The organism is Streptomyces sp. NPDC058796, from assembly GCF_042745235.1.
GTDB lineage: Bacteria > Actinomycetota > Actinomycetes > Streptomycetales > Streptomycetaceae > Streptomyces.
Genome location: NZ_JBHYOP010000001.1, coordinates 57194 through 114864, shown reverse-complemented (window position 1 = coordinate 114864; position 57671 = coordinate 57194). Strand labels below are relative to the sequence as shown.

The following is a 57671-nucleotide window of genomic DNA, read 5'->3' as shown; positions in this document are numbered from 1 at the left end:
GACGAGGCGCTGAAGGCGGCCGCCGACTACCAGGACATCTTCGGCAAGGACCGGTACTTCCTGGAGCTGATGGACCACGGGATCGACATCGAGCACCGGGTGCGCGAGGACCTGCTGCGGATCGGCAAGAAGCTCGGCATCCCGCCGCTGGTGACGAACGACTCGCACTACACCTACGCGCACGAGGCGACCGCCCACGACGCCCTGCTGTGCATCCAGACCGGCAAGAACCTCTCCGACCCCGACCGCTTCCGCTTCGACGGCACCGGCTACTACCTGAAGTCGACGGACGAGATGTACGCCATCGACTCCTCCGACGCCTGGCAGGAGGGCTGCGCCAACACGCGCCTGATCGCCGAGATGATCGACACCACCGGCATGTTCGTCAAGCGCGACCTCATGCCGAAGTTCGACATCCCCGAGGGGTACACCGAGGTCACCTGGTTCCAGGAGGAGGTCCGCCGCGGCATGGAGCGCCGCTTCCCGGGCGGCGTGCCGGAGGACCGCCAGAAGCAGGCCGAGTACGAGATGGACGTCATCATCCAGATGGGGTTCCCGGGCTACTTCCTCGTGGTCGCCGACTTCATCATGTGGGCGAAGAACCAGGGCATCGCGGTGGGCCCCGGCCGAGGCTCCGCGGCCGGCTCGATCGTGGCGTACGCCATGGGCATCACCGACCTCGACCCGATCCCGCACGGCCTCATCTTCGAGCGGTTCCTCAACCCCGAGCGCGTCTCCATGCCCGATGTCGACATCGACTTCGACGAGCGCAGGCGCGTCGAGGTGATCAGGTACGTGACGGAGAAGTACGGCGCCGACAAGGTCGCCATGATCGGCACGTACGGCAAGATCAAGGCGAAGAACGCCATCAAGGACTCCGCGCGCGTCCTGGGCTACCCGTACGCTATGGGAGACCGCCTCACCAAGGCGATGCCCGCCGACGTCCTGGGCAAGGGCATCGACCTCGACGGCATCACCAACCCGGAGCACCCCCGCTACGGCGAGGCCGGCGAGATCCGCGCGATGTACGAGAACGAGCCGGACGTCAAGAAGGTCATCGACACCGCCAAGGGCGTCGAGGGCCTGGTGCGGCAGATGGGCGTGCACGCCGCCGGCGTGATCATGTCCAGCGAGCCGATCGTCGACCACGCCCCGATCTGGGTGCGGCACACCGACGGCGTCACCATCACGCAGTGGGACTACCCGCAGTGCGAGTCGCTCGGCCTGCTGAAGATGGACTTCCTCGGCCTGCGCAACCTCACGATCATGGACGACGCCGTCAAGATGGTGAAGTCCAACAAGGGCATCGACCTCGACCTCCTGTCACTGCCGCTGGACGACCCCACGACCTTCGAACTGCTCCAGCGCGGCGACACCCTCGGTGTCTTCCAGTTCGACGGCGGCCCCATGCGCTCCCTGCTGCGCCTGATGAAGCCGGACAACTTCGAAGACATCTCCGCCGTCTCCGCGCTCTACCGCCCGGGCCCCATGGGAATGGACTCGCACACCAACTACGCGCTGCGCAAGAACGGCCTCCAGGAGATCACGCCGATCCACAAGGAGCTGGAGGAGCCCCTCCAGGAGGTGCTGGCGGTCACCTACGGTCTGATCGTCTACCAGGAGCAGGTGCAGAAGGCCGCCCAGATCATCGCGGGCTACTCGCTCGGCGAGGCCGACATCCTCCGCCGCGTGATGGGCAAGAAGAAGCCCGACGAACTGGCGAAGAACTTCGTCCTCTTCCAGGAGGGCGCCCGCAAGAAGGGGTACAGCGACGAGGCCATCCAGGCCCTGTGGGACGTGCTGGTCCCCTTCGCCGGCTACGCCTTCAACAAGGCGCACTCGGCCGCGTACGGACTGGTCTCCTACTGGACGGCGTACCTCAAGGCGAACCACCCCGCCGAGTACATGGCCGCCCTGCTCACCTCGGTGAAGGACGACAAGGACAAGTCGGCCGTCTACCTCAACGAGTGCCGGCGCATGGGCATCAAGGTGCTGCCGCCCAACGTCAACGAGTCCATGTCGAACTTCGCCGCGCAGGGCGACGACGTAATCCTCTTCGGCCTCTCCGCCGTGCGCAACGTCGGCACCAACGTGGTCGAGTCGATCATCCGGTGCCGCAAGGCCAAGGGGAAGTACGCCTCCTTCCCCGACTACCTGGACAAGGTGGAGGCGGTCGTGTGCAACAAGCGCACGACCGAGTCGCTGATCAAGGCCGGCGCCTTCGACGAGATGGGCCACACCCGCAAGGGCCTCACCGCGCAGTACGAGCCGATGATCGACAACGTGGTCGCGGTCAAGCGCAAGGAGGCCGAGGGGCAGTTCGACCTCTTCGGCGGCATGGGGGAGGAGGCGAACGACGAACCCGGCTTCGGACTCGACGTGGTCTTCGGCGAGGAGGAGTGGGACAAGACCTATCTCCTCGCCCAGGAGCGGGAGATGCTCGGTCTCTACGTCTCCGACCACCCGCTCTTCGGTCTGGAGCACGTACTGTCCGACAAGGCCGACGCGGGCATCTCCCAGCTCACCGGCGGTGACTTCGGCGACGGCGCGGTCGTCACCATCGGCGGCATCATCTCCGGCCTCCAGCGCAAGATGACCAAGCAGGGCAACGCCTGGGCCATCGCCACCGTCGAGGACCTGGCCGGCTCCATCGAGTGCATGTTCTTCCCGGCGACCTACCAGCTGGTGTCCACCCAACTCGTCGAGGACGCCGTGGTGTTCGTCAAGGGGCGCCTGGACAAGCGCGAGGACGTGCCGCGGCTGGTCGCGATGGAGCTGATGGTCCCCGACCTGTCCAACGCGGGCACCAACGCGCCCGTGGTCCTCACCATCCCGGCGACCAGGGTCACCCCGCCGATGGTCAGCCGCCTCGGCGAGATCCTCACCCACCACCGGGGCGACAGCGAGGTGCGGATCAAGCTCCAGGGGCCGACGAAGACGACCGTGCTGCGCCTGGACCGGCACCGGGTCAAGCCCGACCCGGCCCTGTTCGGCGATCTGAAGGTGCTGCTGGGCCCGTCCTGCCTGGCGGGTTGAGCGGGACGGCGGCCGTGACGAGCGAGGGGCGCCCCGGTCTCCGGGTGCGCCCCTCGTCGGTGCGGGGCCGCCACGGCCCGTCGCACGGGTGTCAGTTGTGGCCGAAGCGCTTCTGCCGCTTGCGGGACGCGGCGTCGCCGGGCGTCGTCAGCTGCGGGGAGTGCTGCTCCTCGCGGTCCATGACGGCGGACTCGGCGGACTGCGGGGCACGCGCGGCCTGGGGCTGCTTACGATCACGGTTGTTCTTGTTCTTGGCCATGGTGATCTACCTCCTGAGGGGGATCTAGGGGCCAGGGCCGATTTCAGATTCACACAGCCCAACAAAGAACGCATATCGGGCAATTACCGTGCGTGACGCGGCCCGTCGGGATGCCGCATCCGCAGCGGAGTGCGGAAACGCCACGCCGAAGATCGAGTTCGCGCCGTTAACCTCCGCGTGGTCGGGCAGACTCGAAGGAAGCCCGAAGCAAACCTCCCGGAAAGAGGGTGGATCGCGTGGACCGCTGCATCGTCCTGGTGGACGCCGGGTATCTGCTGGGGGCCGCCGCCAGTCTCCTCGCCGGTGAGCCCTCACGCTCCCGCATCACCGTCGATCACGCCGCCCTCATCCAGGGTCTGCGCGACCGCGCGGAGTCGGACACGCGGCAGCCCCTGCTGCGCATCTACTGGTTCGACGGCGCCCCCGACCGCGTCCCGCAGCCAGAGCACCGCCGACTGCGCGTGATGCCCCGGGTCACCGTCCGCCTCGGCGCCCTCACCCGCAGCGACGGGCGCTGGGCGCAGAAGGGCGTGGACGCCGCCATGCACGCCGAGCTCACCGAACTGGCCCGCAACCGCGCCTGCTCCGACGTCGTCCTCGTCACCGGCGACGGCGATCTGCTGCCCGGCATGATGGCCGCCAAGGAGCACGGCGTCGCCGTCCACCTGTGGGCCGTCCAGGCCGCCGACGGCGACTACAACCAGTCCGAGGACCTGGTCGCCGAGGCCGACGAGCGCCGCGTCCTGGACCGTGCGTGGATCACCAAGGCCGTACGCGCCAAGGAACTCGGCGGCGTCTGCGCGCCGCCGCCCGCGCCCCGCCCCGAGATCGCCGCGATCCTCTCCGCGCCGCTGCCCGACTCCGCCCTCTCCGCGACCACCGAGCGGCCCGCCCGGGAGCCCGAGCACCCCGTGCGGCCCGACCCCGCGCGCAACGGCGCCGGGGAGCGCGCGGCACCCCCCAAGGGCGTCCCCACCCCCAAGGACCTGGCCGCCCTGCGCGCCCCCGGCGCCCACCCCGCCCCGCACCCGCCGACCTCCGCCACCCTGCGCTGGTCCTCCGACAAGGGCTGGGTCGACCGGCCCGCCGCCGAACCGGCCGAGGCCGCCTCCATGCCGACGCTGGCCCAGCTCACCACGGCCGAGCAGCGCTGGGCCGACCGCGAGGAGGACATCACCACGGTCGGCGGCGACCCGTACGAGGTCGGCCAGGTCTTCGCCCGCCGCTGGCTGGAGCGCCTCGCAGACCACGGCCACCTGCAGCGGCTGTCCGGGATGTACCCCCGCATCCCGCACCGCGTCGACGGAGAGCTGCTGCGCTACGCCGCCCGCTTCGGCCTGCTCGCCCACAAGGACGACCAGATCGACGAGCACGACCGGTACGCGATCCGGGCCGGGTTCTGGCGGGAGGTCGACGTCCGCACGGCGACCGAGCGCAGCAGCGCGCCGGAGTGAGGCCCTCCGGCGCCCCTGTGGCCCTCCCCGTGCCTCCCGCGGCTGAATCGACACTTATGGGCGGACCCGAGGGCGGGGCGGGGGGACGGACCCCGTAGTCTCGTCCCTTGTGAGTACGCGCGCGGCACAGGCACCTCGACCCGGTGGCGATGCCGTGTGCGCGGTGCGCGGACTGACCAAGACCTATCCGGCGGTGCGCGGCCGGCGCGGCGTTCCCGCCACCCCCGAGGTCCGGGCCACCGACGACGTGACCCTGGACATCCGCCGAGGTGAGATCTTCGGCCTGCTCGGACCGAACGGAGCCGGCAAGTCCACCCTCGTACGCCAGCTCACCGGCCTGATGCGGCCCGACAGCGGCAGCGTGGAGATCCTCGGCCACGACATCGTGCGCCACCCCGAGCGGGCCGCCCGCATCCTCGCCTACCTCGGGCAGGAGTCCAGCGCCCTGGACGAGCTGACCGTGTCGCTCGCCGCCGAGACCACCGGGCGGCTGCGCGGCCTGGAGGTGCGCCAGGCGCGCGCCGAGCGGGACGCGGTCCTCGACGAGCTGGGCCTCGCCCCGCTCGCCTCCCGTCCGATCAAGAAGCTCTCCGGCGGCCAGCGCCGCCTGGCCTGCTTCGCCGCCGCGCTGGTGGGTCAGCGCCCGCTCCTCGTCCTGGACGAGCCGACCACCGGCATGGACCCGGTGGCCCGGCGCGCGGTGTGGGCGGCCGTCGACCGGCGGCGCGCCGAGTCCGGCAGCACCGTCCTGCTCGTCACCCACAACGTCATCGAGGCCGAGACGGTCCTGGACCGGGTCGCCGTCCTCGACCGGGGACGCGTGATCGCCTGCGACACGCCCTCCGGCCTCAAGGAGAAGGTCGCCGGCGAGGTCCGTGTCGACCTGGTGTGGCGCGAGAGCGCACCGCTGAACGTCCCCGAGGTCGCCGCCCTGCGCGACCGCGCCGCCGAGTCCGGACGCCGCTGGACGCTCCGGCTCGCCCCCGAGGAGGCCCGCGCGGTCGTCGCCACCGTCACCGGCGGCGCCGCCTTCGCCGCGCTGGACGACTTCACCCTCGCCACGCCCAGCCTGGAGGACGTGTACCTGGCCCTGGGCGGCGCCGCGCGGCAGGGGCTGGTGAGGGCTTGAGCACCCCGATGGCGAGCAGCGGGCGCAAGGTGAGCACACCGCCTGCCGCGTCCGTACCCACCAGGACGAGCGTGACCAACGACCCCCAGCGAGCCTCGAAGGACCCGACGAAGGGGAGCAGCGCGACGTGAGTGTCGTACCCGCCGATGTTCTGCCGGGCGGTGCCCTGGCCGCCGAGGAGCAGGGCGCCGTCGGCGCGGCCGAGCTCGGGCCCAAGGCGCGGCTGTGGCCCTCCCTGGTGGCCGTGTACCGGGCGCAGCTGTCCCGGGCCCGGGTCGCGCGCATCCCGCTGCTGTTCGTCGCCACCTTCCAGTCCATCGGCATCATGATCCTGATGCGCGGCGTCGTGGACGGCGGCGGCGAGGCACGGGCCGTGGTCGCCGGTTCGGCGGTGCTCGTCGTGGCCTTCGTCGCACTGAACCTCCTCGCCCAGTACTTCGGGCAGCTGCGCGCGAGCGGCGGCCTCGACCACTACGCGACGCTGCCGGTGCCGCCGGCCGCGGTGGTCCTCGGCGCGGCGGGCGCGTATGCGTCCTTCACCGTGCCGGGGACCGTGGTGACGGCGGTGTTCGGCTGCCTGCTGTTCGGGCTGCCGATGACCCACCTGTGGGTGCTGGTGGCCGTGATCCCGCTGGCGGGCGCCGCGCTCGCCGGGCTGGGCGCGGCCCTGGGGCTGCTCGCGCCCCGGCCCGAGTTCGCCACCCTCCTCGGCCAGCTGGGCATGTCGGCGGCGCTGCTGCTGGGCGTGCTGCCCGCCGAGCGGATGCCCGAGGTGGTCCGCCTCGCGCGGGACCTGCTGCCTTCGACGTACGGCGTGGAGGCCTTCGCGCGTACGTTCGGGGACCGGCCCGACTGGGCGTTCGTCCTCGGTGACCTCGCGGTGTGCGCCGTGGTCGGCGTGATCTCGCTGGCCGTCGCGACCTGGGCGTACCGCCGGGCCGCCGTCCGGTGAAGCGCCGCACAGGCGGGTTTGGCACGATGGCGGGGTGACCGCTCCTCTGACTCCGCCACCACCCCCGAACGAACGCTCGTCGTACCAGGGCGGCCCGGTGCCGCCGCCCGTCGGTGCGCACGCGGTGGGCACCACCCCGCCCGGCGCCCCGTACGGCACGCACGGCGAGCACGGAGAACAGGACGGTCCCGGAATGCTGAGCGAAGTACGGCAGGCCGCCGTGACCGTGGCGGCGGTGACCCTCTCCGGGCTGCTGCTGGGCGTGCTGTGGTGGAAGCTGGCTCCGAGCGTGCCGCTGGTCGGTGAAGTCGTCGGCGACCGGTGGCTGGTCTACCTCAAGGAGTCCGAGGGCGAGCAGTCGGTCGGTGTCGACGGCACCTTCTCGCTGCTCGCGCTCGCGTTCGGGGCGCTCAGCGCGGTGGTCGTGTTCCTGCTGCGGCGGCGCGGGGGCGTGCCGCTGGTGGTGGCGCTGGGCGCCGGCGGGCTGCTCGGCTCGGTGCTGGCGTGGCGGCTCGGAGTCTGGCTCGGGCCGACCCAGGACGTCATCGCGCACGCGAAGGACGTGGGCAAGGGCGTGACGTTCTCGGCGCCGCTCAAGCTGGGGGCGAAGGGTGCGTTGCTGGCGTGGCCGATCGCGGCGCTGGTGGTCCACCTGGGCCTGACCGGGCTGTTCGGACCCAGGGACCCGGAGCCCGGCCCGTGGCCCGCGCCGTACGGCGAGAAGTCCGTGTAGGGCGGACCGTCATGCGGGGCGGCGGCCGTGGTTGGCCCTGCCCTTCCTGGTGCGCCACTTGCGTTTGCGCGTTCGCTTCGACATGTCCTGTCTGATTAGCCCAGGAACGCGCGTTCGTCGAGGGGGTGTGCGAGGTCGGTCGGGCGCGCGTTCGTGGACGGGGTCGGCGCGGTCGATCGGGTGAGGGGCGCGTGTTCGTCGTGGGATGTGCGGTCGGCCGGAGGGCGGGCCGTGTCTTGCCGGCCGGGGTGCGTGTGGTGGATCGGGCGGGGGCGTGCGCGCCCCCGCCCGGGCGCGTCGCAGGGGCGTGCTCGGGCGGTCGAGGTGTGGGCCGCGCGTCCGACGACGGGGTTGCGCCTGTCCGTCGAGGGCTACGCGCGGCCGATCGGGGCGAGGACCGCGTCCGTGAGCCCCGCCAGGTCGTCGGGGGAGAGCTCGACCTCCAGTCCCCGACGGCCCGCCGAGACGCAGATCGTGGCGTGGCCCGACGCCGACGCGTCCAGGACCGTGGGCAGCCGCTTGCGCTGGCCCAGCGGGGAGATGCCGCCCCGCACGTAGCCCGTGGTCCGCTCGGCCAGGGCCGGGTCGGCCATCGCCGCGCGCTTGCCGCCCACCGCGGCCGCCAGTGCCTTCAGGTCCAGCTGGCCGGCCACCGGCACCACCGCGACGGTCAGGGCGCCGTCCACGTCCGCCACCAGCGTCTTGAAGACCCGCTCCGGACTGACGCCCATCGCCTCGGCCGCCTCCTCGCCGTAGGACGGGTGCGCGGGGTCGTGGTCGTACGCGTGGACCGTGTACGCCACCCCGGCCGCCGTCAGCGCCACCGTCGCCGGGGTGCCACCGGACTGCTGCTGCTTCCTGGACTTCTTCGCCATCCGGGCCAGTACCTCAGTTGAGACTCGTCGGGCCGCGCGTCAGGTCCGACGACGGCAACGACGGCAGCGTACGGATGATCGCGGTCTCCGAGCGAAGGAGTTTCAGCTCGTCGCGCAGGCGGGAAGCCGTGTCGGGGGCCTGGAGCAGGCGCTGCTTCGTCGGGGTGTCCAGCATCATCGCGGCGGCGACCAGGTAGGAGACCACGCCCGGCTCGTCCGGCAGCTCGGAGCCGGGCGACAGCGACCGCTCGCGGGCCCCCGCCAGCCGCTTCTGGTACTGGCGGAAGGATCGCAGCACCCCCTCGGCCAGCGCGCCCGCCTCGTCGCCGGGCTCCTCGTCCAGCGGCTCCAGCTCGGCCGTCAGGAACGGACCGGATGCCTCCACCGAGCGCAGCCGCACCCGGGTCGTGCCGGTCGCCAGCACCTCGAAGGTGCCGTCGGCGCGCTCGCGGATCGTCGCCGCGTCCGCGATGCAGCCCACCTTGTGGAAGGCCTTGAGCGGGTCGGGCCCGAACCCGGCCGCCGGGCCGACTTCGGGCAGCGCCGTCGGATCGGGCAGGCCGGGCGCGGTCCGGGCCACCTCGTGGCCGTCGCGGATCGCCACGACGGCGAACCGGCGCGGTTCGTCCTCGGGGGTCTTCAGCAACCCGCGCATCATGGCGCGATAGCGCTCCTCGAAGATGTTGAGCGGGAGCACCAGCCCCGGGAACAGAACCGAGTTCAGGGGGAAGAGCGGAAGCCGGACGGTGGTCACGACGCAGAAGCCTAATGGCCGTCCGCGCGGACGCGACCGCCGCGCCCACTTCGTGGATGACCTGAACCCGTCGTACCCGGTGCGGAGGCCGCCTGCGCGCGGACGTCCGCGCGCACCTGGAGAAAGCGGCCGAGGGGGTCCTCCGCGTCCTGGTCCCAGGGGAAGGAGGTGACGTACGGGCCGGTCAGACGCAGTTGCTCCGCCGCGTCCTGGAGGCGCTCCAGGCGCAGCAGGACGTACGCCAGGAGATTGCGCAGCCCGGCGGGCCACGGGTCGGCCGCCGGGTGGGCCGCCGAGAGGGCGATGGCCCGGTCGGCGGCCGCGTCCAGGCGGGCCCGGTGCGTGCCGGCCGGGCCGTCGGCGCCGCCCGCGGTGAGACAGGCGAAGGCCGCACGCAGGGGCAGCGCCCGCAGCAGCGAGTCCTCGGGCGCGTCCTGCGCGGCGGTCTCGGCGAAGTCCAGGCACTCGCGGTACGCGCCCGGCGAGGCGGCGGCCAGGTACTCCAGGGCGGACACGTGGCAGCCGTAGTGGTGCGGGGCCCGGCGTACCGCCTGCGCCCACAGCCGCTCGAACTCCGCGTGTCCGGCGCGGGCGCCCCGCGCGGCGTCCAGTGCGGTCCGCCACGGCACCGGGTCGCCTCCGGCGGCCTCGGCGGCGGCCGTCACCGCGGGGGCCACCTGGCGCAGCAGCTCCGCCCGGGCCGGCGAGTCCCAGTGGCGGTCCACCGTCAGCCGGCCCTCGACCAGCAGCGCGTCGGGGTCGCCCGGGGCGGCGGCGCGCCAGCTCTCCAGCCACTCGGTGCGGGAGCGGGCGAAGGCGGCGAGCCCGGTCGCGTAACGGTCCCGGTGCTCCCACTCGGCCCGCTCGCGGGTGGCGGCGAGGAGAGCGGCCGCGGGGGCGTGCTCACCGTGGGCCGCCGCGACCAGGGCGGGGGCGAGACGGTCGTCGGGGGCGTCGAGGAGCACGTCGTCGTCTTGGGCGGGCCGGGACGCCCGCGAGCGGGCCCGGGCCGCCGTCCGGAGGAACGCGCGCAGCATGGCCAGTACGACGGCCGACGCTTCGCGATGGTTGTGCGGTGGGCGCCGCCTTCGGCCGTTCGGGTGCGGGCCGTCCCGTCCTGGGCCCTCGCCGCCGGACGGGACGGCCATGGCCGGGAGCGGTGGTGCGGGAGGCGCGGGGCTGGTGCCGGGCGCGGTGGGGGCGGGGCCGGTCGTCCGGACGGTGCAGACGGCCACTGGCGGCCTGGTAGGGACCGCACGCCCCGCGCCGTGACGCGGAGCCGGCACCTCCGCGGCGAACCGTGTCACCCGAGCCGCCGGCCGAACGGCGCCCACGGAGGGCGCGGAGACCTGACCCGCACCCCGGAGGGCTCAGCTCCTGCGCAGCAGCCGTGTCGCCCCCGCCGCCACCGTCGTCGCCAGGATCCAGCCCAGCAGGATCAGGGCGGTCGCCAGCCACTGCCAGCCGTCGCGGAGCTGCCAGAAGCCGACCTGCCCCAGGTCGATGACCGGCAGGAGCAGGTCGAGGGCGAAGAGGGCCGGGTTCCAGTCCGGGTGTTCGCCGGCCTTCAGCGGGGGCGGGTCCGCGCGGGCGAAGGCGAGCGAGCCCGCCGCCCACAGCACCGCCATCCACACCGCCGCCCTGCCCGGCCGGTAGCCGTAGGCGACCGTCCAGTCCTGGGCGTACCCCACGAGCTTCGCGGCGACGGGCAGGCTCTCGCGGCGCCGGCGGTGCTTGGCGAGCAGCACCTCGCGGGCGTCCTCGTCCTCTCCGCCGGCCCGCAGCACGGCGGCGAGCCGCTCGTACGGCTCCGGGTTGTACTCGGCGGTCGCGGCGCCCACCCACCGCAGCCGCTTCTCCAGCGGGAACGGCCCCCGCGGCACCAGGTTCTCGTAGGCGAAGCCGCCCATGTGCAGCCGGCCGGGGCCGGGCCAGCTGTCCGCCCGGTCCATCAGGTTGACCACCCGCGCGCCCGACAGCACCACCCGCCCGCGCGCCGGCCGCTCGCCGAGGAAGCGCAGCTCGGGCGTCTGCACCCGGCGCAGCGACAACTCCTGGTCGTCGGTGAACGTGAACCGGGCGTGCTCGAAGTCGACGGCGTCGCCGAACCGCCCGTCGTCCAGCCGCACCCCGCCCTCGCACTCGAAGCGCTGGATGCGGGTGCCCTGGGCCGGGGTGGTGCCGCGCAGCAGCGGACTGCCCAGCCCGGCCGGAGTCATGTACAGCGTGCGCTCCACCGTCAGCTGCGGGGCGTTCAGCGCGTGCCGCGTGTACGGGTTGAGGAGCCGGGCGCCGCGCAGGCTCAGCGAGACGCCGACCTGGGCGCTGCGCAGGCTCACCTCGCCGTGCGACTCCAGCATCTCGGCCTGGAGGTCCTGCCCGACGGTCATGCCGTCCGCGGCTATCGAGCGGCCGCTGCGGTCCCGGTGCACGACCGCCTGGTTGAGCAGCAGGTCGGTGCCTATCTGGGCGTCGGTGAGCCGGATGCCGCTGCGGAACCGGCAGCGCGGCAGGTGCAGGTCGCCCTCGGTCTGCAGCCGGGCCGCCTCCAGGCGCGGCACGGAGCAGTCCACCATCCGCACCGTCGTGAAACGGGCCTCCGGCAGCACCACCTCCCGGTCGAAACGGCACGCCCGCAGCTCCACGTACGGATCCACCGTGCCGCCCGCGAGGTCCATCGTGTCGCTGATCCGCACGCCCACGAGCTGCAGCGAGGAGACCCGGCCCGCGAGCGCGGGCGGACCGTCGAGAAGCAGCCAGCACAGGATGCGGGCCCGCACGGTCCGCTCCGCCCCCCAGGGGTGCCCGCCGTGCGGGTCGTCCACGAGCGCGTCGCCGCTGGACAGGTCGTACACGCTGCCGTTGCGGAAGGCCTGCCACATGCCTGCCTCGGCGGCCGTCAGGTCGTCCGGCAGCTCTCCGTCACGGTGGCCGGCCCCCTCGGTCACGGCATTCACCCCCTCCCCAACTACTCGCCGGTCGCTCACCCTTCGTACAACCGTTCATGCCCACTGGGTGACCGGCCGAACACTCAAAGTGAGTACGAACTGCCGGGTCCGGCCACGGTCCGCGCCGAGCCGTCGCGTTCTGTATCAGCCATTGATACGCGCGGACGGTGTCCGACGCGGGTCTGAGAGAATTGGTTCCGTGATCTCCCGAATCGATCTGCGCGGCGACGCCCTCCCCGAGGGTCCCGCCCTGCGCGACCTGCTGCCCCGAGCCGACTTCGACGTCGCGGCCGCCCTGGACAAGGTGCGCCCGATCTGCGAAGCCGTGCATCATCGCGGCGACGCGGCGCTGATCGACTTCGCCGAGCAGTTCGACGGGGTCAGGCTCGACCGGGTGCGGGTCCCGGCCGCCGCGCTCACCCGCGCACTGGAGGAGCTGGACCCGGCCGTGCGGGCGGCTCTGGAGGAGTCCGTCCGCCGCGCCCGTCTCGTCCACCGCGAGCAGCGCCGCACCACGCACACCACCCAGGTCGTCCCCGGCGGCTCGGTCACCGAGAAGTGGGTGCCGGTCGACCGGGTCGGGCTGTACGCGCCGGGCGGCCGGTCCGTCTACCCGTCCTCCGTGATCATGAACGTGGTGCCCGCGCAGGAGGCCGGCGTCGAGTCGGTCGCCCTCGCCTCCCCGGCGCAGGCCGAGTTCGGCGGGCTCCCGCACCCCACGATCCTCGCCGCCTGCGCCCTGCTCGGCGTCGACGAGGTCTACGCGGCGGGCGGCGCCACCGCCGTCGCGATGTTCGCCTACGGCACCGAGTCCTGCCCGCCCGCCAACATGGTCACCGGCCCCGGCAACATCTGGGTCGCCGCCGCGAAGCGCTTCTTCACCGGCAAGATCGGCATCGACGCCGAGGCCGGCCCGACCGAGATCGCGATCCTCGCCGACTCCACCGCCGACCCGGTGCACGTCGCCTCCGACCTGATCAGCCAGGCCGAGCACGACCCGCTGGCCGCCGCCGTCCTGGTCACCGACTCCGTGGAGCTGGCGGACGCGGTCGAGCGGGAGCTGGAGCCCCAGGTCGCCGCCACCAAGCACGTCGACGACCGGATCGTCCCGGCGCTCAAGGGCCGCCAGTCCGCGATCGTCCTGGTCGACGGCCTGGACGAGGGCCTGCGGGTGGTCGACGCCTACGGCGCGGAGCACCTGGAGATCCAGACCGCCGACGCCGCCGCCGTCGCCGACCGCGTCCGCAACGCCGGCGCGATCTTCGTCGGCCCCTGGGCGCCCGTCTCGCTCGGCGACTACGCGGCCGGGTCCAACCACGTCCTGCCCACCGGCGGCTGCGCCTGCCACTCCTCGGGACTGTCCGTGCAGTCCTTCCTGCGCGGCATCCACATCGTCGACTACACGCGCGACGCCCTCGCCGAGGTCGCGCGCCACGTGGTGACGCTGGCGGAGGCGGAGGACCTGCCCGCGCACGGTGCGGCGATCAAGGCGAGGTTCGAGTGGAAGGTCCCGGAGAGCAAGTGACGTTCGGTATCGACGATCTCCCCGTACGGGACGAGCTGCGCGGCAAGTCCCCCTACGGCGCGCCCCAGCTGGACGTGCCGGTACGGCTGAACACCAACGAGAACCCGTACCCGCTGCCCGACGCGCTGGTCGAGCGGATCACCGAGCGCGTCCGCGAGGCCGCCCGCCACCTCAACCGCTACCCGGACCGGGACGCGGTCGAACTGCGCACCAGGCTCGCCGAGTACCTGACCGAGACCGCCGGGTACACCGTGGATCTCCGGGGCGTCTGGGCGGCCAACGGATCCAACGAGGTCATCCAGCAGCTGCTCCAGACCTTCGGCGGGCCCGGCCGCACCGCGATCGGCTTCGAGCCGTCGTACTCGATGCACGGCCTCATCGCGCGCGGTACCGGCACCGGCTGGATCTCCGGCCCGCGCCACGAGGACTTCACCATCGACGTGCCGGCCGCCGAGAAGGCGATCGCCGAGCACCGCCCGGACGTCGTCTTCATCACCACTCCCAACAACCCCACGGGCAACGCGGTCCCGGCCGAGACGGTCCTCGCCCTCTACGAGGCCGCACAGGCCGCCAAGCCCTCCATGGTCGTGGTCGACGAGGCCTACATCGAGTTCAGCCACGGTTCCTCGCTGCTGCCGCTGCTGGACGGCCGCCCGAACCTCGTCGTCTCCCGCACCATGTCGAAGGCGTTCGGCGCGGCGGGCCTGCGCCTCGGCTACCTCGCCGCGCACCCGGCCGTCGTCGACGCCGTCCAGCTCGTACGGCTGCCGTACCACCTGTCCGCCGTCACCCAGGCGACCGCGCTGGCCGCCCTGGAACACACCGGCACGCTGCTGAAGTACGTCGAGCAGCTCAAGGCCGAGCGGGACCGGCTGGTCGCCGAACTGCGCGCCATCGGCTACGAGGTGACCGAGTCCGACGCCAACTTCGTCCAGTTCGGACGGTTCGCGGACTCCCACCAGGCGTGGCGGCAGATCCTCGACCGGGGCGTCCTGGTCCGGGACAACGGCGTGCCGGGGTGGCTGCGGGTCACCGCCGGCACCCCGGAGGAGAACGACGCGTTCCTCGACGCGGTCCGTGAAGTCAAGAAGGAGCAGAACACATGAGCCGCGTGGGACGCGTGGAGCGCACGACCAAGGAGACCTCGGTCCTCGTCGAGATCGACCTCGACGGCACCGGCAAGACCGACATCGCCACCGGCGTCGGCTTCTACGACCACATGCTCGACCAGCTCGGCCGGCACGGTCTGTTCGACCTGACCGTGAAGACCGACGGCGACCTGCACATCGACTCCCACCACACCATCGAGGACACCGCCCTCGCGCTGGGCGCCGCCTTCAAGCAGGCCCTCGGCGACAAGGTGGGCATCTACCGCTTCGGCAACTGCACGGTCCCGCTGGACGAGTCCCTCGCCCAGGTCACCGTCGACCTCTCCGGCCGCCCCTACCTCGTGCACACCGAGCCCGAGAAGATGGCGCCGATGATCGGCGAGTACGACACCACGATGACCCGGCACATCCTGGAGTCCTTCGTCGCCCAGGCGCAGATCGCCCTGCACGTGCACGTGCCCTACGGGCGCAACGCGCACCACATCGTGGAGTGCCAGTTCAAGGCGCTGGCCCGCGCCCTGCGCTACGCCTCGGAGCGCGACCCGCGCGCGGCCGGCATCCTGCCCTCCACGAAGGGCGCGCTGTAACCCATGAACGGCACGTCCACCGCCCTGATCGTCGTCGGCCTGTTCTTCATCGGCGGCATCATCTCCTTCGCGAAGCAGCAGATGCCCAAGGGGCTGATCGTGCTGCTGTCCATCGGCGCCGCGATGTGTCTCCTCGCGGGCGTCCTGAGGCTGGAGGTGTGGAATTGACCTCTGCGAACTCCAAGCGGGTCGTCGTCTTCGACTACGGCTTCGGCAACGTCCGCTCCGCCGAGCGCGCCCTCGCGCGCGCGGGAGCCGACGTCGAGATCACCCGTGACTACGACAAGGCCATGAACGCCGAGGGGCTGCTGGTCCCCGGCGTCGGCGCCTTCGCCGCCTGCATGGACGGCCTCAGGGCCGCCCGCGGCGACTGGGTCGTCGAACGCCGGCTCGCCGGCGGGCGTCCGGTGATGGGCATCTGCGTCGGCATGCAGATCCTGTTCGCCCGCGGCATCGAGCACGGTGCGGAGGCCGAGGGCCTGGACGAGTGGCCCGGCACGGTCGGCCCCCTCCAGGCCGACGTGGTGCCCCACATGGGCTGGAACACCGTCGAGGCACCGGCCGACTCGCAGCTGTTCGCGGGCCTGGACGCGGACGCCCGCTTCTACTTCGTGCACTCCTACGCCGTCCACGACTGGTCCCTTCAGACGCACAACCCGCTGATCGCCGCGCCCAAGGTCACCTGGTCGACGCACGGCAAGCCCTTCGTGGCCGCCGTGGAGAACGGCGCCCTGTGGGCCACCCAGTTCCACCCCGAGAAGTCCGGCGACGCCGGCGCCCAGCTCCTCACCAACTGGATCGAGACCCTGTAGAGATGAGCAAGCTCGAACTCCTCCCCGCCGTCGACGTCCGCGACGGCCAGGCCGTCCGCCTGGTGCACGGCGAGTCCGGCACCGAGACCTCCTACGGCTCCCCGCTTCAGGCCGCCCTCGCCTGGCAGCGCTCCGGCGCCGAGTGGCTGCACCTGGTCGACCTGGACGCCGCCTTCGGCACCGGCGACAACCGCGAGCTGATCGCCGAGGTCGCGAAGGCGATGGACATCAAGGTGGAGCTGTCCGGCGGCATCCGCGACGACGACACCCTCGCCGCCGCCCTCGCCACCGGCTGCACCCGCGTGAACCTCGGCACGGCCGCCCTGGAGACCCCCGAGTGGGTCGCCAAGGTCATCGCCGAGCACGGTGACAAGATCGCGGTGGGTCTGGACGTACGGGGCACCACGCTCCGGGGCCGCGGCTGGACCCGCGACGGCGGCGACCTCTACGAGACGCTGGACCGCCTGAACAAGGAGGGCTGCGCCCGCTACGTCGTCACCGACATCGCCAAGGACGGCACCCTCCAGGGCCCCAACCTGGACCTCCTCAAGAACGTCTGCGCGGCCACCGACCGCCCGGTCGTCGCGTCGGGCGGCGTGTCGTCCCTGGACGACCTGCGCGCGATCGCCTCTCTCGTCCCGGACGGTGTCGAGGGGGCCATCGTCGGGAAGGCCCTGTACGCGAAGGCGTTCACCCTGGAAGAAGCCTTGGAGGCTGTGTCGCCATGACATCCGAAGCCGTACGGCGCGTGCAGAGCGGAAGTCCCTGGGAAGATTCTTTCGGTTTCGCACGTGCCGTGGCGGCGGGTGATCGTGTCATCGTGGCGGGCACGACCGCCTTCAAGGGCGACATGCTGTACGGCGAGGGCGACCCGTACGAACAGGCGAAGGTGGCCTTCGGCACGGCCATCGACGCGATCGGCGAGTTCGGGCTCGGGATCGAGTCCGTGATCCGGACCCGGGTGAATCTGGCGCACTCCCGGGACGTCGACGAGGTGGGCCGCGCCCACAAGGAGCTGTTCGACGCCGTACGTCCGGTCACGACCCTGCTGGTCGTGCAGGGCTTCATCGACTCCCGGGTGCTGGTGTCGGTGGAGCTGGAAGCATTCAGAGCGCAGTAGAGCGCAGAGCGCAAGCAAGAGGCATCGAAGGAGCCGTGGATTCATGACCCTGGCGGTCCGAGTCATCCCCTGCCTGGACGTGGACAACGGCCGGGTCGTCAAGGGCGTCAACTTCCAGAACCTGCGCGACGCGGGCGACCCCGTCGAGATGGCCAAGGTGTACGACGCCGAAGGCGCCGACGAGCTGACGTTCCTGGACATCACCGCCTCGTCGGGCGACCGCGAGACGACCTACGACGTGGTGCGCCGCACCGCCGAGCAGGTGTTCATCCCGCTGACCGTCGGCGGCGGTGTGCGCACCGCCGAGGACGTCGACAAGCTGCTGCGGGCCGGCGCGGACAAGGTGGGTGTGAACACGGCCGCCATCGCCCGCCCCGACCTGATCCGCGAGATCGCCGAGCGCTTCGGCCGCCAGGTCCTCGTCCTGTCGGTCGACGCCCGCCGCACCGAGGCCGGCACCTTCGAGGTGACCACGCACGGCGGCCGGCGCGGCACCGGTATCGACGCGGTGGAGTGGGCGCACCGCGCCGCCGAACTGGGCGCCGGCGAGATCCTGCTCAACTCGATGGACGCGGACGGCACGAAGGACGGCTACGACCTGGAGATGCTGGCCGCGGTCCGGGGGCACGTCACCGTCCCCGTGATCGCCTCGGGCGGCGCGGGCACCCTCGCCCACTTCGCCCCCGCGGTCGAGGCGGGCGCGGACGCGGTCCTGGCGGCGTCCGTCTTCCACTTCGGCGACCTGCGGATCGGGCAGGTGAAGGAGACGCTGCGGGGGGCGGGGCACCCTGTTCGGTAGTTCGGGGCGTCCCTCTTGGTAGTGAGGGCGGTAGTGGTCGCGGTTGCGGTCCCGCTAAGGTGCTCATATGCCAGGGATCACGATTGAGTTCACTGAGGAAGAGCTGGCCGAGCTGCGCGCGGAGGCCAAGGAGCAGGGCGTCGCGATCAAACGGCTCGCGCACGACATACTGACCGAGGACGTGGTGCGCCGGCGGCAGAAGCAGCGGTTCGTGGAGGGGGCATCGAAGAAGGCCCGCGAGATCATGGCCGACTTCGAGGAGCGTTTCCCGAGGGGACTTCGGTGACGCTGTACGTCGACACCGGCTGGGTTCTCAACATCCAGGTGAACGTGTCACCGCGGAACACGCCGATCCGGGACTGGGGCGCGTTGCACTGCATGGTCGAGCGGCACAGGTACGAACGGGTCGCGGGCGAGGCCTACTACGAGGAGGTTCCCGCGCGAGCCGCGACGTTCCTGCACACCGCGCTGCGGCTGAGGCCCTTCACCGACTACAACGCTTCCATCGGTGTGGCCTGCGCCTGGGAGTACATGGAGCAGTCAGGGATGCCCTTCGAGCTGCCGTACGGGGAGATGGCCAAACTCGTCTCCGACGTCCGCAGCGACGAGGCCGACCTCAATGAGACCGCCCGCCTGCTCCGCGACTGGGCTGCATGACCCGGTGACCGACCTCACCGACATAGCCGCCGGCCGGGCCCGCGCCACCGCCGACCGCCCCGCCCACCGCGACCCCAACGTGCTGCGCTGGGTCGCCGCCTACACCGCCTCCATGGTCGGGGACACCGTCTTCTACCTGGCGCTGTCCTGGGCCGCCGTGCAGAACGGCAGTCCCGCCCAGGCCGGGATCGTCACCGCCGTGAGCGCGGTGCCGCGGGCGCTGCTCATGCTGGGCGGCGGGGTGGTCGCCGACCGGTTCGGGCCCCGGCGGGTCGTCATCGGCAGTGACGCCGTACGGTGCGTCACCGTGCTGGCGGTCGCCGCCGTGCTCTTCGCGACCGAGCCGGGGCTGTGGCTCCTCGCCCTGCTCGCCGTCGTCTTCGGCACCGTCGATGCCGTGTTCATGCCCGCGGTGGGGGCTCTCCCGGCGCGGATCACCGGCAAGGACCAGCTCGCCCGCGTCCAGGGCATGCGCGGCCTCGCCATCCGGTTCGCGGCCGTCGTGGGCGCCCCGCTGGGCGGGCTCGGCGTGGCGGTCGGCGGCGCGGCGGCGGCCTTCGCGGGTGCGGGGCTGCTGATCGCCGTGTCCGTGCCGCTGCTGGTTTCCGTACGGACGCGCGAGGTGCCGGCCGACGGGACGACCGGCACGCCCGCCGCGCGGGACACCACCGCCTGGCGGGACCTGGTGGGCGGTCTCCGCTACGTCCGGCGCCACCGCGTCCTCGGCCCGCTGATGGTCACCATCGCCCTCGGCGACCTCGGCTTCGTCGGCCCCCTCAACGTCGGCCTCACCCTGCTCGCCGACGAGCGGGGCTGGGGCGCCTCCGGGATGGGCTGGGTGCTCGCGGGGTTCGGGACGGGCGCCGGGGCCGCCGCCCTGCTGCTGACCGTGCGGGGACGCGTGCCGCGCGCCGGGTGCGTCGGCGCCGGTGCCCTCGTCCCCGGCGCGGCGGCGATCGGCGCCCTGCCGCACGCGCCCGGCCTCCCCGCGGCCGTCGGCATCGCCGTGGCCGTCGGGCTGCTCACCGGGTTCAGCGGCGCCATGTGCGGGGCGCTGCTGCAGACCCAGTCCGAGCCCGCCTACCTCGGCCGCGTCACCGCCGTCGGCGGCATCGTCAGCCTGGGCGTCGCACCGCTGAGCATGCCGCTGTCCGCCGCCGCCGTCGGCGTCTGGGGCACCGGCCCGGTCTTCGCCGTCAGCGCCGCGGTGTGCGCCCTCGGCGGGGTCGTCGCCCTCGCCGCGCCGGGCGTACGGCGCGCGGAACTGCCCGGATAGCGGCCCGGGCCGCCTCAGATCCCCAGCTGCTTCGCCTCGTGCAGCTTGGCGATCGCGTCCTCCTCGCCCTCCAGCTCCACCTTGGCCGCGCTCTGCCGCCCGTACGCGAACAGCAGCAGCTCGGACGGCTCGCCCGTCGCCGTCACCACCGGCGTGCCCCGGTGGGCGACCGTCGTCTGGCCGTTCGGGCGGCGCAGCACCAGGCCGGTCGGGATGCCCCGGCCCATCAGCCGCGCGGCGCGCTCCAGCCGGGACCACAGGGCGTCCTGGAAGACCGGGTCCAGCTCGCGCGGCGACCAGTCCGGCTGGGCGCGGCGGACGTCCTCGGTGTGGACGTAGAACTCCACCGTGTTCGCCGCCTCGTCGACCTGCTTGAGCTGGAAGGGGGAGAAGCGGGGAGGGCCCGTGCGGATCAGCTGGAGCAGCTCGTCGTACGGCTTCGCGCCGTACTCGTCCATGACCCGGTCCAGCCGGGACGCCAGCTGCTTGATCAAGGTGCCCCCGGCGGCGTCCGGCCGGCGCTCGCGCACCACCACGTGGGCGGCGAGGTCCCGGGTGCGCCAGCCCTCGCAGAGCGTGGGCGCGTCCGGCCCCGCCGTCTCCAACAGGTCCGCGAGCAGAAGTCGTTCACGCTTGGCGAAAGTCGACATGGAGTCAGCCTACGGCCGTCCGGCGGGTCCGCCCAATGGACGGCGCCGATGCGTGTCAGCCCCGCGCGGCACAATGGGCGCATGACCAGCAGCTCCTCCACCGACGGCAGCTCCCGGCGGCCCAGCCCGCTCGCCCCGCAGATCGCCGACCGCCTCAAGCGCAGCGCCGACGGCCTCCTGCCCGCCATCGCCCAGCAGTACGACACCGGGGAGGTGCTGATGCTCGGCTGGATGGACGACGAGGCACTGCACCGCACGCTGACGACCGGTCGCTGCACCTACTGGTCGCGCAGCCGCCAGGAGTACTGGGTCAAGGGCGACACCTCGGGGCACTTCCAGTGGGTGAAGTCGGTCGCCCTGGACTGCGACGCCGACACCGTCCTGGTCAAGGTCGACCAGGTCGGCGCCGCCTGCCACACCGGCGCCCGCACCTGCTTCGACGCCGACGTGCTGCTCGACGCGGGTGCGGACGGCACGGATTCCGGCACGCCCGGCGCGGATCAGTAGGGTCTGCCCACATGGACCACATGGACCACAGGGACCGCATGGACGTCATGGACCTCGACACCTTCCGCAAGCTGGCCGCCGACCGCCGGGTGATCCCGGTCAGCCGCAAGCTCCTCGCCGACGGCGACACCCCGGTCGCGCTCTACCGCAAGCTCGCCGCCGAACGCCCCGGTACCTTCCTCCTGGAGTCGGCGGAGAACGGCCGCACAGCGTTCCAGTGGTCCCGGTACTCCTTCGTCGGAGTCCGCAGCGCCGCCACCCTCACCGAGAAGGGCGGGCAGGCCCACTGGCAGGGCACCCCGCCCGTCGGCGTCCCCACCGACGGCGACCCGCTCGCCGCCCTGCGCGCCACCGTCGAGGCCCTGCACACCCCGCGCGACCTCGCCCACGACCTGGGCCTGCCACCCTTCACCGGCGGCATGGTCGGCTACCTCGGCTACGACATCGTGCGCCGCCTGGAGAAGGTCGGCCCCGGCGAGCGCGACGATCTGAAGCTCCCCGAGCTGACCATGCTCCTCACCAGCGACCTCGCCGTCATGGACCACTGGGAGGGCTCGGTCCTGCTGATCGCCAACGCGATCAACCACAACGACCTGGAGACCGGCGTCGACGAGGCCTACGCCGACGCGATCGCCCGCCTGGACGCCATGGAGGCCGACCTCACGCGCGCGGTCGCCCAGCCCCCGGCCGCCCTCCCGCCGTCCGAGCTGCCCGAGTACACGGCGCTGTGGGGCGGCCCCGACTTCCAGGACGCCGTCGAGGACATCAAGGAGCGCATCCGCGCGGGCGAGGCCTTCCAGGTCGTCCCCTCCCAGCGCTTCGAGACACCGTGCACGGCGAGCGCGCTGGACGTGTACCGGGTGCTGCGGGCCACCAACCCCTCCCCGTACATGTACCTGCTCCGCCTCGACGGCTTCGACGTCGTCGGATCGTCGCCGGAGGCGCTGGTCAAGGTCGAGGACGGGCGCGCCATGGTCCACCCCATCGCCGGGACCCGTCCCCGGGGCGCCACCCCGCAGGAGGACCAGGCCCTCGCCGAGGAACTGCTCGCCGACCCCAAGGAGCGCGCCGAGCACCTGATGCTCGTCGACCTCGGCCGCAACGACCTGGGGCGGGTCTGCGAACCCGGCTCCGTGGAGGTCGTCGACTTCATGTCCGTCGAGCGGTACTCGCACGTCATGCACATCGTCTCGACGGTCACCGGCCGCGTCGCCGCCGGCCGCACCGCCTTCGACGTCCTCACCGCCTGCTTCCCGGCCGGCACCCTCTCCGGCGCCCCCAAGCCGCGCGCCCTGCAGATCATCGACGAACTCGAACCGTCCCGGCGCGGCCTGTACGGCGGCTGCGTCGGCTACCTCGACTTCGCGGGCGACTCCGACACCGCCATCGCCATCCGCACCGCCCTGCTGCGCGACGGCACCGCCTACGTCCAGGCCGGCGCCGGCGTCGTCGCCGACTCCGACCCGGTCGCCGAGGACACCGAGTGCCGCAACAAGGCCGCGGCGGTGCTCCGCGCGGTGCACACGGCCAGCCGGCTGGGACGGTAGGGCCATTCTCACGCCACGGATTCCGAACCCCGGGTGACGGTTCGCCCGGGGTTCGGGTGATAGTGGAGTACGTGACAGCTGTTCCTCACCCCCGTACCCCAGCCGCAGGACCCGCCCGGTCCGGCCGCCGGAGCCTCGCCGTCGCCCTGCTGTGCGGCGCGCTCGGTGCCGGCGTCGCCCTGCTCGCCACCCGGCAGGAGTGGTCGGAGGGCACCGCGACGGTGGCCGGCGGCGCGTTCCCGCTGACCGCCAGGGGCAGCGACGTCACGGGCGTGCCCGCGGCGCTCGCCATAGTCGGCCTCGCCGCGCTCGTCGCCGTCTTCGCCGTGCGCCGCACCGGCCGGTTCGCGGTCGCCGCCGTGCTCGCGCTGAGCGGCGCGGGCACCGTCGTCGCGGCCCTGGCCGGCGCTTCCGACAGTTCCGCCCTGGACGACAAGGCCGCCGAGGCCGCCGGCGACACCTCGGCCACCGTGGAGGCCCTCACCCACACCGCCTGGCCGTACGTCGCGGCCGCCGGCGGCGCCCTGCTGCTGCTGGCCGGGCTGCTCGCCCTGCGCTACGGACGACTGTGGCCCGCGATGTCCGGCCGCTACGAGCGCGACGGCACGCCGCGTCCGCGCCGGGGGCCGCAGACCGTCGACCCGGACCGCCCCGAGGACCTCTGGAAGGCCCTCGACCGCGGCGAGGACCCGACCGGCGCCTGACCCGCGGTTCACCCGCCCCCCTCCTGGGCACCCGGACGAGACCGGCGCCACGCACGCGAGGGGAGCACCCCCGCTCACGGCGCGCGCGCCCGTGCGGGACAATGATCCCGAGCGTCCTGCTCAGACTTGGCACACAGCAACGAGGAGCAAGCAATGGCGGGCAGCAGCCACGGTCACACCCCGGCCGCCTGGACGGGTGTCATCATCGCCTTCATCGGTTTCTGCATCGCGGGCGTGTTCATGGTGGCGGCCCAGCCGGTGGGCTTCTGGGCCGGCATGGCGGTCGTCCTCCTCGGCGGTGCCGTGGGCGGCATCATGCGCATGATGGGCCTCGGCCAGCCGCGCCACACCCACCCCGTGCACCAGGTCGCCGGCGACAGCAAGCCGGTCGGCGCCAAGGGCTGACCGGCGACGGCACCCCCCGAGGGGCGGACCGGCACGAGCGCGCCGGACCGCCCCTCGCGTGCGTGCGGGGCCGCCCGGAGGCAGAATGCCCGGCGTGGACGCCGAGACCGGGAAACCGACGCCGAGCAGGACCCCCACCCAGGCAACGACCGTGACCCGGGGCACGGCGGAGCCCCCCGCTGCGGCTCGCGGACCCGCCCTCCTCGGACGCCTGGCCGTCCCGGCCGCCGTGCTCGCGACCGTGGCCGGCGCCTTCGCCTACGTCGGAAGCGTGGACCCCAACGAACCCGGCCACTACCCCGTCTGCCCCCTGCTGCGCTTCACGGGCGTCCTCTGCCCCGGCTGCGGCGGCCTGCGCAGCGCCCACGCCTTCGTCCACGGAGACGTGGCGGCCGCACTGCAGGCCAACGCCCCGGCCGTCCTCGCCTACCTCGGCCTCGCCGTGCTCTGGGCCGTCTGGGTGGTCCGCGCGGCGCGCGGCCGGCCGATGCGGATCGACCTCGGTCCGGTCCACCTGTGGGCGGCGGGCGCGCTGATGCTGGCCTTCACGGTTGTCCGGAACCTGCCGTTCGGTGGCTGGCTCCGTCCTTGATCATCCGCCGGGTGTCCAGGTAGTGGAACCAGGGCCAACCGGATGCGGGACCGCCGCTCCGCTCCGGATACCATCGCAGTGACCATACGTTCCGATACGTACCGCCGTCTGAAAGGGGGCCGCTCGCGTGAGTGTGCTCGACGAGATCATCGACGGAGTCCGTGCCGACCTCGCGGAGCGGCAGGCGCGCGTCAGCCTCGACGAGCTCAAGGAGCGCGCGGCCAAGGCACGCCCCGCCAAGGACGGCGTGTCCGCCCTGCGCGGCGACGGCGTCAAGGTCATCTGCGAGGTCAAGCGCTCCAGCCCGTCCAAGGGCGCGCTGGCCGCCATCGCCGACCCGGCCGGCCTCGCCGCGGACTACGAGGCGGGCGGCGCCGCCGTCATCTCCGTCCTGACCGAGCAGCGCCGCTTCGGCGGCTCGCTGGCCGACCTGGAGGCCGTCCGCGCCCGCGTGGACATCCCGGTCCTGCGCAAGGACTTCATCGTCACCTCGTACCAGCTCTGGGAGGCCCGCGCGCACGGCGCCGACCTGGTACTGCTGATCGTCGCGGCCCTGGAGCAGCCGGCCCTGGAGTCGCTGATCGAGCGCGCCGAGTCCATCGGACTGACCCCGCTCGTCGAGGTCCACGACGAGGACGAGGTCGAGCGCGCGGTGGACGCCGGCGCCAAGGTCATCGGCGTCAACGCGCGCAACCTGAAGACGCTGGAGGTCGACCGCGGCACTTTCGAGCGGGTCGCCCCGGAGATTCCCGCGCACATCGTCAAGGTCGCCGAGTCCGGCGTCCGCGGCCCGCACGACCTCATCGCCTACGCCAACGAGGGCGCCGACGCCGTCCTGGTCGGCGAGTCCCTGGTCACCGGCCGCGACCCCAAGACCGCCGTCGCCGACCTGGTCGCCGCCGGCGAACATCCGGCACTGCGCCACGGCCGGGGCTGACATCCCGGTAGGCTGACCCCCATGACGCTTCCGCTCACCCCGGCCCCCCGGGACCCGTACGCGCGCCTGGCGCGCGGCTGCCGCCCCCGCGGCTGCCGCGCCCCCGCCCGCCGGGTCCACGGCCGCCGGGTGCGGTACGTCATCGGAGACGAGCCCGGCCAGGTGAACGGCATGCGATGGCCTCAGCGCCCCGTAAGGGGCGCGGGACTCCACTGATTCTGCGACTCCGTCGCGTGGACGCGAGCAACCAGCGACGGCCCGCAGCCTGATGACCCCCGCCCCCACGGCGAATCTGCCCAGACCAGACACTCACCGTGAGGTTCACGCATGCCCAGCAACTTCTTCATCCCCGACCCGCAGGGTCGAACCCCCAGCCCCGAAGGCTACTTCGGGGCGTACGGCGGCAAGTTCATCCCCGAGGCCCTCGTCGCCGCGGTCGACGAGGTGGCCGTCGAGTACGACAAGGCCAAGTCCGACCCCGAGTTCGCCCGGGAGCTGGACGACCTCCTCGTCCACTACACCGGCCGCCCCTCGTCCCTCACCGAGGTCCCCCGCTTCGCCGCCGAAGCCGGCGGAGCCAGGATCTTCCTCAAGCGCGAGGACCTGAACCACACCGGCTCGCACAAGATCAACAACGTGCTCGGCCAGGCCCTGCTCACCAGGCGCATGGGCAAGACCCGAGTGATCGCCGAGACCGGCGCAGGCCAGCACGGCGTGGCCACGGCCACCGCCTGCGCGCTCTTCGGCCTGGACTGCACGATCTACATGGGCGAGATCGACACCCGCCGCCAGGCCCTCAACGTGGCCCGCATGCGCATGCTGGGCGCCGAGGTCATCGCCGTGAAGTCGGGCAGCCGCACGCTGAAGGACGCGATCAACGAGGCGTTCCGCGACTGGGTCGCCAACGTCGACCGCACCCACTACCTCTTCGGCACCGTCGCAGGCCCCCACCCCTTCCCCGCGATGGTGCGCGACTTCCACCGCGTCATCGGTGTCGAGGCCCGCCGCCAGCTCCTGGAGCAGGCCGGACGCCTTCCCGACGCCGCGATCGCCTGCGTCGGCGGCGGCTCCAACGCCATCGGCCTCTTCCACGCCTTCATCCCCGACGCGGACGTCCGCCTCATCGGCTGCGAGCCGGCCGGGCACGGCGTGGAGACCGGCGAGCACGCGGCCACCCTGACCGCGGGCGAGCCCGGCATCCTGCACGGCTCCCGGTCCTACGTCCTCCAGGACGACGAGGGCCAGATCACCGAGCCGTACTCGATCTCGGCCGGCCTCGACTACCCGGGCATCGGCCCCGAGCACGCCTACCTCAAGGACTCCGGCCGCGGCGAGTACCGCGCGGTCACCGACGACGCCGCCATGCAGGCGCTGCGCCTGCTGTCGCGCACCGAGGGCATCATCCCGGCCATCGAGTCCGCGCACGCGCTGGCCGGCGCCCTGGAGGTCGGCAGGGAGCTGGGCGAGGACGGGCTGATCGTCGTCAACCTGTCCGGCCGCGGCGACAAGGACATGGACACCGCCGCCCGCTACTTCGGGCTGTACGACACCGACGCCGAGGTCGCAGAGGATGCCTCCGGCGCCGCCGAGATCGAGGGGGACGCCAAGTGAGCGGGAACGTACGGCTGCTGGACGAGACCCTCGCCGCGGCGAAGGCCGAGGGCCGCTCCGCCCTCATCGCCTACCTCCCGGCCGGCTTCCCGACCGTGGACGGCGGCATCGCGGCGATCAAGGCCGCGCTCGACGGCGGCGCCGACGTCGTCGAGGTCGGCCTGCCGCACAGCGACCCGGTGCTCGACGGCCCGGTCATCCAGACCGCCGACGACATCGCCCTGCGCGGCGGCGTGAAGATCGCCGACGTGATGCGCACCGTCCGGGAGGCCCACGCGGCCACCGGCAAGCCGATCCTCGTCATGACGTACTGGAACCCCATCGACCGCTACGGCGTGGAGCGCTTCACCACCGAGCTGGCCGAGGCGGGCGGCGCCGGGTGCATCCTGCCCGACCTGCCGGTCCAGGAGTCGGCGCTGTGGCGGGAGCACGCCGACAAGCACGGTCTCGCCACGGTCTTCGTGGTCGCGCCCAGCAGCAAGGACGCGCGGCTCGCCGAGATCACCGCGGCCGGCAGCGGCTTCGTCTACGCCGCCTCCCTGATGGGCGTCACCGGCACCCGCGAAACCGTCGGCGCGCAGGCCGAGGACCTGGTGCGACGCACCCGCGCCACCACCGGCACCCCCGTCTGCGTCGGGCTCGGCGTCTCCAACGCCGCCCAGGCCGCGGAGGTCGCCCGATTCGCCGACGGCGTGATCGTCGGCTCGGCGTTCGTCAAGCGCATGCTGGACGCCCCCGACGACGCGGCCGGCGTGGAGGGCGTCCGCGCGCTCGCCGCCGACCTGGCGAAGGGCGTGCGCGGACAGGCCTGACGACACGCATGTGACAGGGGTCCCTCGTACGGGTGGTCCTGGGACCGGGGAGGCGCGGTGCGCCTCCCCGGTTCGTTCTGCGGGGTGTGAGCGAGAAGAACCGAGAGGGAAAGCGCACCGCCCGCCAGAAGCTTGCGGCCGAGCGCGAGAAGCAGAAGTCCAGGGACAAGCGCCGCCGCGCGCTGATCGTCGGCGCCAGCGTGGTGGGCGTCCTGGGGCTGGCGGCCGTGGTCGGCGTCATCGCCGCCAACACGGGCAAGGACGACACCGAGGCGTCCGGTCCGGTCGTGGCGCCCTCGGGCGCGCAGGGCAAGGACAGCCTCGCCATCCCGGTCGGCAAGGAGAGCGCCCAGTCGACTCTCGTCATCTGGGAGGACTTCCGCTGCCCGGCCTGCAAGGCCTTCGAGCTGGCGTACCGGGACACGATCCACGAGCTCACCGACGCCGGGCAGCTCAAGGTCGAGTACCACCTGGCGACCATCATCGACGGCAACATGGGCGGCACCGGCTCCCGCAAGGCCGCCAACGCCGCGGCCTGCGCCCAGGACGCCGGCGAGTTCCCGGCCTACCACGACGTGCTGTTCACCAACCAGCCCGCCGAGACCGACGACGCCTACGCCGACGAGGACAAGCTGATCGACCTGGCGGGCAAGGTCGACGGCCTCGACACCACCCTCTTCCAGGAGTGCGTGAAGAACGGCACGCACAACAGCTGGGTGGAGAAGTCCAACGAGGCCTTCCGCACCGGCGGCTTCAGCGGCACGCCCACCGTCCTCCTGGACGGCAAGAACATCTACCAGGACCGCTCCATGACCCCGGCGAAGCTCAAGCAGCTGGTGGAGGACGCCAACAAGTGAGGGACGGTGTTACGGACCCGTAGCCGGGCTGCCCGCCGCGGGTACCGCCCGACACGGTAGCGTCGACCCTGCCATGGAACTTGCCTTCATTCCCAGCCCGTCGAGCGGGGTGCTGTACCTCGGCCCCGTTCCGCTGCGCGGCTACGCGTTCTGCATCATCATCGGTGTCTTCGTCGCCGTCTGGCTCGGCAACAGGCGCTGGATCGCCCGCGGCGGCCGGGCCGGCACGGTGGCCGACATCGCTGTCTGGGCCGTTCCCTTCGGTCTGATCGGCGGCCGGCTCTACCACGTGATCACGGACTACCAGCTGTACTTCAGCGAGGGCCGTGACTGGGTCGACGCCTTCAAGATCTGGGAGGGCGGACTCGGCATCTGGGGCGCGATCGCCTTCGGTGCGCTGGGCGCCTGGATCGGCGCCCGGCGCCGGGGCATCCCGATGCCCGCCTACGCGGACGCCGTCGCTCCCGGCATCGCCCTCGCGCAGGCCATCGGCCGCTGGGGCAACTGGTTCAACCAGGAGCTCTACGGCAAGGCCACCGACCTGCCCTGGGCCGTGGAGATCACCTCCTCGGCCGACGGACGGGTGCCCGGCACGTACCACCCGACCTTCCTGTACGAGTCCCTGTGGTGCATCGGCGTCGCCGTGCTCGTCATCTGGGCCGACCGCCGCTTCAAGCTGGGCCACGGACGGGCGTTCGCCCTGTACGTCGCGGCCTACTGCGCGGGCCGCTTCTGGATCGAGTACATGCGCGTCGACGACGCCCACCACATCCTGGGCCTGCGGCTGAACAACTGGACAGCGCTGTTCGTCTTCCTGCTCGCCGTGGTGTACATCGTGCTCTCGGCGCGGATGCGGCCTGGCCGGGAGGCCGTGGTCGAGCCCGGCGCGGAAGCGACCGGCGGCGACGCCGTGGCGGCGGACGCGGACAGCGACTCGGAGAACTCCCAGCACCCCGAGGGCGACGGATCGGCGGACGCCGGGGACGCCGGGGACACAGAGGCCGCCAGGGGCGCCGAGGACGCCGCCAAGGACGTGAAGGACGGGGCCGACTCCGCCAAGAAGGGCTGACCGCGCCGCGTACACCGTCGAAGGGTGCCCGGAATCTTCCGGGCACCCTTCGACATGTGTCACGACAGTGCGGGCCGCCGGGCCAGCGACAGCGTGCGCTGGGCCGTCGCCACCACCGCCGCGTCCACGAACCGACCGTCCGGAAGGGCCAGCGCCCCCGGCTGCGCGGTGGCCGCCTTCACGATCGTCTCCGCCTCCTCCAGCTCCCGCTCGGTCGGCAGGTAGGCCCGTTCGATGATCGGCAGCTGACGGGGGTGGATCGCCGCGCGGCCGAGGAAGCCCAGGGCCCGGCCGTGCGCGCAGGACGCCGCCAGCCCCTCCAGGTCCCGGGTGTCCGGATGCACCGTCTGTGAGGGCGGCGCCAGACCTGCCGCCCGCGCGGCCACGACCACCCGTGCGCGCGACCAGTCCAGCCCCGTGTCCCCGCGCACCCCCAGGTCGGCGCGGAGATCGGCCTCCCCGAGCGCGATGCCGCGCAGCGACGGGTGGGCGGCGGCGATCCGGTAGGCCCGCTCCACGCCCAGCGCCGTCTCCAGCAGCGCGTACAGGGGCGGCCCGCCGGTGGCCGCCGCGACGCCGGTGACCTGCTCCGGGGAGGTCACCTTGGGCAGCCGCAGCCCGGACAGTCCCGGCAGCGCGGCCAGCGCCGCCAGGTCGGCCGCGGCCAGGGGACCGTCCAGGGCGTTGACGCGGACGTGGACCGGCACCGGCTGCGGCTCGGTGAGCAGTTCGGCGGTGGCCTCGCGGGCGTACTCCTTGCGGTCGGGGGCGACCGCGTCCTCCAAGTCGATCACCACCACGTCGGCACCCGCTGCCAGCGCCTTGGCGACCACCGGGGGCCGGTCCCCGGGGACGTACAGCCAGGTCAACGGGGGTGCGGTCATACGACGCCCTCCTCACGCAGCTCTTTCACGTCCGCCGGGGCGAGACCCAGCTCGGTCAGCACCTCCTCGGTGTCCGCACCGTGCGGGCGGCCCGCCCAGCGGATCGCGCCCGGGGTGGCGGAGAGCCGGAAGAGGACGTTCTGCATGCGCAGCGGGCCCAGCTCGGGATCGTCGACGGTGGTGACCGTGTCGAGGGCCCGGTACTGCGGGTCGGCCATCACGTCCCGCACGTCCTGGACCGGGGCGACGGCCGCCTCGGCCTTCTCGAAGGCGGCGAGCACGTCGGCGCGGCTGTGCCGGGCGATCCAGTCGCCGACCGCCGCGTCCAGCACGTCGGCGTGCCGGGCCCGGCCGGCGCCCGACCCGAACCAGGGCTCGTCGATCAGCTCCGGCCGGCCCACCAGCCGCATCACGCGCTCGGCGACCGACTGCGCGGAGGTGGAGACGGCGACCCACGTGCCGTCGGCGGTCCGGTAGGTGTTGCGGGGCGCGTTGTTCTGGGAGCGGTTGCCGGTGCGGGGCTGGACGTGGCCGAGCTGGTCGTACCAGGTGGGCTGGGGGCCGAGCACGGTCAGGATCGGCTCGATGATCGCCATGTCGACCACCTGGCCCTCGCCGGTGCGGTCCCGGGCGGCCAGCGCCGTCATCACGGCGTACGCGGTCGCCAGCGCGGCGATGGAGTCGGCGAGGCCGAACGGGGGCAGCGTCGGGGGCGCGTCGGGCTCGCCGGTCATCGCGGCGAAGCCGCTCATGGCCTCGGCGAGGGTGCCGAAGCCGGGGCGGCGCGCGTACGGGCCGAACTGACCGAAGCCGGTGACGCGGGTGAGGACCAGGCGCGGATTGACGGCGGACAGCTCCTCCCAGCCCAGGTCCCACTTCTCCAGGGTGCCGGGGCGGAAGTTCTCGACGACGACGTCCGCGGTCGCGGCGAGGCGGAGCAGGGTGGTGCGGCCGGCGGGCTTGGACAGGTCCAGGGTGATGGTGCGCTTGTTGCGGCCCAGCACCTTCCACCACAGGCCGACGCCGTCCTTGGACGGGCCGTGCCCCCGGGACGGGTCGGGGCGGCCGGGATGCTCCACCTTGATCACCTCGGCGCCGAAGTCACCGAGCATGGTGGCGGCCAGCGGGCCCGCGAAGAGCGTGGCGAGGTCGAGGACGCGCAGGCCGCTCAGCGGTGCGGTGGCCGGGGAGGCGGGAGCGGCGGTCATGAGGGGCTCGGGCATGGGCGGGTGGCCTCCCGGTGGGTGAGGTGGGCGAGGGTGTCGAAACCGATGCCGTCGAAGTCGCCGACCGAGGTGGCCAGGCGGTTCTTCAGCGGGGCCGTCCAGTGCTCGGGCAGCGCGGCGGGCGAACCGGCGAGAAGCCCGGCGACGCTGCCGGCGGTGGCGCCGTTGGAGTCGGTGTCCCAGCCGCCCGACACCGCGCGGGAGACCGAGCCGGTGAAGTCGCCGTCCGCGTGGGTGAGGGCGGCGGCGACCAGCGCGGTGTTGGGGACGGCGTGCACCCAGTGGTGGGCTGGCCAGTGACGGGCGTGGAGGGCGTCCACGACCGTGTCGAAGTCGGGGTGGGCCTCGGCGAGGTGGACGCCGTGGCGGACGGCTTCGGCGAGGCGGGAGCCGGGCGGTACGACCGCGAGGCCGGCGCGCAGGCAGGCGTGGACGTCGTGCGCGCCGGTGGCGGCGGTGGCGAGGACGGCCGCCGCGAACATCGCCGCGTAGACGCCGTTGGCCGTGTGGGTGAGGGTGGCGTCCCGGTGGGCCTGCTCGGCGGCGGCGGCCGGGTCGCCGGGGTTGGTCCAGCCGTGCACGTCGGCGCGGATCAAGGCGCCGATCCACTCGCGGAACGGGTTGCGGTGGCGGGCGGTGTGCGGGGGTTCGAGGCCGGAGAGGAGGTTGCGGTAGGCGACGCGTTCGGCGGTGAAGGTGCGGCCTGCGGGGAGTTCGTCGAGCCAGACGCGGGCCACGTCGGTGGTGGTGAAGGCCCGGCCGTGGCGTTGCAGGATCCGCAGGTTGAGGAGGGGGTAGTTGAGGTCGTCGTCCTCGGGCATCCCGTCGATGTTCTCGGCCAGGGACGTGGGCGCCGAGCGGCGGTTCCAGGGGTGGGCGGCGAGGAGGTCGGCCGGGACTCCTCGGGCGGTGAAGTAGCCGGTCGGGGGCCAGTTGCCGGCGGCCCGGCCGAGGAGGCGGATGCCGGTCAGGGGGAGCTTTTCGACGGGTTTGCCCAGGAGGCAGCCGGCGGCCCGGCCGAGCCAGGCGGCTTCCAGCCGGGCCGGGGACACGGGTGCGGGCGACGCGGGGGAGGGCCAGTCGGGGCACAGTGCCGTGATCCGGTCGAGGTCCGTCGGCTCGGTGTCCGCCATGGGGCTGGGCAGGTCGGCGAGTTCGTCCAGGAGGTCCTTCGCGAGGATGCGGAGGCAGGGGGAGGCCGGCCGGGTGGAGGCGCCTGCCCGGGGCGGGGCCTCGCCGCCGCCCGCCGCCCGCCAGCGGGCCGCGACCGCCGAGGGGTTGCGGCCGTCCAGCCGCGCCTGGCGCAACTCGTGTCCGATCAGGTCCTCGGGCTGGACCCAGGTCAGCCGGAGCATCCCGCGCCTCCGATCGCGGCGAACGCCTCCTCGTGGGCGCGCCGCCGCCGCACGTCGCGCCGGAAGACCTCGCGCGCCACCCCGGTGAGCGTCGCCGCCGGTGCCCACAGGTCGAGCCGGCTCGCCTCCGCGACCGTCTTCGCCCACTCCTGAGGCACCGGTGAGCCCAGCGCCCCGGCCAGAGCGCCCGCCATCGTGGCGATGGAGTCGCAGTCGCGGCCGTAGTTCACCGCGCCCAGGACCGCGTGCCGCCAGTCGCCGCCGGAGACGAGCAGCATGCCGAGGGCGACGGGCAGTTCCTCGATCGCGTGCAGCCGGGACGGGCGGCGGGCGCCGAGCGAGGGGGCGCGGTAGTCGGGGCCGACCGTGTCGTACGGGGCGACCGCCTCCCGCAGCGGCGTCAGCGCCGACTCGAAGTCCGAGTACCGCGCGGCGACTTCGCAGACCGCCTCGATCGCCGCCCGCGTGCCGTCCTTCGCCAGCGACAGACAGGCGGTCACCACCGAGTCCGGCGTCGCGCCGGGGACGCAGGCCGCGGCCACCGCCGCCGCGAGGACCCCGGCCGCCTCACGGCCGTACGACGACTGGTGCGCGCCCGCGACGTCCAGCGCCTCGGCGTAGGCGGCGGCCGGGTTCCCGGCGTTGACCAGGCCGACCGGGGCCATGTACATCGCGGCACCGCAGTTGACGATGTTGCCGGTGCCCGCCTCGCGCGGGTCGACGTGGCCGTAGTGGAGCCGGGCCACCAGCCACTTCTCCGCCAGGAAGATCCGCTGGAGGGGGAGCGCCTCGGCCTCCAGCTCAGGGATCCAGCGCGGGTTGGTCATCAGGTCCGGGACCAGGTGTTCGGCGACGGCGTGGGCGTCGAGGTGGTCGCGGACCGTGCCGTAGACCCGGACCAGAGCGTGGGTCATCAGGGTGTCGTCGGTGACGTGGCCGTCGCCCTTGTGGTACGGGGCGATGGGGCGGGCGGTGCGCCAGGCATCGCCGTTCCAGGGGCCGACGATCCCGTTCACGCGGCCGCCGTGGCGTTCGAGGATCTGGGCGGGGGAGTAGCCCTCGACGGGGCCGCCGAGCGCGTCGCCGACGGCCGCGCCGACGAGGGCGCCGGTGACGCGTTCCTCCAGGGACGCGGTGGCGGTGCTGGGTGTCCTGATGTCGTCCCTCATGTCCGGTGCGGTCCTTTCCGGTCGGGGCCGGTGCGTGCGTGCAGGAGTCCGGCGAGCTCGACCAGGTCGGTGCCGGTGAGCCGGGGCAGTACGCAGCCGGGGAGCGTGCGGCAGGTCTCGCGCCAGGAGGCGGGGATCGCCGCGCCGCCGCCCAGCGCGCCGGTGAGGGCGCCGGCCAGCGCGGGGGCGGAGTCCGCGACCCGGGAGAGGCAGGCCGCCGCCGGTACCGCCTCAGCGATGCGGCCTTCGGCGGCGACGGTCAGGGCGAGGGCGACCGGGACGGTCTCGGCGGCGGCGATGCCGTAGCTGTAGACGTGGTCGACGATCTGGTGCTCCAGCAGCGGGACCAGCGCGAACGTGCTCTCCGCGTCCGCAGCGAGGGCCAGCGCCTGGCGGGCGTTGCGGCCGATCTCCGTCTCCGGGGGCAGTTCGGCGAGCGCGGCCGTGACGCAGGCGCGTACGTCGCCGCCGCCGAGGGCGCGGGCCAGTGCCGCCGCCATGGCGCGGGCGCCGTGCACCCCGTCGCCGTCCTGGGTGTAGCGGGCGTCGAACTCGGCCAGGTCGGCTGCGGGCCGCGGGTCGCCGGGGTGGGCGACGGCGAGGACGCAGGCGCGGACGCAGGCGGCGTCGTCGAAGTAGTGCGGGTTGTCGTGGCCGGTGGCGGGCGGGCGCAGACCGGCGGCGAGGTTTCCGAGACCGGCCCGGACCGAGATGCGGGCCCGCAGCGGCAGTACCGCCGACTCCGGCTCCGGGGCGCGTTCCGTCGCCGCGGCCACCTCGCTGGCGGCGGCGTTCCAGGTCAGGTCGATCGCGGCCCGCATCCGCCGCTCCCGGCTCAGGTCCCCGAGCGCGCCGTCGTCCCCGGCCCGCAGCACCGTCTCCGCCGCGAACGCCGCCCACTCCGCGTCGTCGGAGGGGCCGAGGCGCAGCGGCTCCGGGGGCTGGTTCAGGGCGATGGGCACGGGGAGGGTGGTGGTGGCGTTCTGTTCGGCGAAGGTGTCCAGCTCGCGAGTGAGGCGGCGGGTCCACTCGGGCATCCGCGCGGCCCGGTGCCGGGCGGCGGGCCACCCGGCGGCGTCTCCGGCGGCCAGCCCGAGGAGAAGGCCCTCGACACGGTCGCCGGCAGCGTGCTCGGGCCGCACGGTGGTGCGGGTCGCCGGGGCGGTCTCGGGCACCGGCCGGTGCCCGCTCCCGGCGGGCGGGGACCCCTCCGGCACGTCGGCCGGGGCGACGTACGCGGTGGTGGCCGGTTCCTCCCCGCCGGGCCGCCCCCTGCTCACGGCGCCGCCTCCGCCGCGACCGCGTCGCCGGGGTGCGCGCCGGGGGCCTTGCCCCGTGCCGGGGCCGGATCGGCCGTACCGGTGGGTACGGCGGCCCGTCCGACGGCGCGTGCGGCGTTCTGGCCGCCCGGAAGGGCTCCCGCGCCCCGCACGCCGTCGCCGCCCGTACCGGGGGTGCCGTCCGACGACGGCTCTTCGTCGGTGCGTACGGCGTTGTCCTCGGCTGTGGGGGGCTCGATCGGTGTGGCGCTGGTGTTCGCGGTGGGTGGGGCGGTTCGTGTGCCGGCGGTGCCGGCGGTGCTCGCCTCGTGCCGTACGGCGTTCGCGTGGGCGCTTGGTGGTGTGGCCGGTGCGGGGGCGCTGCCCTGGAGCCCGGCCGGCACACGGTGCACGCAGGCGGTGATGCCCGGAGGGTCGCCCGGCGCGGAGCCGTTGCCCTGGGGTCCGGGCGGTACAGGGTGTGCGGGGGCGGTGATCTCCGGCGGGTCGCCCGGCGCGGAGCCGACGCCCGGGGGCCCGGAGGGCGCGCCGTACCCGTCCGGTGCGCGGGCGTCACCCGCCGGGAGCGCTCCGGCGGCCTCTCCGGGAGCCGCCGCTCGCGTCAGCAGGTCCGCCACCTCCAGCACATGGTGGCCCGCCATCGCCGGCAGGCAGCTGCCGCGGGCCGGGCCGATCGCCGACGCCCACTCGGCCGGGATCGCGGCGGCACCCCGGGTCGCGCCGGCCAGGGCGCCCGCCACCGCCGCCGTGGTGTCGGCGTCGCGCCCCATGTTGACGGCCGTCAGCACCGCGTCCGTGAAGTCGCCGTCGGCCGCCGCGTACGCGCCGAAGGCGAGGGCGACCGCCTCGGGGGCCAGGTCGGTCCAGGGGTAGCCGCCGATGACCACCGCGGAGCGGACGGCGCGTTCGCCGAGGTGGGCCGCCGTCATCGCCCGGCGCAGACAGCGGGCCGTCCAGGAGTCCTCCGGGACGACGGCCAGCGCGGAGGCCACCACCGCGTCGGTCGGCGCCCCCGCCATCGCCGCCGCGACCCCCGCCGCCACCGCCTGGCCGCCGTAGATGCCCTCGCCGTCGTGGCTGACCGAGCCGTCGATCGCCACCAGCCGGGCTGCCTCGGCGGGACGGCCCGCCGCGAACACGCCGTGCGGCGCGGCCCGCATGGCCAGCCCGTCGCTCCACGCGTGGCGGTGCTGCGCGGAGATGGGGGCGGCCAGCCCGCGGCGCAGGTTCTCCAGGGTGCCGCGCTCGCTGAAGCCCGCGCCCCGGAAGGGGCCCTCCTCCCGGTCCGCGATCCACTCGTGCCAGGCCGTCTCCACATGGGCCGGGGTGAGCGCGGCGCCGTACCTGGCCAGCAGCAGACCGGAGAAGATCGCGTACTCGGTGTCGTCGGTGCCGGCCGGGTCGCGGGCCACGAAGTCCGTGATGCGTCCCCAGCGGGCCCGGATCTCGGAGGGCTTCATGTTCTCGGCCGGCGCTCCGAGGGCGTCCCCGACGGCCAGGCCCAGCAGTGCGCCCCGGGCCCGCTCGCGGAGTCCGACGGCGCCCCCGGGCGCGGGGGCCGGGGGAACGCAGGCGGTGGATGCCATGGGGCCTCTCCTCTCCCTTTGCGGATGTGTCCCCGGTGCCGCACGCGTCGCAGCCTCGCGGACCCCAGCGTCACCCGGACGACTTGTGTGCGGGCAAGATCGCGGATGAGCGAGGAAGGGTAAAACCGCAGGTAAGCCCAGCCTTTCCTTGCTGGCGGAGCGGAAATGAGCGGCGTAGATTGGGTGTTGTTAAAAAGTAGACCCAGTCCAAACTAGCTTTCCGGGGGGCCCGCATGGCCATCATCGAGACCGAGGCGGCGCTGCACGAGGCGCACCGCGACAACCACACCCACCGTGACGTGAACGGCGGCTGGCTGCGCCCGGCCGTCTTCGGCGCGATGGACGGCCTGGTCTCCAACCTCGCCCTGATGACCGGTGTCGCGGGCGGTACGGCGAGTCAGCAGACCGTGGTGATCAGCGGGCTCGCGGGTCTCGCCGCCGGCGCCTTCTCCATGGCCGCCGGCGAGTACACCTCCGTCGCCTCGCAGCGCGAGCTCGTCGAGGCCGAGCTGGACGTCGAGCGCCGCGAGCTGCGCAAGCACCCGGCGGACGAGGAGGCCGAGCTCGCCGCGCTCTACGAGGCTCGGGGGGTGGACGCCGGCCTCGCGCGCGAGGTCGCCCGGCAGTTGTCGCGCGACCCCGAGCAGGCCCTGGAGATACACGCCCGCGAGGAGCTGGGCGTCGACCCCTCCGACCTGCCGTCCCCGCTGGTCGCGGCCGTGTCCTCGTTCGGCTCCTTCGCGCTCGGCGCGCTGCTTCCCGTGCTGCCGTTCCTGCTCGGCGCCAGTGCGCTGTGGCCCGCCGTACTGCTCGCGCTGGCCGGACTGTTCCTGTGCGGCGCGGTGGTCGCCAAGGTGACGGCGCGCAGCTGGTGGTACAGCGGTCTGCGGCAGCTCGCCCTCGGTGGCGCCGCGGCCGGTGTGACGTACGCCCTGGGCAGCCTGTTCGGAACGGCCGTAGGATAGCCCGGCTCGAACTTATGCGTCGGACCGCATAAGTAGTCGCGGAAGTTGCTACTCGCTGGTTTCGAGCGCGTGATCCCCGGGCATGAGCCGGAAGCGCTGTGAGCAATGAGGCCCGCCGCGCACCCGCGGAGTGGGCGACGAAGCTCCCTCCGCGCCCCTGGACCGACGGACACCGATCTGTCCGCCTCGGTCCCCGAAGCCTCCACCGCCGGGCACGGAACCCCCTCCGTAACCCCCGGTGTCCGCATGGTGGAACGGATTATCCCGCTTCCCGAGAACCGCCCCATCATGTAACCTGCACCAAATTTTGATTTCACGCAGAGGGCCAACGTCGTCCCTCGGCACTTCGCACATGCCAGATGACGACGACGGGAGAGCCGATGCGTACGCCGCGCCAGCCGTCCCAGCATTCCACGAATGGCCAGAACTGGTCCTTCATGGATGCTCGCCCTGCTGCGCAGGGTATGTACGACCCCCGCAACGAGCACGACGCCTGCGGCGTCGGTTTCGTCGCCACTCTCACCGGCGAGGCATCGCACAACCTGGTCGACCAGGCGCTCACCGTGCTGCGCAACCTCGAGCACCGCGGCGCCACCGGCTCCGAGCCCGACTCGGGCGACGGCGCCGGCATCCTCTCCCAGGTGCCCGACGCCTTCTTCCGCGAGGTGGCCGGATTCGAACTGCCCGAGGCCGGGGCGTACGCCGTCGGCATCGCCTTCCTGCCGGTCGACGGCACCGAGGACGCCGTCTCGCGGATCGAGACGCTCGCCGGTGAGGAGGGCCTCACCGTCCTCGGCTGGCGCGAGGTGCCGGTCGCCCCGCAGCTGCTCGGCGCCACCGCGCGCTCCACCATGCCGGTCTTCCGCCAGATCTTCGTGGCCGACGGCGCCTCGCAGGGCATCGCCCTCGACCGCCGCGCCTTCGCGCTGCGCAAGCGCGCCGAGCGCGAAGCCGGGGTCTACTTCCCGTCGCTGTCCGCGCGGACCATCGTCTACAAGGGCATGCTGACCACCGGCCAGCTCGAGCCCTTCTTCCCGGACCTGTCCGACCGCCGCTTCGCCTCCGCGATCGCGCTCGTGCACTCCCGGTTCTCCACCAACACCTTCCCGAGCTGGCCGCTCGCCCACCCCTACCGCTTCGTCGCGCACAACGGCGAGATCAACACGGTCAAGGGCAACCGCAACTGGATGCGCGCCCGCGAGTCCCAGCTCGTCTCCGACGTCTTCGGCTCCTCCTCCGACCTGGACCGGCTCTTCCCCGTCTGCACGCCGGACGCCTCCGACTCCGCCTCCTTCGACGAAGTCCTGGAGCTGCTCCACCTCGGCGGGCGCTCGCTGCCGCACTCCGTGCTGATGATGATTCCGGAGGCGTGGGAGAACCACGACTCCATGGACCCGGCCCGGCGCGCCTTCTACCAGTTCCACTCCACGATGATGGAGCCCTGGGACGGCCCCGCCTGCGTCACCTTCACCGACGGCACCCAGGTCGGCGCCGTCCTCGACCGCAACGGCCTGCGCCCCGGCCGCTACTGGGTCACCGACGACGGCCTCGTCGTCCTCGGTTCCGAGGTCGGCGTCCTCGACATCGACCCCGCGAAGGTCGTCCGCAAGGGCCGCCTGCAGCCCGGCCGCATGTTCCTCGTGGACACCGCCGAGCACCGCATCATCGAGGACGACGAGATCAAGGCCCAGCTCGCCGCCGAGCAGCCCTACGCCGAGTGGATGGAAGCCGGCGAGATCGAGCTGTCCGACCTGCCCGAGCGCGAGCACATCGTCCACACCCACGCTTCCGTCACCCGCCGCCAGCAGACCTTCGGGTACACCGAGGAGGAGCTGCGCGTCATCCTCGCGCCGATGGCCAAGGCCGGCGCCGAGCCGATCGGCTCCATGGGCACCGACTCGCCCATCGCCGCGCTCTCCGACCGGCCCCGCCTGCTCTTCGACTACTTCACCCAGCTCTTCGCCCAGGTCACCAACCCGCCGCTGGACGCCATCCGCGAAGAACTGGTCACCTCTCTGCGCTCCTCGCTGGGCCCGCAGGGCAACCTGCTGGAGCCGTCGGCCGCCTCCTGCCGCAGCGTCCTGCTGCCCTTCCCGGTCATCGACAACGACGAGCTGGCCAAGCTCATCCACATCAACGCCGACGGCGACATGCCCGGCTTCAAGGCCGCGACCCTCTCCGGCCTCTACCGCGTGCACGGCGGCGGCGACGCCCTGGCCGCCCGCATCGAGGAGATCTGCGCCGAGACCGACGCCGCCATCGAGAACGGCGCCCGGCTCATCGTCCTCTCCGACCGCCACTCGGACGCCGAGCACGCCCCGATTCCGTCGCTGCTGCTCACCGCCGCCGTCCACCACCACCTCATCCGCACCAAGCAGCGCACCGAGGTCGGTCTGCTGGTCGAGGCCGGCGACGTCCGCGAGGTTCACCACGTCGCCCTGCTCATCGGCTACGGCGCCGCCGCGGTCAACCCGTACCTGGCCATGGAGTCCGTCGAGGACCTGGTCCGCGCGGGCACCTTCCTGCCCGGCATGGAGTCCGAGCAGGCCATCCGGAACCTGATCTACGCCCTCGGCAAGGGCGTCCTCAAGGTCATGTCCAAGATGGGCATCTCCACCGTCGCCTCCTACCGCGGCGCCCAGGTCTTCGAGGCCGTCGGCCTGGACGAGGCCTTCGTGGAGAAGTACTTCAACGGCACCGCCACCAAGATCGGCGGCGTCGGCATCGACGTCGTCGCCCAGGAGGTCGCCGCCCGCCACGCCAAGGCCTACCCGGCCAGCGGCATCGCGCCCGCCCACCGCGCCCTGGACATCGGCGGCGAGTACCAGTGGCGCCGCGAGGGCGAGCCGCACCTGTTCGACCCGGAGACGGTCTTCCGCCTCCAGCACTCCACGCGCTCCGGCAAGTACGACATCTTCAAGAAGTACACCGAGCGCGTGAACGAGCAGTCCGAGCGGCTGATGACGCTGCGCGGCCTCTTCGGCTTCAAGAGCGACCGGCAGCCGATCCCGATCGACGAGGTCGAGCCCGTCTCCGAGATCGTCAAGCGCTTCTCCACCGGCGCCATGTCGTACGGCTCCATCTCCCAGGAGGCGCACGAGACCCTCGCCGTCGCCATGAACCAGCTGGGCGGCAAGTCCAACACCGGTGAGGGCGGCGAGGACCCGGAGCGCCTGTACGACCCGGCCCGCCGGTCCAGCATCAAGCAGGTCGCCTCCGGCCGCTTCGGCGTGACCTCCGAGTACCTGGTCAACGCCGACGACATCCAGATCAAGATGGCCCAGGGCGCCAAGCCCGGCGAGGGCGGCCAGCTGCCCGGCCACAAGGTCTACCCGTGGGTCGCCAAGACGCGTCACTCGACGCCGGGCGTCGGCCTGATCTCCCCGCCGCCGCACCACGACATCTACTCCATCGAGGACCTGGCCCAGCTGATCCACGACCTGAAGAACGCGAACCCGCAGGCGCGGATTCACGTCAAGCTGGTCTCCGAGGTCGGCGTCGGCACGGTCGCGGCGGGTGTGTCGAAGGCGCACGCGGACGTCGTCCTGATCTCCGGCCACGACGGCGGCACCGGCGCCTCCCCGCTGACCTCGCTCAAGCACGCGGGCGGCCCCTGGGAGCTGGGCCTCGCCGAGACCCAGCAGACGCTGCTGCTCAACGGCCTGCGCGACCGCATCGTCGTGCAGACCGACGGGCAGCTCAAGACCGGCCGCGACGTCGTCATCGCCGCGCTGCTCGGCGCCGAGGAGTTCGGTTTCGCGACCGCGCCGCTCGTCGTCTCCGGCTGCGTCATGATGCGCGTCTGCCACCTGGACACCTGCCCGGTCGGCATCGCCACCCAGAACCCGGTGCTGCGCGACCGGTTCTCCGGCAAGGCCGAGTACGTGGTGAACTTCTTCCAGTTCATCGCCGAAGAGGTCCGCGAGATCCTCGCCGAGCTGGGCTTCCGCTCCATCGAGGAGGCCGTCGGCCACGCCGAGACCCTCGACGTCACCCGCGCCGTCGACCACTGGAAGGCGCAGGGCCTGGACCTGGAGCCGCTGTTCCACGTGCCGGAGCTGCCCGAGGGCGCGGTGCGCCACCAGGTGACCGTTCAGGACCACGGCCTGGAGAAGGCACTCGACAACCAGCTGATCAAGCTCGCGGCGGACGCGCTCGGCGCCACGGACGCCACCGACGCGGCCCCGGTGCGCGCCCAGGTCGCCATCCGCAACATCAACCGCACGGTCGGCACCATGCTCGGCCACGAGGTGACCAAGAAGTTCGGCGGCGCGGGCCTGCCCGACGACACCGTCGACATCACCTTCACCGGCTCCGCCGGCCAGTCCTTCGGCGCCTTCGTCCCGCGCGGCATCACCCTGCGCCTGGAGGGCGACGCCAACGACTACGTCGGCAAGGGCCTCTCCGGCGGCCGGATCATCGTCCGCCCGGACCGGGGCGCCGACCACCTCGCCGAGTACTCCACCATCGCCGGCAACACCATCGGCTACGGCGCCACCGGCGGCGAGATGTTCCTGCGCGGCAAGGTCGGCGAGCGCTTCTGCGTCCGCAACTCCGGCGCGACGGTCGTCTCCGAGGGCGTCGGCGACCACGGCTGCGAGTACATGACCGGCGGCCACGCGGTCGTCCTCGGCGAGACCGGGCGCAACTTCGCGGCCGGCATGTCCGGCGGCATCGCCTACGTCATCGACCTGGACCGCGACAACGTCAACGCCGGCAACGTCGGCGCGATCGAGGCGCTGGACGACACCGACCGCGACTGGCTGCACGACGTCGTGCGCCGGCACCGGGAGGAGACGGGCTCCACCGTCGCCGAGAAGCTGCTCGCCGAGTGGGACACCGCCGTCGAACGCTTCAGCAAGATCATCCCCAGCACGTACAAGGCAGTGCTCGCCGCCAAGGACGCCGCCGAGCGAGCCGGTCTCTCCGAGACCGAGATCACCGAGAAGATGATGGAGGCGGCGACCAATGGCTGATCCCAAGGGCTTTCTGAACCACGGGCGCGAGGTCGCCAAGACCCGCCCCGTCGAGGAGCGCGTCAAGGACTGGAACGAGGTCTACGTCCCCGGCTCCCTGCTGCCGATCATCAGCAAGCAGGCCAGCCGGTGCATGGACTGCGGCATCCCGTTCTGCCACAACGGCTGCCCGCTCGGGAACCTGATCCCCGAGTGGAACGACTACGCCTACCGCGAGGACTGGCAGGCCGCGCAGGAGCGCCTGCACGCCACCAACAACTTCCCGGAGTTCACCGGCCGCCTGTGCCCGGCCCCGTGCGAGTCGGCGTGCGTGCTCGGCATCAACCAGCCGCCGGTCACCATCAAGAACGTCGAGGTCTCCATCATCGACAAGGCGTGGGAGACCGGGGACGTCGCCCCGCAGATCCCCGAGCGCCTGTCCGGCAAGACCGTCGCCGTCATCGGCTCGGGCCCGGCGGGCCTGGCCGCCGCCCAGCAGCTGACCCGGGCCGGCCACACCGTCGCCGTCTACGAGCGCGCCGACCGCATCGGCGGCCTCCTGCGCTACGGCATCCCCGAGTTCAAGATGGAGAAGCGGCACATCAACCGGCGCATCGAGCAGATGCGCGCGGAGGGCACCCGCTTCCGCACCGGCGTCGAGATCGGCCGCGACCTCAAGGCGACCGACCTGAAGAAGCGCTACGACGCCGTCGTCATCGCCGCCGGCGCCACCACCGCCCGCGACCTGCCGGTCCCCGGCCGCGAGCTGAACGGCATCCACCAGGCGATGGAGTACCTGCCCCTGGCCAACAAGGTGCAGGAGGGCGACTACGTGGCGCCCCCGATCACGGCCGAGGGCAAGCACGTCGTCGTCATCGGCGGCGGCGACACCGGCGCCGACTGCGTGGGCACCGCCCACCGCCAGGGCGCGGCCTCCGTCACCCAGCTGGAGATCATGCCCCGGCCGGGCGAGGAGCGGGACGCGGTGCGCCAGCCGTGGCCGACCTTCCCGATGCTCTACAAGGTCACCAGCGCCCACGAGGAGGGCGGCGAGCGGGTCTACGCCGTCTCCACGACCCACTTCGAGGGCGACGAGGACGGCAACGTCCAGTGGCTGCACATGAGCGAGGTCGAGTTCGTCGAGGGCAAGCTCACCCCGAAGCCGGGCACCGAGCGCAAGATCCCGGCCCAGCTGGTCACCCTCGCCATGGGCTTCACCGGCACCGACCGGGAGAACGGCCTGGTCGACCAGTTCGGCCTGGAGCTCGACGAACGGGGTAACATCGCCCGGGACGCCGACTTCCAGACCAACGTGCCGGGTGTGTTCGTCGCCGGTGACGCCGGCCGCGGCCAGTCGCTCATCGTCTGGGCGATCGCCGAGGGCCGCTCCGCCGCCCGCGGCGCCGACCGCTTCCTGACCGGGGCCAGCGAACTGCCGGCCCCGATCCGCCCGACGGACCGCGCCCTCGCGGTCTGACGGACGGAACAACCGAAGAACGTCCCGTACAAAGGCGTACGGAACACTGATGGCGCCTGCCCTGTCCCCGACCGGACAAAGGGGCAGGCGCCGTCGCATGCGCCCGCCGGCGGCTACGGCAGCCGGTACGCGTCCCCGTACATCTCCCACGCCAGCGGCACGTCCAGGTCCAGGTTCCCGTCCCGCAGCCACCGGCGCTGCGCGGTGTCGACGCGGGACGTGTCGATGCCCGGGCGCTTGGCCAGCATGGCCTCGCGGCGGACGTCCAGGAACGCCTCGAGGTATGCCTTCTCGGAGCCGGCCCGGGCCGGCGTCTTCGCCTTCTCCATGGCCCGCTCGCGCAGGCCGTAGAAGCCCTCGGCGTCGGTGTCGGGACCGTGGAAGACCATCGCGTCGAAGTACACGAACTGGCCGAGCGTGCCGAGGCCGTCCAGCTTGGCGAGGCGCACCGCCGGCTCGAAGTAGACCCGGTCGCGCTCCTCCTCCTGCGCCTTCCGGAACTCCGGCCGCTCGGCCTCCGCCCGCCAGGCGGCCGGGAAGCCCGGGTCCAGGCCCTCGTGGGAGTCGGTGCCGTCCACCTCGCGCAGGGCGGGCAGGTACGCCGCCAGCCCGTTGTCCGGATGCGCCTTCGTGTAGCGCTCCACCAGCGTGAGCAGATCGTGCGTGCCGGTGCAGAAGCCGATGATGCCCGCCGTGTAGCCGCACCCGTCGCCCAGGTCCTCGATCGTCCCGTACGAGGTGCGCCACTCGGTCGTCGAGTTTTCCGCGCTGGACACCAGCTGCTGGGCCAGCTCCTTCTTCGCCGGGTCGGCGAGCCCCGGCGGCAGCTCGGCGATCAGCGCGTCGTCCGCCGCCCGCTCCTGCTCCGCCCGGCTCTTGGCGTCCTGCCGGGCCGACTGGGCCGAGGACACCGGAGGCGCCACCGGGGCGTCGGCCGAGTCCGTCGGCATCACGAAGTACACCCCCGTGGCGATCACGGGAACGGCCGCGAGGAGCAGCACACCGGCACGTTTCATCGGGGAATACCTCTCATAGGGAAATGCCTGAGCCTGTCAGTTCCGTCACCCTGCCCGCCGCCGCCACCGCCAGCAGCGCCAGCAGTGCCACGCACGCGCCCGCCTGCACCGCCGCCCGGCGCCCGCCCCGGGGCGCGTAGGCGAACGCCAGCGCCACCGCGCCGCCCGCCAGCAGACCACCGAGGTGGCCCTGCCAGGAGGTGAACCCGGCGGAGACCACCAGCCACAGCAGCAGGAGGACCATGAAACGGTTGACCGCCGCCATGTCCGCACCCACCCGGCGATGCAGAACGTAGTACGCGGCCCCCACGCCGAAAACCGCCCCCGACGCGCCGACCGAGGACTGCCCGGGATCGGCCAGGACCAGCTGCAGGACGGAACCGCCCAGCGCCGCCACCAGGTACAGGACCACGAACCGGAGCCGCCCGAGCATCAGTTCCACCACCCGCCCCAGTTGCCACAGCGCCACCATGTTCATGGTGATGTGCAGGAACCCGAACGCGCCCTCGAACGGCGACACGTGGAGGAAGGCGCTGGTGAGCAGCCTCTCCCACTGACCACCGGCCACACCTTCCGTCCGGAGCGTCCCGAGGACGAAGTACGCCCCGTCGGCGGACAGGTAACCGCCCTCCGGCCCGACCAGCCGCGCACCGACCATCGAGAACCGGTCGACGATCTCCGGCCGCACCACCTCCGCCAGGTACACCAGCACGTTCAGCGCGAACAGCACGTACGTCACCACGGGCGTCGCCGAGACCCGGCCGCCCGCGACGGTCCGGGCCTGCCGGACCGACCGCGTCCCCTCCTTCACACACTCGGGGCACTGGTGACCGACGGGAGCCCCACGCATGCAGTCAGGACAGATGAAACGCTCGCAGCGGATGCAGCGGACATGACACTCCACCGCCGGATGGCGGTAACAGGTCGTGACGGTGGACTCGGAATCCACGGCCGGCTCCTCGGGGCGGGACGGACGGTGAGCCGACGGTGACGGCGGCGAACAAAATAGCGAATGCCTGTGGACGGGCTGAGAGGCGGGGTGCGCCGTGCCGTAACCTCGGCAGCCAGGCGTCAAGAGTCCAGGGATGACCGGGGGAGTCCGCATGGCCGCGATCAGTCTCACCAAGGTGCGGGAGACGGCGCCCGCGCTGGTCGACCTGTACAAGAGCGCCGGAGTGTCCCTGGACAGACACGGCCTCGACGGCGCCCGGGCCGCCGTCTACCTCGTCGTCGACTACTCCGGCTCCATGAAGCCCTACTACAAGGACGGCAGCGTGCAGGCCCTCGCCGACCGCGTCCTCGGCCTGTCCGCGCACCTCGACGACGACGGCACCGTGCCCGTGGTGTTCTTCTCCACCGACGTCGACGCCGTCACCGAGATCGCCCTCGCCGACCACCACGGACGGATCGAGCGGATCGTGGCCGGCCTCGGACACATGGGCAAGACCAGCTACCACCTGGCCATGGACGCCGTCATCGACCACTACCTCGACAGCGGCGCCCGCCACCCCGCCCTCGTCGTCTTCCAGACCGACGGCGGCCCCGTCAACCGGCTCGCCGCCGAACGGTACCTGTGCAAGGCGGCACCGCTCCCGCTGTTCTGGCAGTTCGTCGGCTTCGGCGACCCGGGCAGCCGCCAGTTCGAGTACCTGCGCAAACTCGACGAACTGGCGGTGCCGGCCAAGCGGGTCGTCGACAACGCCGGGTTCTTCCACGCCGGCCGCGACCCCCAGAAGCTCTCCGACGCCGAGCTGTACGACAACCTGGTGGGCGAGTTCCCCAAGTGGCTGGTGGCCGCGCGGGCGCAGGGCATCGTGCGGTCCTAGCGGTGCCGGAGCGGCTGCCGCTGCCGGATCAGTGCGTCAGCGAGAAGCCCAGCATCACACCCGCCGACACCTCCACCATCCCCGGCGCCAGATCACCCGCCGAGCTGCCGCCCCCGCCGCCGTGACCGCGGTACTGCACGAAGTTCTCGGCGTCCACGTCCTGGATGTGCACCACCGGGCCCAGCCGCACCCCCGCCGCCTCCGTGTACACCTCCGCCTTCCGCCGGGCGGCCGCCACGGCCTTGCGGCGGGCCTCGTCCCGCAGCGCCGGCTTGTCGTGCACGTCGAACTCCACGCTGTCGATCCGGTGCGCGCCCGCCTCGACCGCGTCCACGATCAGCTGCTGGAGGCCGTCCAGCGCCGCACTCTCCACCGAGTACGAGGCCTGGCAGCGGTAACCGGCGAACTTCCGATCACCGCCGTAGCCGTCGTAGTCCGAGCTGAGCTGCAACCGGGAACCCGAGACCGCGGTGTCCGGTATCCCGTGCCGCCGCAGCACCTCGCGCAGGCGGGACACGGACGCCCCCGCACCCTCGAACGCCGCGTCCGGCGACGGCTCCAGCACATCCACCGCCAGCCTCACCCGCACCAGCTGCGGCTCCACCCGCACGCTTCCGGCACCGAACACACTGAGCCCCCAGGGCTCGTTGATCCTCGTCATGCCGGAATTGAAGCACCGAACACCTGATCCCGTGTCGCAGTCACGTGTCGCACTCCAGCACCGTCCGGCACAACCCGCACCGCGCCCGCACCCGCCCCCGCACCGGCACCCTGATCCGCTGGTGGCAGGTCGGACACGGAAAGGACACCCGCAGCGCGCCGCGCTCCCGCGAGGTGAACGCGTACGGGCCGTCTTCGGGCAAGGCCAAGGCGCCGTGCGGGTCCTGCGCGTGCCGCCGGTCACGCGCGTACCGGCGGCGGCCCGCCCAGCCCGCCGAGGCCAGCGGCGGCTGCCGCTCGTCCCGGCGGGCCCGCGCCATCCCCTTGCCGTACGCCGTGTACGCCTGCGCACTGGTGAACCACACCGACGGATCCTCGCCGAACAGCAGCGCCCGCTTGGCCAGCACGTACCCGAACTCCTCCGGCGTCAGATACCCCAGCTTCTGCGACGACGCCCCGTCCTCCCGGTACGCGTCCAGCAGCAGCCACCCGGCACCCAGATACGTCGTCGCCGTGTCCGTGAGGATCTCGTTGTCCCGCGTCCCCGGGAAGGACAGGTCGAGACGGTGCAGGTACACGTGCATCACCTCGTGCGCCAGCGCCGCCCCGATGTCCCGCCGATGCGTGCGGAAACGGTCGTTCAGCTCGATGAAGTACTCGGGGCCCGCCGTCAGCTCGACATGCGCCGCGTGCGTCATCTCCCGGAAGGAGACGATCATCCGGGCGTCCGGAAGACGGTAGTGCCGCACCAGCTCGTGAGCCACCCGCTGCGTCCCCAGATACAGGTCGTCCGTGTCGCAGAACGCCACGTCGGCCGGGGGCACGCTCGACGAGAAGGTCCGGACCGTGTCGTACGACAGCCGCCGGTACAGGGCGGTGACCGCCGCCCGCACCGTCTCCAGGTGCGGGAAACCGTGCTCGACCGGCCCGCCGTTCGCCACGCCCGACCCCCAAGACGCCTCAACCCTCCTCACCACTGTACGAGGAGCACCACGTCACGGCCGTTACCGCCCGGCCGAAACCGTTCGCCATCCCCCCGGCCGCCAGGCACAATCCGGACCGTGACCAGCGAACAGCACACCGCCCCCGACGCCGCCCTGCACGTGGGCGGCGCCGACGACGACCTGGAAAAGCGGCTCGACGACGAACTGACCGCCTTCAACACCGCCGCCGCCGACGGAGCCCGCACCGAACCCCTCACCGTGCGCGTCACCGACGACGACGGCACCCTGGTCGGCGGACTGACCGGCTGGACCTGGTCCACCCTGGCCTGCGTGGACATGCTGTGGGTCCGCGAGGACCAGCGGCACACCGGCTGGGGCAGCCGCCTCATGCGCGCCGCCGAGGACGAGGCCGTCCGGCGCGGCTGCACCGACATCACCGTGTCCACGTACACCTTCCAGGCCCCCGGCTTCTACCCGAGACTCGGCTACCGGGAGCGCGGCCGCATCCAGGGCGTACCCGGCGGACACGAGGACGTGTACTTCCACAAGCGCCTCGCCGCCACCGGAAAGGAGGTTCTCGGCGCCTGAGACGGTCTGCGACGGCCCGGCGTCCACCCGTAGGGTGAGCCCCCATGACCACCAGCAACACCGGTACCGGTGCCGTCGACCCAGCCGTCCGCGAGGAGCTGTCCCGGCTGCGGGACAGCATCGACAACATCGACGCGGCCGTCGTCCACATGCTCGCCGAGCGCTTCAAATGCACCCAGCAGGTCGGCCACCTCAAAGCCCGGCACCAGCTGCCGCCCGCCGACCCGGCCCGCGAGGCCAAGCAGATCGCCCGCCTGCGCGCCCTCGCCGAGAGCGCCAAACTGGACCCCGCGTTCGCCGAGAAGTTCCTGAACTTCATCATCGCCGAGGTGATCCACCACCACGAGCGCATCGCCGAACACAACGGCGACACCCCCGCCTGACCACCCGGGCCCCGGCGCCCCCTCGGGGGCGCGCGCCGGGGAGCGCGGCACCCCTGAAACGGACCGGACATACCCCGCGTACCGAACCGCCCCTGTGCCCTGCCCACACCATCAGGCAGCATGGCGTCCATGTCCGTACTCACGCGCGACGAAGCGCAGACCCGTGCCAGCCTCCTCGACGTCCACCACTACACGATCGACCTCGATCTGACCCGTGGCGACGAGACCTTCGACTCCCGCACCGTCATCCGCTTCACCGTGCGCGACGAGACCGCCACCACGGACACCTTCGTCGAGGTCAAGCCCGCCGAGCTGCGCACCGTCACCCTGGACGGACACCCCCTCGACCCCGCCGCCCTCGACGAGAACCGGCTCCCGCTGAAGGACCTGACCCCCGGCGAGCACGAACTGCGCGTCGACGCCGCCATGCGCTACTCCCGCACCGGCGAGGGCATGCACCGCTTCACCGACCCCGCCGACGGCGAGACCTACGTCTACACCCAGCTCTTCCTCGACGACGTCCAGCGCGTCTTCGCCGCCTTCGACCAGCCCGACCTCAAGGCCGCCTTCGACCTCACCGTCACCGCCCCCGAAGGCTGGACCGTCCTCGCCAACGGCATCACCGAACACACCGGCGACGGCCGCTGGAAAGCCGCCACCACCCCCCGCATCTCCACCTACCTCGTCGCCGTCGCCGCCGGCCCCTGGCACTCGGTGCGCACCGAACACCGCGGCCTGCCCTTCGGCATCCACTGCCGCCGCTCCCTCGCCCCCCACCTCGACGCCGACGCCGACGAACTCCTCGACATCACCCGCGGCTGCTACGACCGCTACCACGAGAAGTTCACCGAGCCCTACCCCTTCGACTCCTACGACCAGGCGTTCGTCCCCGAATTCAACGCCGGCGCCATGGAGAACCCCGGCCTCGTCACCTTCCGCGACGAGTTCGTCTTCCGCTCCGCCGTCACCGACACCCAGCGCCAGACCCGCGCCATGGTCATCGCCCACGAAATGGCCCACATGTGGTTCGGCGACCTCGTCACCCTCAAGTGGTGGGACGACATCTGGCTCAACGAGTCCTTCGCCGAGTACATGGGCTACCAGACCACCGCCGAAGCCACCCGCTTCACCCACACCTGGACCGACTTCGGCGTCACCCGCAAACCCTGGGGCTACGACGCCGACCAGCGCCCCTCCACCCACCCCGTCGCCCCCGAGAACGTCCCCGACACGGCCTCCGCCCTCCTCAACTTCGACGGCATCTCCTACGCCAAGGGCGCCTCCGCCCTGCGCCAGCTCGTCACCTGGCTCGGCGAGAAGGACTTCCTCGCCGGCATCAACACCCACTTCGAACGGCACAAGTTCGCCAACGCCACCCTCGCCGACTTCATCGACTCCCTCGCCGCCGCCACCGACCGCGACGTCCACGCCTGGGCCGACGCCTGGCTGCGCACCACCGGCGTCGACACCCTCACCCCCCGCATCACCGGCGACAACGGCGACCGCGCCCTCACCGTCGCCCACACCGGCAGCCGCCCCCACCGTGTCGCCGCCGGCCTCTACGACCGCGACCTCACCGACGAAGGCCGCCTCACCCTGCGCCGCCGCCTCGACGTCGACGTCCCGCAGAGCGACCCCCTGCCCATCGGCAAACGCCCCGCCCTCACCGTCCTCAACGACGGCGACCTCACCTACGCCAAGATCCGCTTCGACACCGAGTCCTTCCAGACCCTGCGCACCGGACTGGCCGGCCTCCCCGACCCCCTCACCCGCGCCGTCGTCTGGAACGCCCTGCGCGACGCCGTACGCGACGGCGAACTCGCCCCCACCGACTACCTCGACATCGCCCGCACCCACCTCCCCCACGAAACCGACCTCGCCCTCGTCGACGGCGTCCTCACCTTCGCCGGCACCCAGGTCGCCGACCGCTACGTCACCCCCGGACAGCGGCCCGCCGCCCTCACCACCCTCACCGACCTCTGCCGCGACCTCATCCGCCGCACCGAGGACGGCGACCACCCAGGACTGCGCCTCATCGCCGTCCGCCACCGCATCGCCACCGCCGCCCACCCCGACACCATCGCCGCCTGGCTCGCCGACGGCACCGTCCCCGGCGGCCCCGAACTCGACCCCGAACTGCGCTGGCGCATCCTCACCCGCCTCGCCGTCCTCGGCGCCACCGACGAAACCGCCATCGCCGCCGAACTCGCCACCGACCCCAGCGCCACCGGCCAGGAAGGCGCCGCCCGCTGCCGCGCCGCCCTGCCCGAACCCGAGGCCAAGAGCCGCGCCTGGGAAGCGATGTTCGCCACCGACGACCTCTCCAACTACCTGTTCACCGCCACCGCCCAGGGCTTCTGGCAGCCCGAACAGGCCGACCTCGTACGCGACTACGTCCCCCGCTACTACGCCGAAGCCGTCGCCGTCGCCGCCCGCCGCGGCCCCGCCATCGCCGACGCCGCCGGCCGCTGGGCCTTCCCCGCCCACGCCGTCGACGCCGACACCCTGCGCCTCGGCCGGGAATGCCTCGACGACGCCGACCCCACCCCCGCCCTGCGCCGCAAACTCACCGACCAGCTCGACGACCTCGCCCGCGCACTGCGCGTACGGGAGGCGGCCGCCGACTGACGACGCACACGGCCGGTTCCCCACCCCGCGACACGGGAACCGGCCCCGCGGATCCCCCTTTCGGGTTGTGATCGCTGAGCTGTCCGGGCGTACCGACGCATCCGCGTCCAAGCTGTAACCCCCAGTCCCCGCGCCCGGAGGACAGCCCATGGGCCAGCCGCCCCTCGCCTCGGGCCCGCACGGCCCCGACAACCTGCGGCCCCTGCTCGACACCGTGCTCGACGCCCTGCGCACCGGCACCGCCGCCCGCGGCGGCCCCCTGCCCGCCGGCGGCCCCGACACCGTCACCGCCCACATCACCGAGGCGGCCGGCGACATCCTCCCCGACCACGGCGACCCCGACGCGCTGCGCACCCTCGTCACCGCACTCGCCGAAGGCGCCGCCGACCCCGCCCACCCCCACTGCGCCGCCCACCTGCACGGCCCACCCCTCGCCGTCGCCACCGCCGCCGACCTCGCCGCGAGCGCCCTCAACCCCTCCCTCGACTCCTGGGACCAGGCCCCCGCCGCCACCGCCCTCGAAGCCCACCTCACCCGCGCCCTCGCCCACGAAACCGGCGCCACCGACGCCCTCGTCACCACCGGCGGCACCGAATCCAACCAACTCGCCGCCCTCCTCGCCCGCGAACGGCACGGCGCCGGCCTCCGAATCGTCCACGGCGCCAACGCCCACCACTCCGTACCCCGCGCCGCCTGGCTCCTCGGCCTGCCCGACCCGGTCACCGTCCCCGCCCCGGGCGGCACCCTCGACCCCGCCGCCCTCGACGAAGCCCTCACCCAGATCCCCGGACCCCACCTCGTCGTCGCCACCGCCGGCACCACCGACGCCGGCCTCATCGACCCGCTCCCCGAAACCGCCGCCCGCTGCACCGCCCACCGCGCCCGCCTCCACATCGACGCCGCCTACGGCGGAGGCCTCCTCTTCAGCGCACGGCACCGCGCGAAACTCACCGGACTCGAAGCCGCCGACACCATCGCCCTCGACCTCCACAAACTCGGCTGGCAACCCATCGCCGCCGGCCTCCTCACCGTCAAGAACCCCGACGACCTCACCGCCCTCCACCACCACGCCGACTACCTCAACGCCGACGACGACACCGACGCGGGCCTCCCCGACCTCCTCGGCCGCTCACCCCGCACCAGCCGCCGCCCCGACATCCTCAAAATCGCCGTCACCCTCAAAACCCTCGGCCGCGACGGACTCGGCGCCCTCGTCGACCAGGTCTGCGCCCTCGCCCAGGACTTCGCCACCCTCGTCGACACCCACCCCGCATTCGAACTGCACGCCCCGCCCACCATCAGCACCGTCCTGTTCCGGCCCGCCCACGCCACCGACCCCACCGTCGCCGCCGCCCGCCGCACCCTGCTCACCACCGGCACCGCCGTCCTCGGCCGCGCCCGCGCCGACGGCCGCCTCTGGCTCAAGGCCACCCTCCTCAACCCCCACACCCGGCCCGACGACCTAGCCACCCTCCTCACCCTCGTCGAGAACTCCCTGGAAGGACCCACCCCCCGATGAACACCCCCGCCCACCACACCCCCGAAACCCCCCACGACCTCGTCGGCATCGGCATCGGCCCCTTCAACCTCTCCCTCGCCGCCCTCGCCGACCCCCTCACCGACCTCGACACCGTCTTCTACGACCAGCGCCCCGCCTTCCACTGGCACCCCGGCCTCCTCATCGACGGCGCCCGCATCCAAGTCCCCTTCCTCGCCGACCTCGTCACCCTCGCCGACCCCGCCAGCCCCTGGACCTTCCTCAACCACCTCAAGGCCCGCGAACGCCTCTTCCCCTTCTACTTCGCCGAACGCTTCCACATCCAGCGCGCCGAATACGACGCCTACTGCCGCTGGGTCGCCGACAACCTCCCCACCCTCCACTTCCACCACCAAGTCGACGCCGTCCGCTGGAACCCCGAACGACGCCTCTTCGAAGTCGACTACACCCAACTCGGCACCGACGGCGAAGCCGAAGCCCTCGGCCGCACCCACACCCGCAACGTCGTCCTCGGCGTCGGCACCGAACCCCACATCCCCGACCCGCTCAGACCCCTCGTCGACACCCCCGGCGTCCCCGTCCTCCACGCCGCCGACTACCTGCACCACCGCGACACGCTCCTCACCGCCGGACACGTCACCGTCATCGGCACCGGCCAGTCAGGCGCCGAAATCTTCCTCGACCTGCTCCGCCACCGCCCCGCCGGCCGCGAACAGCTCCACTGGCTCGGCCGCACCGAAGCCTTCGCCCCCATGGAGTACTCCAAGCTCGGCCTCGAACACTTCACCCCCGACTACACCCGCTACTTCCACGCCCTGACCGAACCCGTCCGCGACCGCCTCGTCGCCGCCCAATGGCAACTCCACAAAGGCATCGACGCCGACACCACCACCGCCATCCACGACGAGCTCTACCGCCGCACCCTCGACGGCGGCTGGCCCGACACCGTCCTCACCCCCGGCGTCCACGTCCGCACCGCCGGCCGCATCGCCACCACCAGAATCGAACTCCACCTCGAACACGACCAGCAGAAAACCCGCAGCCGCCTCACCACCGACGCCGTCGTCCTCGCCACCGGCTACCGCGAACGCCCCCTCAGCCGCATCCTCGCCGGACTCGACCCCTACATGCGACGCGACAGCCGCGAACGCCCCCGCATCGACGAACGCTTCCGCCTCCGCCTCGACCCCTCCGTCACCGGCCACGTCTACGTCCAGAACGCCGAAACCCACACCCACGGCGTCGGCACACCCGACCTCGGCCTCGCCGCCTGGCGCAGCGCCACCATCCTCAACGACCTCACCGGCCGAAACCCCTACCCCCTCCCCACCCGCACCGCCTTCACCACCTTCGGCCTGCAAAACGCACAGCCCCAGATCCCCTCCGCACGCGACCACCGGGCACTCACCCCGCTGGTGGAGGGGATCTGAGGCCGCACCACCCTCAGAAAACGCCGAACTCAGAACACCGGCACACCGTCCCGCGTCAGCCTCCAGTCCACCGACGCGAAGTCCCTCGGATCCAGCACACCCTTCGCCGTCACCCACTCGGCGATCCGCGTACGGATCTCCGTCGACTCCGACCACAACTCCCGGGCCGACGCCACATGCGGAAACGCACCACCACCGTTGGCCCGGTAGTTGTTCACCGCCAGCACGAACTCCGCGCCGTCCACCACCGGCACACCCCCGTACGCGAGATTCCTGATCCGCGAACCAGGCGCCTGCGCGACATCGATCTCGTACGTCAGCCCCGACACGTAGTCGTAGTTGTAATCCGGGCGGCCGTTCGCGTTCGTCAGCCTCGCCACATCCACCGGCGCCCCCGCCGCCGTCCGCACGTAGTACTCCGCCGAATACTCCAGGTACGCCCGCAACTGGGCACCGGTCATCAGCTTCGCCACCAGCGTGTTGTCGTACACGTACAGACTCGACAGATCCCGGATCGTCACCTCACCGGCCGGAATCTCCGAAGTCCGCGAGAACGGCGACGCCTGGGCGAGAACCGGCAGCGACGCATACTCCGTACCCGCCAGTGCCTCCCTGACCACGTCCTCCTGCACCCTGGTGATCAGATCGATGATCGGCGCGTCCTTGTACCGCGCCTCCACCGTCGTCAACGTCTCCGTCGCCGTACCGACCACCTGATTGACGTACGCCACCACCTTCTCGTGCTCGTCCGTCAGCAGCCGCGTGATCGCGGGATCGTCCTCGACCGTGGCCGAGTCCCGCAGCGACGCCCGCACCGACTCCACATGCCACCGGCCCCGCTCGAAGAACAGCTCGAAATCGAACAGGGTCAGCCGCTCGGCGTAACACAGCGGCTCCGACAGCACGACCGTCTTCCCGGTCTCCTCGTTCACGACCTTCAACTCCGCGATCTCCGTGTGCGCATGCCCCACCAGAATCGCGTCGATACCCGGCACCAGCCGCGCCACATTCGCCGCCGCGTTCTCCACGTACGGAAGCTGATCACCGTACGACGACGTACCCGACGACCCCGAGTGCGCCGACACCACCACCACATCCGCACCCATCGAACGCAGCTTCGGCACCCACTTGGCCGCCTGCTCCTCAAGACCCGGGAACGCCAGCTTCCCCTGCACGTACGCCTTGTCCCAGATCGCGATACCCGGATTCGTCAACCCCAGCACCGCCACCTTCACCGGCGGCGCCCCCTTCACCCGGAACGTCTTCATGAAGTACGGCGGGAAGGCCGGCTTCAGCGTCTTCGCGTCCACCGCGTTCGCACCCAGCAGCGGGAAATCGCACTGCTCCTCGAACTTGCGCAGCGTCTCGATGCCGTAGTTGAACTCGTGATTCCCGAGCGCCACCGCGTCGTACCCGATCGCGTTCATCGCCTGCGCCATCGGATGCACCGGACCACCCTTGGCGGTGATCGGATCGACCTTGGCGTAGTAGTACGTCAGCGGGGTGCCCTGGATGGTGTCGCCCGCGTCCAGCAGCAGAGTGTTGCGGCGGCCCTTCTCCTCCCGGACCTGGTTCACCAGCGTCGAGACCCGGGCCAGGCCCTGGGCGTTGCCCGCCGAGTCGGCGTACTCGGCGTCCTTGAAGTAGTCCCAGTTGAAGACGTGCCCGTGCAGGTCGGTGGTGCCGAGGACGGTCAGGGCGTAGCGCTTGGCCTTGCGGCGGCCCTTTCGGCCTTCGTCGAGCGGGGCCGCCTCGGCCGCCGGGGCCGCCACCGCGCCGGCCAGCGCGACACCCGCCCCCGTCACTGCGGACCTGCTCAGGAACTTCCGGCGGTTCAACGGCATGGCTGGCTCTCCTCGGCTCAGTGACCCGTGCACGACATCGGCAACGCGCGTAGATTCTGTCCTGAACATGCCCTCTGTCAAGGGCGGCGGCGAGGACGGAAGTCCGGATGAATGCTCATCGGAGCGGACGGCCGCACAATTCAACACTTGTCAATAACCCTTTACTCAAAGGTTGTTGAGTGGTCATGCGTGGCCAATTCGCTACCCGGCAGTAAGTCATAGGCTCGACCCATGCGCCGAG

53 protein-coding genes and 1 pseudogene (2 of these 54 running past the window's edge) are annotated in these 57671 nt (G+C 72.5%); 37 read left to right on the top strand and 17 right to left on the bottom strand.

All coding sequences use genetic code 11. The features are described from left to right. Positions 1–3036 carry the 3' portion of a DNA polymerase III subunit alpha gene (gene dnaE / locus ACFW47_RS00525; protein WP_386304189.1) on the top strand. The gene continues 504 nt to the left of window position 1, outside the view, so the window shows 3036 of its 3540 coding nt (coding positions 505–3540); its start codon lies beyond the left edge, outside the window; its stop codon occupies positions 3034–3036. 91 nt (positions 3037–3127) lie between these two features. Here dnaE and ACFW47_RS00520 read toward each other — a convergent pair whose 3' ends face one another. Next, positions 3128–3295: a hypothetical protein gene (locus ACFW47_RS00520; RefSeq protein WP_386282662.1), complete on the bottom strand. Its 168-nt coding sequence runs from the start codon at positions 3293–3295 to the stop codon at positions 3128–3130. A 236-nt stretch (positions 3296–3531) separates the two neighbouring features. On the opposite strand from ACFW47_RS00520, the gene ACFW47_RS00515 reads away from it, so the two are divergent. From ACFW47_RS00515 to ACFW47_RS00500, 4 genes are all read left to right on the top strand, one after another. Then, complete coding sequence (locus ACFW47_RS00515) at positions 3532–4749, top strand: NYN domain-containing protein (RefSeq protein ID WP_386282659.1); 1218 nt, start codon at positions 3532–3534, stop codon at positions 4747–4749. Positions 4750–4903: 154 nt separating this feature from the next. Continuing rightward, positions 4904–5878 (top strand): ABC transporter ATP-binding protein, encoded by a 975-nt coding sequence (locus ACFW47_RS00510; protein WP_386282941.1) that lies wholly within the window; start codon positions 4904–4906, stop codon positions 5876–5878. A 127-nt stretch (positions 5879–6005) separates the two neighbouring features. Continuing rightward, positions 6006–6830, top strand: coding sequence for an ABC transporter permease (locus tag ACFW47_RS00505; RefSeq protein WP_217252901.1), 825 nt, complete (start codon positions 6006–6008; stop codon positions 6828–6830). A gap of 34 nt (positions 6831–6864) precedes the next feature. After that, positions 6865–7563, top strand: a complete 699-nt coding sequence (locus ACFW47_RS00500) for an AAA family ATPase (RefSeq protein WP_386282655.1) — start codon at positions 6865–6867, stop codon at positions 7561–7563. A 371-nt stretch (positions 7564–7934) separates the two neighbouring features. Here ACFW47_RS00500 and ybaK read toward each other — a convergent pair whose 3' ends face one another. From ybaK to ACFW47_RS00480, 4 genes are all read right to left on the bottom strand, one after another. Next, positions 7935–8438 carry a Cys-tRNA(Pro) deacylase gene (ybaK, locus tag ACFW47_RS00495; RefSeq protein ID WP_386304188.1) on the bottom strand — a complete coding sequence of 168 codons (504 nt, stop codon included), beginning with the start codon at positions 8436–8438 and terminating at the stop codon, positions 7935–7937. A gap of 13 nt (positions 8439–8451) precedes the next feature. Next, a complete protein-coding gene (locus ACFW47_RS00490) occupies positions 8452–9192 on the bottom strand; it encodes an LON peptidase substrate-binding domain-containing protein (RefSeq protein WP_386282651.1) in 741 nt (246 codons plus the stop codon). An 11-nt stretch (positions 9193–9203) separates the two neighbouring features. Then, entirely contained in the window at positions 9204–10229 is a 1026-nt protein-coding gene (locus ACFW47_RS00485; RefSeq protein ID WP_386282938.1) for a hypothetical protein, read from the bottom strand. A gap of 333 nt (positions 10230–10562) precedes the next feature. Further along, on the bottom strand, positions 10563–12140 hold the full coding sequence (locus tag ACFW47_RS00480; protein ID WP_386282649.1) for an oxidoreductase: 1578 nt from the start codon (positions 12138–12140) through the stop codon (positions 10563–10565). A 199-nt stretch (positions 12141–12339) separates the two neighbouring features. Between ACFW47_RS00480 and hisD the strand changes: the two genes are divergently transcribed. From hisD to ACFW47_RS00425, 11 genes are all read left to right on the top strand, one after another. Beyond that, on the top strand, positions 12340–13665 hold the full coding sequence (gene hisD / locus ACFW47_RS00475; protein WP_386282647.1) for a histidinol dehydrogenase: 1326 nt from the start codon (positions 12340–12342) through the stop codon (positions 13663–13665). Beyond that, the gene (locus tag ACFW47_RS00470; protein WP_386282645.1) at positions 13662–14771 is read left to right on the top strand and encodes a histidinol-phosphate transaminase; all 1110 of its coding nucleotides are present in this window, start codon (positions 13662–13664) and stop codon (positions 14769–14771) included. Before hisD ends, ACFW47_RS00470 begins: the two co-directional genes overlap by 4 nt. Next, positions 14768–15361, top strand: coding sequence for an imidazoleglycerol-phosphate dehydratase HisB (hisB, locus tag ACFW47_RS00465; protein ID WP_019328035.1), 594 nt, complete (start codon positions 14768–14770; stop codon positions 15359–15361). Before ACFW47_RS00470 ends, hisB begins: the two co-directional genes overlap by 4 nt. Positions 15362–15364: 3 nt before the next feature. After that, the gene (locus ACFW47_RS00460; protein WP_386282642.1) at positions 15365–15529 is read left to right on the top strand and encodes a hypothetical protein; all 165 of its coding nucleotides are present in this window, start codon (positions 15365–15367) and stop codon (positions 15527–15529) included. Beyond that, positions 15520–16173, top strand: a complete 654-nt coding sequence (gene hisH / locus ACFW47_RS00455; protein ID WP_386282639.1) for an imidazole glycerol phosphate synthase subunit HisH — start codon at positions 15520–15522, stop codon at positions 16171–16173. The genes ACFW47_RS00460 and hisH overlap by 10 nt, the downstream gene beginning before the upstream one ends. 2 nt (positions 16174–16175) lie before the next feature. Then, complete coding sequence (gene priA / locus ACFW47_RS00450) at positions 16176–16901, top strand: bifunctional 1-(5-phosphoribosyl)-5-((5-phosphoribosylamino)methylideneamino)imidazole-4-carboxamide isomerase/phosphoribosylanthranilate isomerase PriA (protein ID WP_386282637.1); 726 nt, start codon at positions 16176–16178, stop codon at positions 16899–16901. Beyond that, positions 16898–17293 (top strand): RidA family protein, encoded by a 396-nt coding sequence (locus ACFW47_RS00445; protein ID WP_386304185.1) that lies wholly within the window; start codon positions 16898–16900, stop codon positions 17291–17293. The genes priA and ACFW47_RS00445 overlap by 4 nt, the downstream gene beginning before the upstream one ends. Positions 17294–17336: 43 nt before the next feature. Further along, positions 17337–18092 carry an imidazole glycerol phosphate synthase subunit HisF gene (gene hisF, locus ACFW47_RS00440; RefSeq protein WP_272585349.1) on the top strand — a complete coding sequence of 252 codons (756 nt, stop codon included), beginning with the start codon at positions 17337–17339 and terminating at the stop codon, positions 18090–18092. 67 nt (positions 18093–18159) lie between these two features. Then, positions 18160–18378, top strand: a complete 219-nt coding sequence (locus ACFW47_RS00435) for a hypothetical protein (RefSeq protein WP_102932556.1) — start codon at positions 18160–18162, stop codon at positions 18376–18378. Then, positions 18375–18749 (top strand): hypothetical protein, encoded by a 375-nt coding sequence (locus ACFW47_RS00430; protein ID WP_386282631.1) that lies wholly within the window; start codon positions 18375–18377, stop codon positions 18747–18749. The genes ACFW47_RS00435 and ACFW47_RS00430 overlap by 4 nt, the downstream gene beginning before the upstream one ends. A 4-nt stretch (positions 18750–18753) precedes the next feature. After that, positions 18754–20025 carry an MFS transporter gene (locus tag ACFW47_RS00425; RefSeq protein WP_386304182.1) on the top strand — a complete coding sequence of 424 codons (1272 nt, stop codon included), beginning with the start codon at positions 18754–18756 and terminating at the stop codon, positions 20023–20025. A gap of 14 nt (positions 20026–20039) precedes the next feature. Here ACFW47_RS00425 and ACFW47_RS00420 read toward each other — a convergent pair whose 3' ends face one another. Continuing rightward, positions 20040–20675, bottom strand: a complete 636-nt coding sequence (locus ACFW47_RS00420) for a TIGR03085 family metal-binding protein (RefSeq protein WP_386304180.1) — start codon at positions 20673–20675, stop codon at positions 20040–20042. A gap of 81 nt (positions 20676–20756) precedes the next feature. Here ACFW47_RS00420 and hisI point away from each other — a divergent pair, with 81 nt between their 5' ends. The 11 genes from hisI (at position 20757) to lgt (ending at position 29716) form a co-directional block, all read left to right on the top strand. Beyond that, on the top strand, positions 20757–21182 hold the full coding sequence (gene hisI / locus ACFW47_RS00415; protein WP_386282625.1) for a phosphoribosyl-AMP cyclohydrolase: 426 nt from the start codon (positions 20757–20759) through the stop codon (positions 21180–21182). Positions 21183–21229: 47 nt separating this feature from the next. Continuing rightward, a complete protein-coding gene (locus tag ACFW47_RS00410; RefSeq protein ID WP_386304806.1) occupies positions 21230–22729 on the top strand; it encodes an anthranilate synthase component I in 1500 nt (499 codons plus the stop codon). A 62-nt stretch (positions 22730–22791) separates the two neighbouring features. Next, a complete protein-coding gene (locus ACFW47_RS00405; RefSeq protein WP_386282623.1) occupies positions 22792–23433 on the top strand; it encodes a TIGR02234 family membrane protein in 642 nt (213 codons plus the stop codon). A gap of 153 nt (positions 23434–23586) precedes the next feature. Beyond that, on the top strand, positions 23587–23838 hold the full coding sequence (locus ACFW47_RS00400; protein ID WP_272585344.1) for an HGxxPAAW family protein: 252 nt from the start codon (positions 23587–23589) through the stop codon (positions 23836–23838). A gap of 85 nt (positions 23839–23923) precedes the next feature. Beyond that, positions 23924–24430 carry a DUF2752 domain-containing protein gene (locus ACFW47_RS00395; RefSeq protein WP_386282621.1) on the top strand — a complete coding sequence of 169 codons (507 nt, stop codon included), beginning with the start codon at positions 23924–23926 and terminating at the stop codon, positions 24428–24430. Positions 24431–24557: 127 nt separating this feature from the next. Continuing rightward, positions 24558–25367 carry an indole-3-glycerol phosphate synthase TrpC gene (gene trpC, locus ACFW47_RS00390; RefSeq protein WP_073721889.1) on the top strand — a complete coding sequence of 270 codons (810 nt, stop codon included), beginning with the start codon at positions 24558–24560 and terminating at the stop codon, positions 25365–25367. A gap of 21 nt (positions 25368–25388) precedes the next feature. Continuing rightward, positions 25389–25583: a tryptophan biosynthesis modulator TrpM gene (trpM, locus tag ACFW47_RS00385; protein ID WP_386304176.1), complete on the top strand. Its 195-nt coding sequence runs from the start codon at positions 25389–25391 to the stop codon at positions 25581–25583. Positions 25584–25694: 111 nt separating this feature from the next. Further along, a complete protein-coding gene (gene trpB, locus ACFW47_RS00380; protein WP_386282615.1) occupies positions 25695–26978 on the top strand; it encodes a tryptophan synthase subunit beta in 1284 nt (427 codons plus the stop codon). Beyond that, positions 26975–27790, top strand: a complete 816-nt coding sequence (gene trpA / locus ACFW47_RS00375) for a tryptophan synthase subunit alpha (protein ID WP_386282612.1) — start codon at positions 26975–26977, stop codon at positions 27788–27790. The genes trpB and trpA overlap by 4 nt, the downstream gene beginning before the upstream one ends. Before the next feature lie 86 nt (positions 27791–27876). Next, positions 27877–28647, top strand: a complete 771-nt coding sequence (locus tag ACFW47_RS00370; RefSeq protein WP_386282609.1) for a DsbA family protein — start codon at positions 27877–27879, stop codon at positions 28645–28647. A 73-nt stretch (positions 28648–28720) separates the two neighbouring features. After that, positions 28721–29716, top strand: a complete 996-nt coding sequence (lgt, locus tag ACFW47_RS00365; protein ID WP_386304173.1) for a prolipoprotein diacylglyceryl transferase — start codon at positions 28721–28723, stop codon at positions 29714–29716. A gap of 59 nt (positions 29717–29775) precedes the next feature. On the opposite strand, the gene ACFW47_RS00360 is transcribed toward lgt, so the two are convergent. From ACFW47_RS00360 to ACFW47_RS00335, 6 genes and pseudogenes are all read right to left on the bottom strand, one after another. Continuing rightward, a complete protein-coding gene (locus tag ACFW47_RS00360) occupies positions 29776–30600 on the bottom strand; it encodes an HpcH/HpaI aldolase/citrate lyase family protein (RefSeq protein WP_386282605.1) in 825 nt (274 codons plus the stop codon). Beyond that, entirely contained in the window at positions 30597–31823 is a 1227-nt protein-coding gene (locus ACFW47_RS00355) for a CaiB/BaiF CoA transferase family protein (protein WP_386304171.1), read from the bottom strand. Before ACFW47_RS00355 ends, ACFW47_RS00360 begins: the two co-directional genes overlap by 4 nt. Further along, positions 31805–33181 carry an ADP-ribosylglycohydrolase family protein gene (locus ACFW47_RS00350; protein ID WP_386304169.1) on the bottom strand — a complete coding sequence of 459 codons (1377 nt, stop codon included), beginning with the start codon at positions 33179–33181 and terminating at the stop codon, positions 31805–31807. The genes ACFW47_RS00355 and ACFW47_RS00350 overlap by 19 nt, the downstream gene beginning before the upstream one ends. After that, positions 33169–34350 (bottom strand): ADP-ribosylglycohydrolase family protein, encoded by a 1182-nt coding sequence (locus ACFW47_RS00345; protein WP_386282597.1) that lies wholly within the window; start codon positions 34348–34350, stop codon positions 33169–33171. Before ACFW47_RS00345 ends, ACFW47_RS00350 begins: the two co-directional genes overlap by 13 nt. Next, complete coding sequence (locus ACFW47_RS00340; RefSeq protein ID WP_386304166.1) at positions 34347–35630, bottom strand: ADP-ribosylglycohydrolase family protein; 1284 nt, start codon at positions 35628–35630, stop codon at positions 34347–34349. The genes ACFW47_RS00345 and ACFW47_RS00340 overlap by 4 nt, the downstream gene beginning before the upstream one ends. 578 nt (positions 35631–36208) lie before the next feature. After that, positions 36209–37216: pseudogene (locus tag ACFW47_RS00335) on the bottom strand (ADP-ribosylglycohydrolase family protein); the annotation flags it as partial. A gap of 233 nt (positions 37217–37449) precedes the next feature. On the opposite strand from ACFW47_RS00335, the gene ACFW47_RS00330 reads away from it, so the two are divergent. From ACFW47_RS00330 to ACFW47_RS00320, 3 genes are all read left to right on the top strand, one after another. Then, a complete protein-coding gene (locus ACFW47_RS00330; protein WP_386282592.1) occupies positions 37450–38181 on the top strand; it encodes a VIT1/CCC1 transporter family protein in 732 nt (243 codons plus the stop codon). 437 nt (positions 38182–38618) lie between these two features. Beyond that, positions 38619–43157, top strand: coding sequence for a glutamate synthase large subunit (gene gltB / locus ACFW47_RS00325; RefSeq protein WP_386282590.1), 4539 nt, complete (start codon positions 38619–38621; stop codon positions 43155–43157). Next, positions 43150–44613, top strand: a complete 1464-nt coding sequence (locus ACFW47_RS00320; RefSeq protein WP_386304164.1) for a glutamate synthase subunit beta — start codon at positions 43150–43152, stop codon at positions 44611–44613. The genes gltB and ACFW47_RS00320 overlap by 8 nt, the downstream gene beginning before the upstream one ends. Positions 44614–44726: 113 nt before the next feature. Here ACFW47_RS00320 and ACFW47_RS00315 read toward each other — a convergent pair whose 3' ends face one another. Further along, entirely contained in the window at positions 44727–45629 is a 903-nt protein-coding gene (locus ACFW47_RS00315; RefSeq protein ID WP_386282586.1) for a chitosanase, read from the bottom strand. 13 nt (positions 45630–45642) lie between these two features. Continuing rightward, positions 45643–46578 (bottom strand): rhomboid family intramembrane serine protease, encoded by a 936-nt coding sequence (locus ACFW47_RS00310; protein ID WP_386304161.1) that lies wholly within the window; start codon positions 46576–46578, stop codon positions 45643–45645. A 154-nt stretch (positions 46579–46732) separates the two neighbouring features. Between ACFW47_RS00310 and ACFW47_RS00305 the strand changes: the two genes are divergently transcribed. Beyond that, positions 46733–47455, top strand: a complete 723-nt coding sequence (locus ACFW47_RS00305; RefSeq protein WP_386282582.1) for a vWA domain-containing protein — start codon at positions 46733–46735, stop codon at positions 47453–47455. Between the two features lie 28 nt (positions 47456–47483). Here ACFW47_RS00305 and ACFW47_RS00300 read toward each other — a convergent pair whose 3' ends face one another. Both ACFW47_RS00300 and ACFW47_RS00295 read right to left on the bottom strand, forming a co-directional pair. Beyond that, positions 47484–48116, bottom strand: a complete 633-nt coding sequence (locus ACFW47_RS00300) for an SIMPL domain-containing protein (protein ID WP_386282580.1) — start codon at positions 48114–48116, stop codon at positions 47484–47486. A gap of 40 nt (positions 48117–48156) precedes the next feature. Beyond that, positions 48157–49056: a hypothetical protein gene (locus ACFW47_RS00295; protein ID WP_386282578.1), complete on the bottom strand. Its 900-nt coding sequence runs from the start codon at positions 49054–49056 to the stop codon at positions 48157–48159. A gap of 120 nt (positions 49057–49176) precedes the next feature. Between ACFW47_RS00295 and ACFW47_RS00290 the strand changes: the two genes are divergently transcribed. The 5 genes from ACFW47_RS00290 (at position 49177) to ACFW47_RS00270 (ending at position 55586) form a co-directional block, all read left to right on the top strand. Continuing rightward, complete coding sequence (locus ACFW47_RS00290) at positions 49177–49647, top strand: GNAT family N-acetyltransferase (RefSeq protein WP_386282576.1); 471 nt, start codon at positions 49177–49179, stop codon at positions 49645–49647. Positions 49648–49691: 44 nt separating this feature from the next. Next, positions 49692–50030, top strand: coding sequence for a chorismate mutase (locus tag ACFW47_RS00285; protein ID WP_386282574.1), 339 nt, complete (start codon positions 49692–49694; stop codon positions 50028–50030). A 129-nt stretch (positions 50031–50159) separates the two neighbouring features. Beyond that, positions 50160–52658: an aminopeptidase N gene (gene pepN / locus ACFW47_RS00280; RefSeq protein ID WP_386282572.1), complete on the top strand. Its 2499-nt coding sequence runs from the start codon at positions 50160–50162 to the stop codon at positions 52656–52658. 148 nt (positions 52659–52806) lie between these two features. Continuing rightward, positions 52807–54177, top strand: a complete 1371-nt coding sequence (locus ACFW47_RS00275) for a pyridoxal phosphate-dependent decarboxylase family protein (RefSeq protein ID WP_386304159.1) — start codon at positions 52807–52809, stop codon at positions 54175–54177. Continuing rightward, the gene (locus ACFW47_RS00270) at positions 54174–55586 is read left to right on the top strand and encodes a lysine N(6)-hydroxylase/L-ornithine N(5)-oxygenase family protein (RefSeq protein ID WP_386304157.1); all 1413 of its coding nucleotides are present in this window, start codon (positions 54174–54176) and stop codon (positions 55584–55586) included. The genes ACFW47_RS00275 and ACFW47_RS00270 overlap by 4 nt, the downstream gene beginning before the upstream one ends. A gap of 29 nt (positions 55587–55615) precedes the next feature. On the opposite strand, the gene ACFW47_RS00265 is transcribed toward ACFW47_RS00270, so the two are convergent. Beyond that, positions 55616–57430 carry a bifunctional metallophosphatase/5'-nucleotidase gene (locus ACFW47_RS00265; protein ID WP_386282566.1) on the bottom strand — a complete coding sequence of 605 codons (1815 nt, stop codon included), beginning with the start codon at positions 57428–57430 and terminating at the stop codon, positions 55616–55618. A gap of 231 nt (positions 57431–57661) precedes the next feature. Here ACFW47_RS00265 and pyk point away from each other — a divergent pair, with 231 nt between their 5' ends. Continuing rightward, positions 57662–57671: the start of a pyruvate kinase gene (pyk, locus tag ACFW47_RS00260; protein ID WP_386282563.1), read on the top strand. Its footprint extends 1427 nt past the window's final position; 10 of the gene's 1437 nt are visible here — the first part of the coding sequence; the start codon lies at positions 57662–57664; its stop codon lies off the right edge, out of view.

Coding starts and splice junctions, on each gene's coding strand:
- ACFW47_RS00520 (WP_386282662.1), bottom strand. CDS start 3,295: ATGGCCAAGAACAAGAACAACCGTGATCGTAAGCAGCCCCAGGCCGCG.
- ybaK (WP_386304188.1), bottom strand. CDS start 8,438: ATGGCGAAGAAGTCCAGGAAGCAGCAGCAGTCCGGTGGCACCCCGGCG.
- ACFW47_RS00485 (WP_386282938.1), bottom strand. CDS start 10,229: ATGCTGCGCGCGTTCCTCCGGACGGCGGCCCGGGCCCGCTCGCGGGCG.
- hisB (WP_019328035.1), top strand. CDS start 14,768: ATGAGCCGCGTGGGACGCGTGGAGCGCACGACCAAGGAGACCTCGGTC.
- ACFW47_RS00460 (WP_386282642.1), top strand. CDS start 15,365: ATGAACGGCACGTCCACCGCCCTGATCGTCGTCGGCCTGTTCTTCATC.
- priA (WP_386282637.1), top strand. CDS start 16,176: ATGAGCAAGCTCGAACTCCTCCCCGCCGTCGACGTCCGCGACGGCCAG.
- ACFW47_RS00445 (WP_386304185.1), top strand. CDS start 16,898: ATGACATCCGAAGCCGTACGGCGCGTGCAGAGCGGAAGTCCCTGGGAA.
- hisF (WP_272585349.1), top strand. CDS start 17,337: ATGACCCTGGCGGTCCGAGTCATCCCCTGCCTGGACGTGGACAACGGC.
- ACFW47_RS00435 (WP_102932556.1), top strand. CDS start 18,160: ATGCCAGGGATCACGATTGAGTTCACTGAGGAAGAGCTGGCCGAGCTG.
- ACFW47_RS00420 (WP_386304180.1), bottom strand. CDS start 20,675: ATGTCGACTTTCGCCAAGCGTGAACGACTTCTGCTCGCGGACCTGTTG.
- hisI (WP_386282625.1), top strand. CDS start 20,757: ATGACCAGCAGCTCCTCCACCGACGGCAGCTCCCGGCGGCCCAGCCCG.
- ACFW47_RS00410 (WP_386304806.1), top strand. CDS start 21,230: ATGGACCTCGACACCTTCCGCAAGCTGGCCGCCGACCGCCGGGTGATC.
- ACFW47_RS00400 (WP_272585344.1), top strand. CDS start 23,587: ATGGCGGGCAGCAGCCACGGTCACACCCCGGCCGCCTGGACGGGTGTC.
- ACFW47_RS00395 (WP_386282621.1), top strand. CDS start 23,924: ATGCCCGGCGTGGACGCCGAGACCGGGAAACCGACGCCGAGCAGGACC.
- trpM (WP_386304176.1), top strand. CDS start 25,389: ATGACGCTTCCGCTCACCCCGGCCCCCCGGGACCCGTACGCGCGCCTG.
- trpB (WP_386282615.1), top strand. CDS start 25,695: ATGCCCAGCAACTTCTTCATCCCCGACCCGCAGGGTCGAACCCCCAGC.
- lgt (WP_386304173.1), top strand. CDS start 28,721: ATGGAACTTGCCTTCATTCCCAGCCCGTCGAGCGGGGTGCTGTACCTC.
- ACFW47_RS00360 (WP_386282605.1), bottom strand. CDS start 30,600: ATGACCGCACCCCCGTTGACCTGGCTGTACGTCCCCGGGGACCGGCCC.
- ACFW47_RS00355 (WP_386304171.1), bottom strand. CDS start 31,823: ATGCCCGAGCCCCTCATGACCGCCGCTCCCGCCTCCCCGGCCACCGCA.
- ACFW47_RS00350 (WP_386304169.1), bottom strand. CDS start 33,181: ATGCTCCGGCTGACCTGGGTCCAGCCCGAGGACCTGATCGGACACGAG.
- ACFW47_RS00345 (WP_386282597.1), bottom strand. CDS start 34,350: ATGAGGGACGACATCAGGACACCCAGCACCGCCACCGCGTCCCTGGAG.
- ACFW47_RS00330 (WP_386282592.1), top strand. CDS start 37,450: ATGGCCATCATCGAGACCGAGGCGGCGCTGCACGAGGCGCACCGCGAC.
- gltB (WP_386282590.1), top strand. CDS start 38,619: ATGGATGCTCGCCCTGCTGCGCAGGGTATGTACGACCCCCGCAACGAG.
- ACFW47_RS00320 (WP_386304164.1), top strand. CDS start 43,150: ATGGCTGATCCCAAGGGCTTTCTGAACCACGGGCGCGAGGTCGCCAAG.
- ACFW47_RS00315 (WP_386282586.1), bottom strand. CDS start 45,629: ATGAAACGTGCCGGTGTGCTGCTCCTCGCGGCCGTTCCCGTGATCGCC.
- ACFW47_RS00305 (WP_386282582.1), top strand. CDS start 46,733: ATGGCCGCGATCAGTCTCACCAAGGTGCGGGAGACGGCGCCCGCGCTG.
- ACFW47_RS00300 (WP_386282580.1), bottom strand. CDS start 48,116: ATGACGAGGATCAACGAGCCCTGGGGGCTCAGTGTGTTCGGTGCCGGA.
- ACFW47_RS00285 (WP_386282574.1), top strand. CDS start 49,692: ATGACCACCAGCAACACCGGTACCGGTGCCGTCGACCCAGCCGTCCGC.
- pepN (WP_386282572.1), top strand. CDS start 50,160: ATGTCCGTACTCACGCGCGACGAAGCGCAGACCCGTGCCAGCCTCCTC.
- ACFW47_RS00275 (WP_386304159.1), top strand. CDS start 52,807: ATGGGCCAGCCGCCCCTCGCCTCGGGCCCGCACGGCCCCGACAACCTG.
- ACFW47_RS00270 (WP_386304157.1), top strand. CDS start 54,174: ATGAACACCCCCGCCCACCACACCCCCGAAACCCCCCACGACCTCGTC.
- ACFW47_RS00265 (WP_386282566.1), bottom strand. CDS start 57,430: ATGCCGTTGAACCGCCGGAAGTTCCTGAGCAGGTCCGCAGTGACGGGG.